Here is a 56,658-nt window from a genome sequence, read left to right as displayed (position 1 = left end):
AGCAAAACGAAACGGCTATAAAGGCGCCTTTCAAAAAGCGAATCGGGGCACTTTATTTTTAGATGAGATCGGAGAAATTTCCCACTCGATGCAGGTTGCGCTTTTGCGGGTGCTTCAGGAACGCCAAATCACACCGGTCGGCGGGACGAATGAAATTCCGGTTGATATCAGAGTCATTGCCGCCACCCATTGTGATTTGCGCGAGCTTGCCGAAAGCGGAAAAATCAGAGAAGATCTGTTTTATCGCCTTCATGTTTATCCGATTGAGCTTCCCCCTTTACGTGAGCGCCCCGAGGATATTTCTGATCTTTTTCAGTACTACAAACAGAAAAATCATTGGCCTGGCGAGCTTCCCCTCGATTTTTTGGATGTGCTGAAAGAGTGGAGGTGGCCGGGGAATATTCGCGAGCTGTTCAATGTGTTTGAGCGTCTTTCCATCAGATATCCGGACGGCCGGATGAGGGATGAGCCGCTTCCCGCTTTACTGGAAGCTTCAGGACTGCCGTTCAGCCCGGCAGAAAAAAAGCCGGCTGCTGCCGGCGCGCTGGCTCTTCGTGAGCAAATCCAAAAAGATATGATGATCAAAGCGCTTGAATCCGCAAAAGGAAACGTTTCTCAAGCCGCCAAAATCAGCGGGATACCGAGAAGCACTTTCTACAAACGCCTGAAAAAATTCAACTTGACCGCTGAATCATAAAGCATACTTCCTTCAGGAAATGGAAACGTTATGTATGAAGGAGGGTGTTAGCATGAATATTCAAAGGGCGAAAGAAATTGTAGAATCCCCCGACATTAAAAAAGTAACATACAACGGAGTTCCTATTTACATTCAGCACGTGAATGAAGAGAACGGAACAGCGAGAATATATCCGCTCGACGAACCGCAGCAGGAGCATGAAGTGCAGCTGACCAGCTTAAAAGAGGATTAAACAAAAATGGCCCGCTTCATAAGCAGGCCATTTTTGTTATCCGCGCGGCGCAAATAGGATGACACAGACGCCAATGAGGCAAATGAATGCACCGACCCAGTCATACAGATCTGGTGTTTTTCGGTCAACAAGCCATCCCCACAGAACCGCCAGCACGATGAATACTCCGCCATAAGCGGCGTATACACGGCCAAAGGAAGGGAAGGACTGAAACGTCGGAAGAATGCCGTAGACAACCAGGATCAGTGCCCCGGCAATTCCATAGCCGACTGGCTTTGCCTCTCTCAGCCACAGCCAAACCAAATACCCGCCGCCAATTTCGGCAAGTCCCGCCGCGAGAAATAAAAGAATCGTAATCAGCATGACTCGCACTCCTCAGGTTGCTTTTTCCTTTTTAATTATAAAGGAGGCGAGCTGTTAAAGCTTCGGGTTATTCTCAAATTCCTTCAAATACGCGTTTCGCTGAACCTCTGTAAACTGGCTGACCCAATTGCTTTTTGCCTCTTCATTCAGATGAGGGAGGATATAGCGTTCAACGGCTTCAAAAAACAACGGATGTGCGATAATGTTCCAGGTTGGGAGGCGAACGACCTTGCCGTCTATTTTTTCGATGATAATATCCTCAAAAAAGATCCCCTTTAGACTGTAACGATGCCGTCCCATATACATCCGTTTGATCTCAGGAAAACGCACGCTGCGCTTTCTCGAGAAGATTTCGCCATCTGGCCCTGTTTTTACGCTGAAAATAACATTGCCCCGGCTTGTGAACGCTGGAAAAGCCATAAAAAGTGTGATCAGCCCATAAACAATCGCCATTAAACCGACGCCCAAATACAGCAGGGCATACTTAGATTGAAATGTAAGAGCTTCAGACACAAGCCACACCCCTGCAATAAAGGCGCCCCCTGTGGCGAGGAACAGCCATATTCTAAAAAACATTCTGCTTTTGACCTGAATGACTTCATTGTTTTTCAATTGCTATTCTCCTTTATCGCTCTTTAGCAAAAAAGTATACCTTTTATCACATCTTTATTTGCTGGTACAATAGAAAATTCATTTTGAGTAATGCCTGTTACCAGCCAAGTATGACGGCTGCCAGGTAAGACTAAAGCCATGTCAGCCACTTCCGGCGAGTTGTCTTTGTCATAAACAAGGCGCATCAGGGTATCCATTTTCCCTTTTCGCAAAGCAAGATCATTTACAAATCGGGTAACATCCTCTTGATGGTCATGCTTTTCAAGGAATGCCTTTAGGGATGAGGGGGTGTCTGAAGCGCCCTCCAAGAGCTTCTCAAATTCATTTGAGGTCAGTCTTAGAAGCAAATCACTGTTGTTCTCCGTCTCTGCGATATGTAAAAATTCATCTGTCTTCATAAGCAGTCCTTCAGCCGATTCTAATTTTGTAACGCGGTGGACTTGCTCGTCAAAAAGGAGTTCGTGAGAGTAGGTGCCGAATTTTGATACATGACAGGACACATTCAGTTCGGCGTCTTGCTCGTCAAATTTAGAGAGCTTTACTGTATAGTCAGCGTCGTTCAATACATGGATAAACGGGCAGTACTCGTCCTTCAGCCGATATTGATGATTCCGAAACTCCGCGGCATCCTTGGCTAAGAGTGAGCGGCACGCCGCTTCAAACAAAGCGCCGAGCTGTTCATCTTCTATCTCTGGAAAATAGGCCTGCTTCAAGGCCATCCCCTGTTCAAAAAACCCTTCGCTGTAAAAACAAAATAAAAGCTCTTCTATGCTAATTGTAAACTGCTTCATTGATTATTCTCCTATCCGAATGAAAATTTCCCTTTAAGGAAATGGGTTGCGCCGTGTATGAGCGAATCCGCTGTTTTCTTTGCTGTTTCCATTCCTTTATGTATGGTTTGATTCGCCGCATCTATCCCATCATTTACTGATTTGACGACTTTTCCTGCTGATTCCAGTCCTTTCTTGGCAGTGTCAACGACAGCGTGAATCGGCTCCTTCAGCTTTACAGCTGCTTTTTCAGCAAATCCTGAGGTGAATTTTGCGATTTTTTCTCCAACCAAACCTCCTACGGCTGAGCCGATTGTGCCACCGACAACTGTGCCAACAGGGCCTAACACACTTCCAAGGGCACCGCCGACGACAGCGCCTGCCGTTGCTCCTCCTGCGATGAAAATCGTATTATTCACCGCATTTCCGACGGCCTTGGCGTTTTCACGCTTGAGAACTTCCGGTTTGTCTTCGTATTTTGCGTAATTTTCAGCTATTTTCAAGCCTGCTCCGAACGTTTCGGTCGCACCAGTAATCAGTGTGGCGGTAATGGCATTTCCTTTTGCGAATTTCAATCCCGTTTTTCCGACATCTTTTAAGGTTGAGCGTACGCCGGCTTCATTCAGAATTCCTTTTGTGTAGCTCCTGACGCTGTTTGAAAAATCCACCGTATCCTGAGGGAAGTACTTCGTAAACTTTTTATGGACCAAATCCGAAAATGGGCGGTTTGTCTTTTTAAACAAGTATTTAGGGTTCAAAAGCACTCTGGCTACTTTTTGATAACGTGAGCTGTCAACAGCTCTGGAAATATCCAATAGCAGTTTTGAGTGCCGGGCGTTATGTAATCCGCTTGTCTGTTTCTCAAACTTCGTCAGCCCTAATCCGTAGTATTTTCCTTGCGTCAGCATAAGGGCAGTTAAGCTTGTCATCGTTCCGTATTTGTCGTAGGCATTGTAGAGCTTTCGCAAAATATCATCTTGTTCCACAAATTGATCGCCCGTTTTTCTGATGAATATTTCATTGTCACTCAGCTTGGTGACGAGCGCTTTTCCTGAGCTCCAAGCATCGCCGACTCCGGAGAAACAGCTGCTGTAGCGGGGATCGCATTGCAAAATCATCTGTCCCAGCTCCGCATGCAGGTCCTTATATTTGTTTTCCATATCAGTTAATTCAGTGACAACATCATTTGCCAGCTGTTCGAGCTTATCCGGATCAACTGCAATGTTTCCTGACACTCCGTTCACCTCCCGAGTTTATGTCTTTCCTCTCTGGATTTACGTTCCAGTTCTTCCATTCTCGCAATTTCAGCTTTTCGTTCTTCTATTTTGACGGCGGCTGTCTTCAGTTCTTGGCTAGTTTCAAGCAGCTCCTGTTCGAATTGATCGTAGGCGGCTTTTGTTTCCTCAAAATCCTGGTCGAACGAATCTCTTGCTTTTCCCTGCCAAGCATCCCCCAATGCGGATAATCGGGATTCAAGCAGCATTTTAGAGCTTCTGACCTGTTCCGCGGCCGCACTGTACTTGTTTGCCAGCGCAATGACTTTATATGAGTCCAACTTTTGTCCCCTGCCTTTTCTAAATTCACGCACAATTGGATGTTTTATATAAATGATTATAAATAATTCGGCATGTATCCGAATCGTACAAAAGAACCTTTTCATAAGAACTGGAAGGGTGTATATTCACTCAAAATTCACAGTTGTTGAGACTTTAAGATTACAAAAAAGGTAAAAAAAACAAATCTCTCTGGCATAAGGCGAATGAGAAATTTCCCGCTGTATGGGAAAAAACACTAAAATTGATCAAATGACCTAAGTGCGCCAAACGTGTTACGGGACGGGCTCTCTCATGGTATAAATAGAATTGTAAACGTTATCAAGGAGGTCGTCAGTATGAAGAAAAAATCATTCTCAATCGTAATAGCGGGCGGAGGGAGCACGTTCACTCCGGGAATCGTTTTGATGCTCTTGGATCATTTGGAGGAGTTTCCGATCAGAAAGCTGAAGCTGTATGACAATGATAAGGAGAGACAGGATCGCATAGCAGGCGCCTGTGACGTTTTCATTAGAGAAAAAGCGCCGGATATTGAATTTACAGCGACGACTGACCCAGAAGAAGCTTTTACAGATGTTGATTTTGTTATGGCGCATATCAGGGTAGGGAAATACGCGATGCGTGCGCTTGATGAGCAAATTCCGCTGAAGTATGGAGTTGTCGGCCAGGAGACGTGCGGACCGGGCGGTATCGCATACGGCATGCGTTCAATCGGCGGCGTGCTTGAAATATTAGATTACATGGAAAAATACTCGCCAGATGCGTGGATGCTTAATTACTCCAATCCGGCGGCGATTGTAGCGGAAGCTACGAGACGCCTTAGACCGGATTCGAAAATTCTTAATATCTGTGATATGCCGGTTGGAATTGAAGACCGAATGGCGCAAATTCTCGGCCTATCCTCAAGAAAAGAAATGAAGGTCCGCTATTACGGATTAAATCATTTCGGCTGGTGGACGTCGATTCTGGATCAAGAGGGCAACGATTTAATGCCGAAGCTGAGGGAACATGTATCTCAATATGGGTACATTCCGAAGACGGAGGCTGAAGCTGTGGAGGCGAGCTGGAATGATACGTTCGCTAAAGCGCGTGACGTGCAGGCCGCAGATCCTGACACACTGCCGAATACGTATTTGCAATATTACTTGTTCCCGGATGACATGGTGAAAAAATCAAATCCGAATCATACGCGGGCAAACGAAGTGATGGAAGGGCGCGAAGCCTTTATTTTCAGCCAATGTGACATGATCACACGCGAGCAGTCCACAGAAAACAGCGAAATCAAAATTGATGATCATGCATCATATATCGTGGATCTCGCCCGGGCGATTGCCTACAACACAGGTGAAAGAATGCTCTTGATTGTTGAAAATAACGGAGCGATTGCGAACTTTGATCCGACTGCGATGGTCGAGGTGCCGTGTATCGTCGGCTCAAATGGGCCGGAGCCGATCACCGTCGGCACCATTCCGCAATTCCAAAAAGGGCTGATGGAACAGCAGGTATCAGTTGAGAAATTGACTGTTGAAGCGTGGGCGGAGAAATCGTTCCAAAAACTGTGGCAGGCGCTGATTCTGTCAAAAACAGTACCAAACGCACGTGTGGCAAGGCTCATTCTCGAGGATTTAGCAGAGGCCAACAAAGACTATTGGCCAGAGCTTGATCAGAGCCCAACCCGTATTTCATAACTAAATTCCCCCATTTTCGAATCTGTAATTGTATATAATAGAAAGAAAATGGGGGGACCTGATATGCAGCTCGAAGAACTGATTAATCAGCACTACAGCAAATTAAATGACAACGATTTTCATATTTTAAAATATATATTGAATCATAAGCACACGTGCTATCGCCTTGGAATCGACGCGCTGGCCAAAGCTTGCAGCGTATCGCGTTCCTCGATTTTGCGGCTTGCCCAAAAGCTCGGTTTCAGCGGCTACAGTGAATTTCGCGTTTTTTTAAAGTGGGAAGATCAGCCGGAAGAAGGCGAGAGTATGAGTTTTCAAAAGCTGCTTGATGATATGGAAGCAAATTTGAAGTTCCTAAGGACAAAGGACATGACGGACATGTGCCGGCTGATTGATGAAGCCGACCGCATTTTCGTGTACGGATCGGGAAATGCGCAAAAAATATGCGCCCGCGACCTGCAAAGAATGTTTATTCCGCGCCATCGATATCTCATTTTGATTGAAGACACAAATGAGTTTCATTTGATGCGCGATGATTTTAAAGGAAACGATCTGTTTATCATCATTTCTCTTTCCGGAGAAACACCGGAGCTGATTCCTCAGGCAAGAATGCTTTCTGCAAAGGGGATTCCCTTTATTTCCATCACGAATTTAAAAAACAATGTCCTTGCCCAGCTGACTCCGCATAATCTTTATGCGACAAGCAAACCTGTGACATTAAGCGATAAAACGGAAATTGTCGCTTTTGCACCGTTTTTTCTCGTTGGCGAAGCATTGTTCCGCGCATATGTTGATTACAAAGAGGCAGAAAAAAATGACATTGAGTAGCAGGGGGTTCTGGTATGATGCAAAAAATTCAGCGCTTTGGCAGCGCTATGTTTGTGCCTGTTCTATTGTTCGCGTTCGCCGGCATTATCGTCGGTGTCAGCACGCTCTTTAAAAATAAAACCCTCATGGGCCCGCTCGCCGATCCCGACGGGCTTTGGTATCAGTGCTGGTATATCATTGAGCAGGGGGGCTGGACAGTTTTTAATCAAATGCCGCTCTTATTCGCCATCGGCATTCCGGTTGCTTTGGCGAAGAAAGCTCAGGCGCGCGCTTGCTTGGAAGCGCTTACTGTATATTTGACGTTCAATTACTTTGTCAGCTCAATCTTGACGGTATGGGGAGGCGCATTTGGCGTCGACATGAACCAGGAGGTTGGCGGAACGAGCGGATTAACGATGATCGCGGGCATTAAAACACTTGATACCAACATTATTGGAGCAATCTTCATTTCTTCGATTGTCGTCTTTTTGCATAACCGTTATTTTGATAAAAAACTGCCTGATTTTCTCGGCATCTTTCAAGGCTCAACGTATATCGTGATGATTTCCTTTTTCATTATGATCCCGATCGCTCTCGCCGTGTCTTACATTTGGCCGATGGTTCAATCGGGAATCGCTTCTCTTCAAAGCTTCCTGGTCGCTTCCGGAGCGGTGGGCGTTTGGATTTACACGTTTTTGGAACGGATTTTGATCCCGACGGGTCTTCATCATTTTATTTACACGCCGTTTATTTATGGGCCCGCTGTAGCGGAAGGCGGGATCGTCACGTATTGGGCGCAGCATCTCGGCGAATATTCACAAAGCGCCAAACCGCTGAAGGAGCTCTTCCCGCAAGGCGGATTCGCGCTCCATGGCAACTCGAAAATCTTCGGCATTCCGGGAATCGCTTTGGCGTTTTATGTCACTGCTAGAAAGGAAAAGAAAAAACTTGTTGCAGGGCTGCTGATCCCTGTCACGCTGACGGCGATTGTCGCGGGTATTACAGAACCGATTGAGTTCACTTTCTTATTTATTTCTCCTTTCTTATTTGCGGTTCACGCCGTGCTTGCCGCCACAATGTCGACGGTCATGTATATGGCCGGTGTCGTTGGTAATATGGGAGGCGGTCTGATCGAGCTGATGACCTTGAACTGGATTCCGCTCTTCGGCAGCCACGGTATGACGTATGTGTATCAAATTTTAATCGGGCTTTCTTTTACAGCTATTTATTTTTTCGTCTTCCGATTTTTAATCCTCAAATTCAACATCGCAACACCGGGACGGGAAAAGGATGAACAGCAGGAAACAAAGCTCTATTCGAAAAAGGAATACAGAGAAAGAAAAAACAAGGATGAAACAGCCTCCTCAGCTGAAACGGCAGATGACACCGCTTTTTTGTATATTGAAGCGCTGGGCGGAAAAGACAACATCACCGAAGTCACAAACTGCGCCACCCGCCTCAGAGTCAGCGTCAAGGATGAAACAAAGGTTGAACCCGACAGCGTCTTCCGCGCGCTTGGGGCACACGGCGTTGTCAGGAACGGGAAAGCATTTCAAGTGATTATCGGATTGAGCGTTCCGCAGATGCGGGAGCGTGTCGAAAAAATATTGAATCAATAAAGCCAGCCCTCCTTTTTGGGAGGGTTTTCGTTTGCCGTCAAAAAGACCGTCATAGTAAAGTAAAGAAAGAGATAATCGAGTAAAAAGGAGTTTGGGGGCTTTTACATGCAAAAGGCTTTATCGTTTTTAAAACCATACTCATTGCTGGCGGGAATTGCGCTGATTCTCATGTTGACGGAGCTTGCGGTTGAACTGATGCAGCCTTTATTAATCGCAAAAATCATCGACGATGGGATTTTGAAGCAGGATCTGCGGCATGTATGGACGTGGGGCGCGGTCATGATCGGACTGACGGTATTATCCTTTGCGGCGGGAATGCTGAATTCCTTTTATGCCGCACATGTCAGCCAAAGTTTTTCTTATGATACGAGAAAAGGCCTTTTCCAAAAAATCCAGTCCTTCTCCTATTCTACATTTGGACAGTTTTCGTCCTCTTCTTATATCACCAGGCTGACAAACGATGTCACACAGGTTCAAAACATGATTTTTATGAGTTTGCGGTTTATGCTGCGGGCTCCGTTAATGATTGCAGGCGGCATTGTGCTGTCGCTCGCTGTTAACGTGAAGCTCGGCTTTTTTCTGCTTGTGACCATTCCGATCCTGATCTTGTTTTTGCTTTGGGTGTTAAAGAAAGGCGGGGCGCTGTTCCGCTCCGTGCAGAAACGGCTGGATCAGGTGAATACCGTCATGCAGGAAAATTTAACTGCGATCAAGCTGATCAAAGCGCTGCTCCGCGGCAGCCACGAGGTCAAACGATTTATCAAAGCGAACACGAGGCTGATGGAAAAAACCGTTTCAGCCTTTCAGCTTGTGGAATTTACGATGCCTGTGCTGATGCTGCTAATGAACCTCTGCATCCTGTTGATTTTGTGGGCAGGGGCCTACAGTATCACGAGCGGCAGCACTCAGGTCGGTGATGTTGTCGCGATTATTAACTACGCAACACGAATGACAGGCGCGCTTTCAATGTTTCCGTTTTTGATTATGATTTTCACCCGGGCGAAGGCATCCGGCGATAGAATCGGCGAGGTGCTTGAAACGGAAGGCGATGAGCGGGAGGCAGGCGTCATATCTGACCGTTTGTCGGGCCGGATTGCGTTTCAGCATGTTTCCTTCAGCTATCCTGAAATGGACAGAGAAACACTCCGGAATGTCTCATTCTCCGTCAAGCCAAGGGAAACGATCGCGATTCTCGGTGCGACGGGATCAGGCAAGTCCACGCTCTTTCAGCTCATTCCGCGGCTTTATCAGCCTGATGCAGGAAGCATTTATATCGATGAAAAGCCGATTCATGATTTTCCGGCTGAAGGGCTTCGCAAGCAAATTGGGTATGTACCGCAGGAAGTGCTCCTGTTTTCCGGCACAATTAAAGAAAATATCGCTTGGGGCAAAGAAAATGCTTCACTTGATGAAATAATAGAAGCAGCCAAACATGCGCAAATTCATGAAACCATTAGGAAGCTTCCAAATGGCTATGACACTGTGCTGGGGCAACGAGGCGTCAACCTGTCCGGCGGCCAGAAGCAGCGGATTTCCATTGCGAGGGCACTGATTCGAAAGCCTGCCATCCTTCTTTTGGATGACAGCACAAGCGCGCTGGACCTGCAAACGGAGGCGAAGCTGCTTGAGGCAATCAGCACGTATGAGTGCACAACGTTGATCATTACGCAAAAAATGACCACGGCGATGAAAGCTGATCAAATTTTGCTGCTTGACGATGGCGAACTGATTGAAAAAGGCACGCATAGTGAGCTGCTTTCTGAATCACAGTTATACAAGCGCATTTATGAGTCGCAATTCGGAAGGGAGGGGGGCGAGTCATGCTAAAAGACATCCGCAAGCCTTTCCAATATCCCAAGCTGCCTATTGACAATCAAGAAGGCGCGAAAAAAAGGGCAAAAGCAAAGGACACAACCGGCACACTGAAGCGAATCTGGTCTTACTTGGCTGAACGAAAAGGACTGCTGATCCTTGTCATGCTGATGGTTGTCATCAGCGCGATATTCGGGCTCCTCGGCCCCTTCGTGATCGGAAAGGCCATCGACCATTTTATTGTGGGGAAAACGGTCAGCGGACTGATTCCTGTTTTGCTTCTTCTGCTCGCTATCTATATCATTCAATCCCTGTCGCTATGGTTTCAAAACTATTGGATGATAACAATCTCGCAGGGCACGGTCTTCAGAATGAGAAGCGAATTGTTCACCCATCTGCATGAGCTGCCGATTCCGTTTTTTGATAAACAGCGGCACGGCGAGCTGATGAGCCGGGTGACGAATGACATCGAAAATGTCAGCTCGACCTTAAATACGTCGGTCATTCAAATTTTGTCAAGCGTCATCACCTTTGTCGGAACGATTGCGGTGATGCTGTATATGAGCCCGCTCTTGACAGTGATTACCCTGACCATTATTCCGGTGATGGCAGTAAGCCTGAAATGGATCACCAACCGGACGGGGAAGCTGTTTAAAGAACAGCAGAAAAACCTTGGCGAGCTGAATGGATATATTGAGGAATCTGTTTCCGGCGCAAAGGTGATCAAAGCCTATTCGCGTGAAAAGCAGATCACAGCTGAATTTCTCGAAAAAAATGCTGCGCTCAAGACGTCGGGCTTCTGGGCTCAGACGATTTCGGGGTTTATCCCGAAAGTCATGAACTCTTTGAATAACTTAAGCTTTACCTTGATTGCCGCAATCGGAGGTCTGTTCGCGCTGAAAGGCTGGCTCTCGATCGGCTCCATCGTCGTCTTTGCAGAGTATTCAAGACAATTTACACGCCCTTTAAACGATCTGGCGAACCAGTTTAATACGATGCTGTCCGCCATTGCCGGCGCTGAACGGGTGTTTGACGTGCTTGATGAAAAAGAAGAGCGCGAGGATGAGAAAGACGCCATGCATCAGCCGATCCAAACAGGCAGCATTGAATTCCGCGATGTGTCCTTCGGTTACGATGAAGGGCAGCAGACACTGAAGCATTTACAGTTTACCGTGCCTGCCGGGCAGTCTATCGCGTTTGTCGGGCCGACGGGAGCGGGAAAAACAACCGTCACAAATCTTCTCGCCCGTTTTTACGAGCCTGATGAGGGAACGATTTTGATTGACGGAACGGATATTAAAACGCTCACTAGAGCAAGCCTGAGGAAAAACATGGGGTTTGTCCTTCAAGATTCGTTCTTGTTTCAGGGAACGATCAAGGAAAATATCCGCTATGGCAGGCTTGATGCTTCTGATCAGGAAGTCGAAGCCGCTGCAAAAACAGCGAACGCCCACAGCTTTATCGAAAGGCTGCCAAAAGGATATGACACAGTGCTGACGCAAAACGGATCAGGCATCAGCCAAGGACAGAAACAATTGATTTCCATAGCCAGGGCGGTGCTTGCCGATCCGGTTCTTCTCATTCTGGATGAAGCGACAAGCAACATTGATACCGTCACAGAAGTCAACATTCAAGAGGCGCTCGCCCGTTTAATGAAGGGAAGAACAAGCGTCATCATCGCCCACAGGCTGAACACCATTCAAAGAGCGGACCAGATTGTAGTGCTGAAAAACGGCGAAATGATTGAAAAAGGCAGCCATGATGAGCTGATCCGGCAAAAAGGATTTTACAGTGACTTATATGAAAGCCAATTTAAGAAATAGACCTTTGTCCTGCACAGAGGTCTTTTTTTGTTACAGGTTTATAGTACTTTTATTTCATTTTCGTAAAATGTAATGAAATTACTTGACGTAAACAAGTTATGTATATATACTAGCTTACATTAAGTAAGTGATAACATTTATCAAGGAGGATAACATGAATAAATCATTTGAAGTTGGCACATTACTTTTAAGAGTTATTACAGGTATTATCTTTTTCGTTCACGGTTTATCAAAGTTTCAAGGGATGGAGGGCACAATCCAATTTTTCGGCAGCATAGGCCTTCCAAGCTTTATGGCGTATGTTATCGCAGCGATTGAACTCGTTGGCGGAGTGCTTGTTTTCTTCGGTTTGGCTACTCGTATTGTGGGTGTTCTGTTTGCCCTCACGCTGATCGGAGCCATCATTACAGTCAAGCTGAAAGCGCCTTTCATGGGCAATGCAGAATTTGATTACCTTCTGCTTTTGACATCAATCCATCTGGCCCTTTCAGGAAGCCGATTCCTGGCCCTGGACTCATTGGTGTTTAAGGCGAAAAAGAGCGAAAACGTATCAGTATAAGAAAAGAGGCATACAGCATGATCAGCATTCATGAGGATACCAATATTGGCTATGTCAAACTCACAATCCGCAATTTGGAGCGTTCCCTTCGTTTCTACTGTAACGCCATCGGCTTCAAAGTCTTAAAAAAGACGGATCGCCAAGCTGAATTAACGGCTGATGGGAAACGCGCACTGCTTATTCTTGAAGAAAATCCAAGCGCCGTCGTCTTGCCTGAACGGTCTGTGACGGGTCTTTATCACTTTGCGATTCTTCTTCCGAACAGGAAGGAGCTTGGCATTACGCTCGCCCGCCTGATTGAACACGGCATTGCGATTGGGCATGGGGATCATGCTGTGAGTGAAGCACTCTATCTGTCTGATCCTGATGGAAACGGCATTGAAATGTACGCTGACCGCCCCCGCAGCACGTGGCAGCGTGATCCTGAAGGAAACTATGTGATGACGACAACTGCTGTTGACATTGAGGGTCTTCTTGAAGAGGCCGGAGATGAGCGGAAAGCAGCGCTTCCGAACGATACCATTATCGGACACATCCATCTCCATGTCAGTGATTTGAGTGAAGCAAAAGCGTTTTATACAGATGTGCTGGGCTTTGACATTGTCGGAAACTATGCGGGCATGTCCGCTCTTTTCGTTTCAGCCGGAGGCTACCACCATCATATCGGCTTAAACATTTGGGCGGGAAGAAACGCGCCGCCTAAACCGACAAATGCCAGCGGACTAGACTATTACACGGTTGTCCTGCCTCACCAAGAGGAACTCGATCAAGTGGCAGACCGAGTCAAACGTGCCGGATATTCAATCGAAGAAACGGAAAAAAGCTTCCGGGTGAAAGATCCTGTGTCAGGAGTATATATTGTCTTTATGATTTGACTGTAATCCCTTTGCCGAAAAAACGGCAGAGGGATTTTTGTTTTCCAGAAACTTCTGTCAAAAATGACCTGAGGCAGGTATGATAAGAAGGGAATTGGGTAACGGGAGTGATTGAGCGTGAAGGCTCTGTTTTTTACGAGAATGTTCACCTTGATGGTGAGCTGTTTAATGTATTTGTCCATTGTGAAAGAGAATAACTGGTTTGAATATGCATGGATTGCAGCAGGTGCTGCCGTGTATGCAGCCAATCATGTTTTACTGACAAAAGAGACAAATGCCTTCTGGTTTTGTCTGATTGATATCGCTGTCGGCTTTTCGTTTGGGTTCATCTTTCCCGGCACAGGCTTGTTCATTATCATGCTCTGTCCGGTTGCAGTCGCCTTTTTTCTGCGGGGATTTCAAAAGAGAACTGCTTGGTTTGTCTTATGTCTATGCCTGATTTTGTTTTTGATCGTCCTCATCCGTACATATATGATGTTCGGCAATGAATTTGTCATCGATCATTTGACCAGCATGACATTCGTTGTCTTCTGCGGTGTCGTCGGCAAATTAGTCCGCAAGCTGCTGGAGGCGCAGGATATAGCAAATCAGCAGTTTCAGGAATTGACGGAATCCCATCTGGCGCTGTCTGCTGCACATGAGGAGCTGCATTTATATGCGAAGCAGGTTGAAGAGCTGACAGCCATTCATGAGCGAAACAGAATGGCAAGGGACATCCATGATACAGTCGGGCACAAAATGACAGCCCTTCTCGTCCAGCTGCAGCTTTTGCGTGAATGGCAAAAAAGAGACAGCCAAAAAGCGGAGGAGACAGTCGGAATATGTGAAACGCTTGCCCGTGAAGCGCTTGACGATGTCCGCTTATCAGTGCGGACCCTGCAAACGGAAAACGATCCTTCGGTCATCGAATCGCTAAAACAGCTGACAGAGGACTTTTACAAAAATGCAGGAGTCACAACAGAATTTACGGTCAGCGGCGATCCTGCGCTGATCCCGCTTTCTCTTCATCCGACTCTGGTCAGAACGGTGCAGGAAGCACTGACCAATGCCAAACGGCACGGCGGCGCCACCGCCTGTTCGGTCCGGCTTGCCTGTACAACGGACGGCATCAGCCTTGTCATTAAGGATGACGGAAAAGGAAATCCCGAGGCGGCACTCGGATTTGGCCTCTTGAATATGAAAAAACGGGCAGCGGAGCATGGCGGAATGATACGCTTTGAAAGTGAACGGAATCAAGGGTTTACTGTCATCGCTGAATTTTCACTGGCTAATAAAAAATGGAGCTTCGGGCCTGCGCAGCAAAAGGAGAGTTTATCATGATTAAGATCATCATTACCGACGATCAGGATATCGTCAGAGAAGGACTGGCATCACTGCTTCAGCTTAGAGAAGAGCTTGATGTGATCGCAACAGCGCGAAACGGGCAGGAAGCCTTCGAAAAAGCGAAAGAACTTGATCCGGATATTGTATTAATGGACATCCGAATGCCGGTCTCCAACGGAGTTGAAGGGACAAAATTGATCACAAACTCTTTATCTGATGTAAAGGTTTTGATGCTGACGACCTTCAAGGATTCAGAGCTGATTGCAGAAGCGCTTGAAGAAGGAGCGAGCGGATACCTGCTGAAGGACATGTCAGCCGATACGATTGTAAAAGCGGTGATGACGGTTCAAGCTGGCGGAATGGTGCTCCCTCCGGACCTGACTGCTCAAATGCTGAATGAGTGGAAGCGTGAAAAACAGCTGAAAGGAATAAACGAGATAGAAAAACCGAAGGAGCTGCTCGACTTGACCGAGCGTGAAATCGAAGTTTTGGCTGAGCTGGGGTACGGGCGGAATAACAAAGAAATTGCCGAAAAGCTGTTCATTACAGAAGGCACAGTGAAAAATCACGTGTCGAACATTATCAGCAAGCTTTCTGTCAGGGACAGAACCCAAGCTGCCATCTATTCGGTCAGATATGGTGTATCTGTCTTTTGACATATGACGTTTTGCATATGCGTTTCTCTGAAAAGGCCTTTTCCAGGCCTTTTTTTCATGCCTTACATTCTATCCCCCGCTACATGCCGCACGACTTTCTTTTTTCTACAATGGCAATAGGATTACAAAAGGAGTGAAACGACGTGCTGCAAGCAGAAAACATCAAAAAGGCATATGGGAAAAAAACAATCGTGAAAGGCATTTCATTTTCCATCCAAAAGGGAGAGTCATTCGGTCTGCTCGGACCAAATGGCGCGGGAAAGTCCACAACCATCTCGATGATATCCGGACTCGTGCCGCATGACAGCGGGAATATCACAGTGGGCGGCTATGCCATCGGTAAAGAAACGGCCAAAGCGAAACAAAAAATCGGCGTTGTCCCGCAGGAAATTGCTTTATATCCTACGCTGACAGCCCATGAGAATCTGATGTTTTGGGGGAAAATGTACGGACTTACGCACGGTGAGGCCAAAAAAAGATCAGCGGAGGTTCTTGAATATGTCGGCCTGACTGAGCGGGCCAAAGATAAAATTGAAACGTTCTCAGGCGGAATGAAACGGAGAATCAACATTGGCGCCGCCTTAATGCACAAGCCCGAGCTGCTGATCATGGATGAACCGACTGTCGGTATCGATCCTCAATCGAGAAATCATATTTTAGAAACAGTAAAACAGCTCAATGAAACGGGCATGACGGTGATCTATACGAGTCATTACATGGAAGAGGTCGAGTATTTATGCGACCGGATTGGCATTATTGATCAGGGGGAAATGATTGCGATCGGCACAAAAAACGATCTGTGCAGCCGCCTTGGAGGAGACACCGTCATTCAGCTCACGGTCAGCGGGATCGATGAAGCGTTTCTTTTTGCAATCCGTTCTCTGGCTCATGTGAATGATGTGACAGTACATGAATCAAAGCTCAAAATTGACATTTCTGCAGCTCACCATGAGAAAGTCGTCACAAGTCTGCTTGCGGAAGCAGCCCTCCATCATATCAACCTGCTGTCTCTCCAGGTGCAGGAACCAAACCTGGAGCGCCTGTTTCTGAATCTGACCGGGCGCACTTTACGGGATTAGGAGGGACGGTAATGAAAAAAAGCTTATGGATCGCATGGAAAGATGTCAAAATCAGAATCACGGACAAAAAAGGGTTTATGATGCTTATTTTAATGCCGCTGATCCTGACCTGTATTCTAGGGGCGGCGCTCGGATCGGTTGTTGACGGAGGCAGCCGGATTGACGGCATCAAAGTCGGGTATGTCCAGTCAGACCAATCGGATGAAGCGAACATGTTTAAAACAGACGTGCTCAAAAAAATGAAGTCGCTAAAGGTCACACAAGCCAGCAGCGAAGATGAGATGAAGAACCTGCTCGCTGAAAAGAAAATCGATGTCGGCATCGTCATTCCGAAACATTGGGAAGCCGGCAAAACGTCAGCTTTTATTTATGCTGATCCCGATCAAACCATAAAAAGCTCCATCATCGAAACAGCCGCCGCATCTTTCATAGACCAATATAAAGCGGTAAAAGATGCTGCGTCGGCATCAATGGACTACATCAGCAAAACATCTGCTGTCAAACAAGGAAAACTTGATCCTTCACATTTTGCAGACAACCTAGTCCACAGGCTTGAAAAAGAAACGGGTGACAAACTTTCTATTAAGGAAAAATCAGTTGGCAGCAAGGCCGTTACCAGTTTTCAATACTATTCGGCCGCGATGCTTTGCATGTTTATGCTGTTTCATATGACAGTCGGGGCGAAATCTTTTTTACAGGAAAAGGAGACGGAAACGCTTGCCAGAATGCTGATGACGCCTGCGCAAAAATACGCCATTCTCATCGGAAAATGGCTCGGAACCTATCTATTTGCCATCATACAATTTTTCATATTTCTGATTGTCACGATCAATGTATTCGGTGTGGACTGGGGCGGCAATCTGCTGTTTGTGAGTGTACTCGGGCTTTCTTATGCTGCGGCTGTATCAGGCATTTCAGTGCTGCTTGCGTCGTGTATCAGCGACATGAAATCGGCCGATGCGATCGGCGGCTTCGGCATTCAATTGCTTGCGGTTCTCGGCGGGTCTATGCTGCCGCTGTACCAGTTTCCGGACTTCTTGCAGTCTGTATCCAAAGCGGTTCCAAATCGATGGGCGCTTGACGGCTTTCTTTCTTTAATGGAAGGGGGAGGCTGGGCTGATCTTCAAAAGCCTGTGCTTCTTTTTGCGGCGATCGGCCTTTGTTCACTCGTGCTTGGCATCAGACGGCTTCATACAAGATAAGGAGGTACACCAAGTGAAAAAAATCTTAGCCATTTGCGGCATTGAGCTTTCTCTCATTTTCAAGAAGCGGCAGAACTATTTGATGATGTTCGCTGCCCCGCTTTTGCTGACCTTTGTATTTGGAGGGATGCTCGGCGGCAATGACGGCAAGCTGCGGCTTGCGGTCATTGATCAGGACGACACGATTCTCTCGCAGCATTATATTCGGCAGCTGAAAACACACGATGATATGTATACATTTGAAACCATGTCTGAAAGCAAAGCATCAGAAAAGCTGAAACAAAAGAAAATTGCCGGGACCATCATCATACCCCGCTCGTTTCAGGCACAGCTCGAAAAAGGAAAACATCCTGAGCTAGTCTTCCGGCACGGCCCGGACCTGTCGGAAGCGCCGATGGCCAAACAATATGCAGAAAGCACATTGGCAAAGCTTAATATTCAGGTTACCGCGGCGAAAACGTCAGCTCAGGCAGCGGGGGAGAACTGGAAGGCGGCTTATCAAACGCTTTTCGCCAAAGATCCTAAAGATGCAGCACCGGCGGTAAAACGAAAGACATTCAGCGATAGTGAAAAAAATGCGGGCGCAAGTGACACAGCCTCCACAGCAGCGGGTTTTTCCATTCTGTTTGTCATGCTGACCATGATGGGGGCGGCGGGAACCATTTTAGAAGCTAGAAAAAACGGTGTCTGGCCGAGATTGCTTACGGCTTCCGTCAGCCGGGCGGAAATCGGGGCCGGGTATGTGCTGTCCTTCTTTGTCATTGGATGGATTCAATTTGGCATATTGCTGCTCGCAACCCATTGGCTGTTTGGCATCAACTGGGGCAATCTCGGTGCGGTTATTGTGTTACTATCATTTTTTCTGCTGACCGTTGTCGGCATCGGATTAATGGTTGCGGCCAATGTCAGAACGCCGGAGCAGCAGCTTGCGTTCGGCAACTTATTCGTTATCGCAACGTGTATGATAAGCGGAATGTATTGGCCGATAGATATTGAGCCGAAATTTATGCAGTCCATCGCTGAATTTCTTCCGCAAAAGTGGGCGATGAGCGGGCTGACTGAGATTATCGCTAACGGCGCGCACATCACAGATATTCTCGGCATCTGCGGCATTTTGTTTGCTTTTGCGGCAATTACTTTCGCAGCGGGGCTGAAAGCGCTCCGAGCCTAAAAAACATCTGCCTTTAGGGCAGATGTTTTTTGCATATTATAAACCATTGTGCCGGCTAAATACCCGGGCGGCCTGGCTGAACGCCGCCTTTATCACACCCTGTGTAAGTCAGCCTGCAGTCTCTGTTCCAAATGCTGTTTCACTGACGGCCAGTCACTGTCGATAATGCTGTAAAAGACCGAATTGCGGAATGTTCCGTCTTTTCTAATCATTTGGTTTCGCAATATGCCTTCTTTGACTGCTCCCAGACGTTCAATCGCCTTTTGCGATCTGATATTCCGCTCATCCGTTTTGAACTGCACCCGAATCGTGTTCAGCTGTTCAAAGCAATACTGTAACAGCAAATATTTGCATTCAGTGTTGACCGAGGTGCCCCACACTGAAGGATGGAACCATGTCCAGCCGATTTCAAGGCTTTTTGAAGCGGATGACATATATAGAAACCGCGTCGTGCCGACGATTTTGCCAGTCTCACGATGAATAATCACGAATGGAAATTCCGCGCCTGATTCCTTAGCTTGCAGCGCTTCCTCAACAAAAGCCTCCATATTATGCAGCGTTCTGATGGTTTTCGGTAAATGGGCCCAAATGTTTTCATCATTTGCAGCTTCATATAAACCTTCAATATGGCTTTTGTCCATCGGCACCACTCGGATCTGTTCACCTATTAATTCATGCAATGTCACTTTCATCGTTCCACCCCCGCTAAGTATTGGAGCAGCCTCAAGGCCGCACCCCGTTAATCTTTATCGATCATGGCTACTATTGATTCCAGCCAAGAAACGTAATTTTTTTCCCGCTCCAGCGCTTTCGTCAGCACAAGATAGTGGCCGAAGTCCGGTGAAGAAAACGACATCGGCTTTGCTGAGGCCATAAGCTTTTCATAGCTTTTCTGCAGGTCGGACAGCTTGGCCTTGCGTTTTTGAAGCTGGTCTGTAAATAAATCAGAAGCCTCCTGCTGCGATAGAGAAGAAATAAAATAAGCCTTCAGCATAAATTCGTCCTTCACGGTCTCCGGTATCGGCTGGTGGCGGATCAGCCAGTCATGAAGCTCCTGTTTTCCGCTGTCTGTCAGGGTGTACATCTTTTTCTCCAGCTTCGTGCCTTGAATTGTTGTCCGAAACGTAATAAACCCTTCATCCGTCAGCTTTTTGAGCTCGGGATAAATCTGGCTGTGTTTGGCGCTCCAAAACTGGCCGAGCTCCTCTTTAAAATAACTCGTAATATCGTATCCGCTCAATTCGCCTTTTCGCAGAAGCCCTAATATGGCGTATTTTAATACTCTCATGCAATCCTCCATGTCTATGGCTGTTTCACAAAAAAGATGAGCCTGTGCTCATCTGTGATCCTAACTGCCTATTCCCTTTATTATAGAAAAGGGAGAAAGGGAACACAACCTATGTCATGATTTCAGATGAAATTGTCTTCAGCAGCTTGTCTCGGTTACAAGAAGCGAGACATATCCAGCTTTATGGCATCGGTCATATTGGCTTGCTCTCTAACAGCCAAGTGAACGGCTATATCAAAGAAGGGCTGAAGATATCCATAAAAAAATCGGCTGTCTTCGTTACAGCTGGTTTTTTTGCATTTTTCCAGCCATTTCGTCTGAGAAGATACATCAAAAAGCCAGGGACTTTGATGTCATCTTAGTCAATCATACATAGCCGGATTTATGACATCAGGCACTTTTTGAAATTGGACAAGGCATGTTAAGGTACAACCATCGATTTTTAAAAATTTTAAATAAAAGGAGTGCTGTTATGCAAATTAAAGAAATTTTTATGATTCGCTGCATGTCGTGCTTGAGTGTCGTTTTGCTCCATATCATTTCAATGGTTCTGATGCTTCAGGCAGAAGCTCTCGCAAATATTTCTCACACTGTTGATTCTTTCCGCACACTCCTCATGTTCAGCACGCCCGCTTTCATTTTCATCTCAGAATTTTTACTCGCCCATTCTTATCCTGGCGGGGTGCCGGACGGTTTTTTTAAGAAGCGGGGAAAAATGATTTTCGTTCCTTTTTTATTTATCGCAGCCATCGATGCGCTGCTGATGACCAGTGCAATGGGGGAAGAAGTAACCTTTCTCGCGTTTGTGCAAAAATATCTGGCGAACGTATTGTTAGGAAACTTTATCGGATACTTCATTCTCGTCATCTTTCAATTTTACATTTTGCATATGATGTTTCATGAGTATTTGAAAAAAGCATCGCCGAAATGGGTGCTGTCCATCTCATTTGTAGTGACAGCCGCTTATTTAAGCTATTTCTCAGCAGTCAGCCCGGCTCCCGTAACAGAAGAGGGCGGGGCATTTCCATTCTTCTGGGTTCCATTCGCAGGCTGGCTTTTCTACTTTTGTCTGGCCTACTATTGCGGAAAAGAGTACAAGCGCTTTTTAGCGCTGCTGAATCAATATCGCTTAGTGATATACGGCGCCGCGCTTGCTTCTGCTGCGCTCGTTGTCACTGTTTCTTATGTCGGTGAAATCGGCATGATCAGCTCGAAACGGCCTGATATCATGCTGTATTCGACAAGCATGATTTTCTTATGCTTTCACTTTTTTTCTAAAATGAAGCATGTGCCGAAAATCATGATGTTTATCAGCAACTATTCCTTTTCGATTTATCTGCTCCATGCCTATTTTATGATCGCAGGCTATGTTTTGCTTACAAACATACCCGGAATTCCCGCCGTACCGGCAGTTCTCCTATTGTTTGCCGTGTGCACAGCGGGCCCGATCCTGACCTCATGGGCACTGAATAAATTCAAATACGGTTATTTATTTGTGGGGAAAATTTATCAGCCAAAACAGAAAAAAGCAACAGCAGAAGTGCGTGATCACGCAGGATGAAAACAAACGGCAGGAGAGAGGCTCCTGCCGTTTGTTTTATTTCCTATTCGTTTGCAGCACCGTTTTTAAATACAGCTTTGCAGATTCGGCAAGTCCAGATACATCAGCTTTTTCTTCATCAAAATAAAGGGCGCTTTGAATGATGCCGTCATTCATATTTAGGAAAAACTTCGCAATCGTCGCGAGAGGCTGCAGAGGCTGAAATTCCCCTTGCTCGATTCCTTTTTGCAATAGCTTTGAAAACCTTTCTATAAAAAGATCGTACCTTTTCTCCAAGTACAGCCGCCGTTCTTCATTCCTCCAAGCTGTCACTAAATATTCAAATTGAACCGGCGCCAGCGTATCTGCTGCATCACTAAGGCCTTCAGCCAGTTCATCCAAATAGCTTGAAATGGTGTCCCAAACACTTCGATGCTGCGCAGATTCATCAAGCTTTCGGAGCCCTTCATCAAGCCCGGCTTCAATAATACGGCGAAACATCTCCTCGGTGCTTGAAAAATAAAGATAGACACCGCCTCGGCTGAAGCCTGACTCTTCCACAACGTCCTTCATTGTCGTTAATTCGAACCCCTTTCGTTTAAAAACAGTTTTGGCAGCCTCTAAAATCTCTGCCTGCCGTTTATCCTTGTGTTCCTTTGTTACTTTCGGTGACAAGATATCGCCTGCTTTCTGCAACTTTCTTACCTACAAGTGTAATCAACCCGACCATGATCAGCAAGCAGCCGCAGACAAGAAAAGCAAGTGATACACCGATCCATTCCGCAAGCACGCCCCCGCCCGCCATGCCGAGAATAGAGGCGAGAGTCGTCGCGCTTTGAATGGCGCCAAACACCCTGCCGCTGTATTCCACAGGCACTGTTGTCTGCACGAGAATTTGAAATGGAATATGGACAAGGCCGAAAGCAGCTCCCATGATGAAAAAAGCGAATATAAAAAGAATGATGCCGGCAATTCCCATGCCGCTCAGAAATGGCGCACTTCCAGTCGCTATTCCAAGAAGAAAGGCCCCAGCTGAGAAATAAAGCAAATAAGAAGTGATACTCCGTTTGCCGGCGATTACGGCTGTAAGGAGCATACCGGCTCCGCTTACGGCCATGCACCAGCCAGCCAGCTCGGGAGGAGCGCCAGAAAAGGAACGGATGAGAATGATTGCCTGCGAATCACCAATCTGCAATACAAAGAGAACAACACAAGCAGTGAGCAAGCCTGTTAAAAGAAGCGGCATCCGTTTCAATAACTGAAAGCCTTCTTTCATCGAAGCAAGTGCCGGCGTTTTTTCTTGAGGTGCAAGGGCTTTTTGTAAAAAAGCATCTCTCGGTAGGAAAAACAAAATGACAGCGGAAAGAAGAAAGGCCCCGGCGTTGATATAGAAAACAGAATGTAAAGAGACAGCGGCGATCAGCATGCCGCCGAGGGCAGGACCGAAAACTTTAGAGCTGTTATCAATGATGCTGCTGATGGAAACGGCTTGTTGAATGTGCGCTTCCGGTGCCAATTCCTTAAGCTTTCCGTTTTTAGCGGGTGAAAAAAGCGAAGAAAAACAGCTTTGAAGGCTCAGCAATAGGTAAAGCTGCCAAAGCTCACTGACATAAACGCAGCTGATAACGGTGAGGGAACGGCCGATTTCAGACAGAAACATGACCATTTTTCTATCAAAACGGTCGGCAAGCAACCCTGACACAGGACCGAGTACAATGACAGGCAAGGCAAATGACATCATTAAAAACGACATATCTAATGGAGAAGCGTGCAGCTGAAAAGCGGCTAACGTTAGCACGGCTAAAATGTGAAGCCAGTCTCCAAGTGAAGAAATGGTTTGCGAGGCTAATAGTGTCATCAATCCTTTGTGATGACGAAACAACGATTTTTCCATGATTCATCCTCCTAATAAATAAAAATGACACGTGTGTCGTTTTTATTGTAGGGGAAAAACCTGCCATATACAATCTTTTTCTTGTAAAATAAAAGAGAATCGTGAACAGAAGGGAGAACAGCCATGACAACATCCAATCTAAGCTACCCGATAGGGGAATACAAACCGAGGGAATCCGTATCTAAGGAGCAAAAAGTAAAATGGATTCAAGCGCTTGAAGAAGTGCCGGCCAAGCTGAAGCAAGCCGTTGAAGGCATGACGGACAGCCAGCTTGACACACCGTACCGGGACGGGGGATGGACCGTTCGGCAAGTTGTCCATCATTTGGCTGACAGTCATATGAACAGCTATATTCGATTTAAATTGTGTTTGACGGAAGAGATGCCGGCCATCCGTCCGTATGATGAAAAGGCGTGGTCGGAGCTAAAGGACTCGAAAACAGCGGATCCGAGCGGTTCACTCGCGCTTTTGCAGGCGCTTCACGGGAGATGGACGGCTCTTCTCCGCACTCTGACGGACAAGCAATTTCAACGCGGTTTTTATCATCCTGATACAAAGGAGATCATAACCTTGAAGAACGCGCTCGGGCTGTATGTCTGGCACTCACATCACCATCTCGCCCATATTACGGAGCTTTCCAAACGGATGGGGTGGTCTTAAGGCTTTTGCCGGTGTGAAGCCGGCAGGCTGATCGCCGCAATCACCAGCAATGAGATCACAGCGGCTGCAGCATATAAATGGCCGTAACCGCTGGCAACACTTGCATGAATGGCATCGCTTATCGCGGTTTTGACTTCAGGAACAGGAATGCGTTCGATTTGTTCTTGTAAAGAAGAAATATTGGAGCTGTCGATCTGAGGCAGCATGTGCATTGCCTTCTCTGATTGTCTGCTGTCTGATAAGCGGCTCTTAATCTCATCACCGATTTGGCCAAACCCGGCTGTGATAAAACCGGCATAAAGAGTAGGCGCCAATGTCAGTCCAATTTGTCTTACTAATGAAAGCGTGCCGAGCGCTGTGCCCTTATTCGTTTTAGCCGCTTCTGATACAAGAACGTTCAGCGGAGCGCCTAATAAAAAGCCAAAACCGATTCCAGCTGCCACACTTGCGATCACAAACTCCCATTTCTCCGTCACCCAGAGAGGAAATAAAGCAAATCCCGCACATGAAATGATTCCCGAAAGAACAACGGTTTTCACCGGCCCTTTTTTGTCGGTGAGCGCTCCGCCGAGCCAAGCGCCGATTCCGGAAGCCAACGCCAGCGGAGTCATCCAATAGCCTGCTTTCGCGGCAGGGACGCCCAAATACTGCTCGACATATGACGGGATAAAAATGACCGCCGCCAAGAGTCCGCCGGATAACAAACCGATGATAAGCGTACGCTGAAACATATTGTTCCGCAGCAGAGAATACGCCAAAATCGGATCGCCCCCGCGCATTTCAACCCGCTTTTCAAACGAGATAAGCGCTGCGAAACAGAGAATGCCAAAAACAATACATCCATACACTTTTGGATCTCCCAAACTGTTTAAAAGGTTTGCTCCGTCAAGATTCGTCATGCCGTACATCACAGCTAAAATCGACAGGGACAGAAGGAAGATTCCGGCCGTATCGAGGCGTTTAGCTTCAGGCGCTCTCGTTTCCGCAATAAAACAAGCACCGAAAACAACCAACAGCACGGCAATCGGCAAATTAATCAAAAACAGCCAATGCCAAGAACCGGTCCAATCAAGCAGAAAGCTTCCGATATTTGGTCCGAGGACAGCGGCCATCCCGTTCATCGCGCCTAGCAGCCCGAGCGCCTTTCCCTGCTTTTCCTTTGGAAGGGTCGCGAGAATGTGCGAGCTGCCGATAATGAAAATCCCGCCGCCTCCAAGCGCCTGAATCAAACGTGAGATCAGAAAGATCGGGAAGCTTTGGCTTAAAGAAACGAGTAAAGAGCCAAGTCCGAACAGACAAACCTCAATCAGAAAAAGTCTCTTCCTGCCGTAGCGGTCGGAAAGCTTCCCGACGATTGGCACACTGACGCTAAGACCGAGCGTATAAAGGGTAATGCCCCATGATCCCCAGGAAGGGGAAACGGTAAACGACTCATTTATCGTTGTTAACGCAGCCGAAATAATTCCATTATCCAGCGCAGCCATAAACACCCCGATGGTAAACAGGCTGATCGCCCATTTTTGGCTTTTTGGCTTTGCCGATGCATCAGACATATTCATCACTCCCTTTTGTTCACTTAGAATATATTATTCATTTAAAGTGAACTAAATGTCAAATAAAAAAAGTCTGCCTAGACAGACTTGAAGATTTATTCTTTTTTCGCTTTCTCCAATGCTTTGGAAAGGATAGACAGCCCTTCGGAAACAGCCTGCTTTTCTTCAGGAGTCAGAAGTTCCAATGAGCGCTTTAATTTCAGATGGCCCTTTTCATAAAGCCCCCGAAAAATCCTCTTTGCATTCTCTGTCAGCTGAACAACTACTGAGCGGCGGTCCTCTTCAGAATGTGAGCGTTTGACAAACCCTGATTTCTCAAGGCGGTCAAGCAGCCCTGTTGTATTCGACAGGGAAGCCCCCATTTTTTCAGCAATCTCGCTGACCTTCAATGTTCCATGGTTGTTTAATAGCATCAGCACTTTCATTTGCGGCATGCTCATATCCAGCTTCATCCATTCGGACACATCGCCGAGACCGGCAGAAGTTAAGACTTTCATATAGAGCACCCATATTTCCCGTTCCTCAGATGAAAGAATGTTTTCGTTTAATACCGTTGTATCATGTAAATTATATTCCATATCATCACTTCCTCATCATTCGCTCCACTTATCATATTACTCGATTTTCACTCCTGAAAGAAAGTAAGGAGAAACTGCATTCGGGACTTTGTCCGAAAAATAACGGTAGTGTATAATGAGTTGGAGATTATTGGGGGAAGATGATCGAACAAGAATATGATTGGAGAGACCATTGCTGATTAAAAAGAATGCTTTATCAATTTTAAAAATCGCTTTTCCTATTGCTGTTTTATTATTTGTTATTTATCAATCAAAAAAAGAACTGACAAATCTGTCATTCAAACGCACGCTCATGGTCATCAACGGGCTGGAACGAACGGACTTATTCATCCTTGTATTGATTGGCTTGCTGGCTGTTGCGGCTATGTCGCTGTATGATTACGTCTTGAAACACTCGCTGCGCCTTTCGATGACAAACGGAAAGGTATTCAGGGTTTCCTGGATCGCCAATTCATTTAATAATGTGCTCGGGTTCGGCGGTTTAGCCGGAGTCGGGTTAAGAATGATGTTCTATAAGGAGCATACGAAAGACCATAAGGCGCTCGTGAAAGGAATCGCCTGGCTTACGTCATCTATGCTGCTCGGGTTATCTGTTTTCAGCATTTTCGTCGCTGCGCGGGTGCTGCCAGTGAATGAAGTGATCCAAGAAAAGCCTTGGCTGTGGGCAGTCGTTATCGGTTTCGCGCTGATTTTGCCGCTATCCTTGGCGGTGGCCAAAATAAAAGGCCGCAAAGCCGGAGACGAAGAAAATGAGGATAAAGTGAAAAATCCGATTTTCGCTTATATCGGCGCCTCTGTAGCCGAATGGCTTATGGCTGGAGCCGTCATCTATTTTGCTTTGTTCGCTATGGGGATTCATGCTGATATCAGGTATGTATTCGGAGTGTTTGTCATTGCGGCGATCGGCGGGATGATCAGCCTCGTGCCTGGCGGTTTCGGCTCGTTTGACCTTTTGTTTTTGCTCGGTATGGAGCAGCTTGGCTATCATCAGGAAGCGATTGTTACGTCAATCGTTTTGTACAGGATCGCTTATTCGTTTATTCCGTTTATTTTGGGGCTGTTCTTTGCTGCCGGCGACCTGACCGAAAATACCATGAAACGGCTCGAAACGAACCCGCGCATCGCACCGGCTATCGAGACGACAAACGTTCTGCTTGTTGTTCAGCGGGCGATATTAGTGAGAATTTTACAAGGTTCGCTTTCGCTGATTGTATTTGTTGCCGGTCTGATTGTCCTGGCTTCAGTCTCTTTGCCGATTGACAGGCTGACCGTCATCCCGCACATTCCGCGCCCGGCTCTTTTGCTGTTCAACGGCCTGTCCCTAAGCTCAGCGCTCATTCTGCTGATTTTGCCGATCGAGCTTTATAAACGGACAAAACGTTCCTATACGATGGCCATTACAGCACTTGTCGGCGGGTTTGTGTTCAGCTTCTTAAAAGGGCTCAACATCAGTGCGATATTTGTACTGCCAATGATTATCGTATTGCTTGTGCTCTTGAAAAAACAATTTGTCCGGGAACAGGCATCCTATACGCTTGGCCAAATGATATTCGCCGTGGCGCTGTTTACTGTGGCGCTCTTTAACTACAATCTGATCGCGGGCTTTATTTGGGACCGGATGAAAAAGGTGCTGCGTCACGAATATTTCGTTCACAGCACCTCGCATATCACCTATGCAACCATCATGGCGATCATCATTGTGCCGCTGTTCTTCTTCATATTTACAGTGGTGTATCATAAAAGAACGAAACCAATTGGAGAGAAAGCTGACCCTGATCGTCTTGCTGCGTTTCTTAATGAAAAAGGCGGCAACGCGCTGAGCCACCTCGGTTTTCTCGGAGATAAGCGGTTTTATTTTTCAAGTGACGGTAATGCGCTGCTTCTGTTTGGGAAAATCGCCAGAAGGCTGGTTGTGCTCGGCGATCCGTCAGGCCAAAGAGAATCGTTCCCGCTCGTGCTGGAAGAGTTTCTGAACGAAGCGCATCAAAAGGGATTCAGCGTTTTGTTTTATCAAATTGAACGAGAGGACATGGCGCTGTATCACGACTTTGGCTATAACTTCTTCAAACTGGGCGAGGAAGCCTATGTGGATTTAAACACATTCACCTTGACTGGGAAGAAAAAAGCCGGCCTTCGGGCGATCAATAACCGCTTTGAGCGAGAGGAATATACCTTTCATGTGGATCATCCCCCATTTTCAGATGCATTTTTGGAGGAGCTGAAACAAATCTCAGACGAATGGCTCGGCTCGAAAAAGGAGAAAGGATTCTCGCTCGGATTTTTTGACCCGTCATATTTACAAAAAGCGCCGATCGCCTATATGAAAAATGCAGAAGGAGAGATCATCGCATTTGCAAATGTCATGCCGATGTATCAGGAAGGGGAGATATCGGTCGATCTGATGCGTTACCGCGCCGACGCCCCGAACGGCATTATGGATGCATTGTTCATCCGCATGTTTTTATGGGCGAAGGAGGAAGGCTGCACGTCATTTAACATGGGAATGGCGCCCTTGGCCAATGTGGGCACCGCCTTTACATCCTTCTGGTCCGAAAGATTTGCCGCTGTCATTTTTAATAATGTCAGATACATGTACAGCTTCAGCGGCCTCAGAGCCTTTAAAGAAAAATACAAACCGGAGTGGCGCGGCAAATACTTGGCGTACCGGAAAAACAGATCTCTTTCTGTCACCATGTTCCTCGTCACGCGGCTGATCGGTAAAAGCAAAAAAGACTCCGTCTAACCAGACGGAGTCTTTTTTATTTCGTTTTTAAGAAATAGGTTTCAATATCATTAAGCAGAGCGTTTGCGGCTTTGATTCCGCCTGCGGTTGTCCATACGACGTCATCGACTTCATGGGCATTACCTGACTTTACAGCCTTCAGGTTTTTCCATAGTGAACTGCTTGTCCACTGATTGGCCCATTTTTCATTTTCCTTTGCATGATCGGCTTTATAGGTGAAATAAAACAGCACATCAGCATCCATGTCAGGAATCGATTCTTTACTGTCTGTTGAGAACGTAAATTGGTCCTTCTGCTTCTTGAACAGCTCCGCCTGTTTTTCAGGTCGTTTGAAGCCAAGCTGGTCTAAAATAATCCCCGAGAATGAATCGGTATAATAAATTCTTGACTCACCGGATAAAAAGCGTACGACAGAAACAGTTTTATTTGTCTGATCGCCTAGTTTGTCTTTCAAATCAGAAACGCGTTTATCAAAATCGGCAATGACTTCCTTGCCTTTGTCCGCATTATTTACCGCGTTGGCGTACAGAGTCAGGTTATCCTTCCAGTTCCCGGCCAAAGATTCAGCGAAAACGGTCGGCGCAATCGCATGTAACTGGTCATAAATTTTTTCCTGGCGCACTTTGTTTCCAATAATCAAATCAGGCTTTAATTCCGCGATGGCTTCCACATTCGGTTCTGTTTCAAGACCGACGTTTTTCACACCTTTCATGTCATCTTTCAGATAGTCATACCATGGGTCGCCTTTCCATGACTTTACGGCGCCGACAGGTTTAATGCCAAGCGCTAAGAGCGCCTCTGTTCCTTCATTTGTTAAAACCACAACCCGTTTGGGGCTGACTGGAATGTTGTCTGATGTCCCCATTGCATGTTTGACCGTTCTTGTTTTGCTGCTTGATCCCTCACTGCTGCTTGAACTTTCTGAACTATTGCAGGCAGAAAGCACGATAACAGCCATTAAAAATACGAATAGCATGCTGATATGCTTTTTCATCTTTTTCCTCCCGATATTGAAATTCATTATCATTTAGATCATAATAAGCAGTGTTGAGAGTGTCAATCCTTAATTGAGGAATATTCTCAAAATCACCAATACATAGTAAATAACTAGGAGAATGAAATCATGATCTGCAAAAAGGCATCTTCAAAATGGATTGTGTTAATATGTCTGATTTTGATGTTACTAGCGGCTGTCTGCGCAAGCATTGTTTATGGCTATACAGGTACGTCATGGGGACAGGTCTTTCAGGCGTTTACTTCTTACAATGGTACAAATGAGCATGTCATCATCAAAGACGTCAGACTCCCGCGTGCACTAGTTGCCACAGTTGTCGGTGCCTCGCTTGCAGCCGCGGGCGCTCTCATGCAGGCACTCACTAAAAATCCGCTTGCGTCACCGGGGATTTTCGGCATTAATGCCGGTGCCGGTTTTTTTATTGTTGCCGGATCGTTTTTTCTCCATATTCAATCACCTCAGGCACTGGTATGGAGCTCGTTTCTCGGGGCAGCATTTACCGCTGCAATCGTGTATGCTGCAGGCTCGCTTGGAAGGGAAGGGCTGACCCCAATCAAACTGACGCTTGCTGGGGCGGCCATGGCAGCCATGTTTTCTTCTCTGACACAAGGCTTGCTTTCTGTTAATGAACTCGAGCTTGCTCAAGTGCTTTTTTGGCTGACCGGCTCTGTACAGGGGAGGAGTCTGGATCTGCTGATAACGATGCTCCCATATGCGGCCGCGGCGCTTGTCATCAGTTTCTTTCTTGGCCAAAAAATCAATCTTCTCGTTATGGGAGAAGATGTGGCAAAAGGACTCGGCCAGAAAACGGGTCTGCTGAAATTTGTGATGGCCCTTTGTGTTGTCTTGCTTGCCGGATCTGCTGTCGCCATTGCCGGACCGATTTCCTTTATCGGCATCATTATTCCGCACTTTGCCCGATTTATCGTCGGGAATGATTATCGCTGGGTTCTGCCCTTTTCCGCTGTTTTGGGTGCGGTTTTGCTTGTTGCCTCAGATATCGGAGCGCGGTATATCATTATGCCTCAGGAAGTTCCGGTCGGGGTCATGACGGCTATCATCGGCATGCCTGTGTTTGTGTACATCGCAAGAAGGGGGGCAAAGCTATGAAACTTCGTTTTGGCGTTACCGCGGCTGAAAAGAAAGCATGGATCGTTTTTTTGGTTCTGCTTGGATTAACAGCGGCTGTACTGATGATAAGCGCCGGTTTCGGACAACGGTTTATTCCGCCTTGGGATGTGGCAAAAACATTCTTTGGTGCTGGCTCCAAGCTGGATGAACTGATGATCATGTCATTCCGCATGCCGAGAATTTTGACCGCTTTATGCGCCGGCGTCTGTTTGGCAGCGGCAGGCGCGATATTGCAGGGGCTCGTCAGAAATCCTCTGGCATCTCCTGATATTATCGGAATAACGGGAGGAGCGGCGGCAGCGGTCGTGCTTGTGATGATGTTCTTTTCAGACCGCAGCAGTTCACTTGCGATCAGTCTCTCATGGCTTCCGGCGGCCGCATTTATCGGCGCCTCGGCTGTCGGACTCATCGTCTATTTCCTGGCATACAAAAATGGCGCCTCCACATTCCGGCTGGTGCTTATCGGAATCGGATTTTCAATGTCGGCGCAGGCCATGACCACTCTGCTGATGATCAAAGGCCCGATTTACCGGGCATCACAAGCCAATGTGTATATCACTGGATCAGTATATGGATCAAACTGGCAGCATGTAAAAATAGCAGTTATCCTATCTGCCATTCTCTTATTTATTTGTTTTATCGCGCTGAAACATATGAATATACAGATGCTGGGCGAAGATATTGCCGCGGGTGCTGGCAGCGCCGTGCAGCGCAATCGTTTTTTCTTGCTCCTTTTGAGTACGGCTCTTACGGGCTGCGCGGTTTCGGTAGCCGGCACAATCGGTTTTGTCGGGCTGATGGCACCACACATTGCAAGGCGCCTCGTTGGCTCGTCTTATGGCGCGCTGCTCCCGGTGTCGGCACTCATCGGGGCGCTGCTCGTTTTAACTGCTGACATTGTCGGCAGAACCTTATTTGCTCCGGTGGAAGTGCCAGCCGGTGTGTTTACAGCGGCTATCGGCGCCCCTTATTTTATTTATTTGCTTTATAAAACGAGAAATTCTTGATCACGAATCCCATTTTCCAACAAAAGAAAATGGGTTTTTAAATTGGGTGAAAATTCATAATTATTTTTGCTATACTGACAGGAGACATTGATAAAGAAAGGGCGGCAGACAAGTGAAAGAAATAGAGGTATTAAAATATGAAGCATTTACAAGCAGTCCCGGCAAAGGAAACCCCGCCGGCGTCGTATTGCAGGGGGACGATTACACTGTAGAAGAGATGCAGACCATAGCTGAGCGTGCCGGATATTCAGAAACCTCCTTTATCAAGAAAAGCGAGTCAGCTGATCTTGAACTCCGCTACTTTACTCCCGGGCACGAAATGAATTTGTGCGGACATGCAACTGTCGCTTCTCTTTATGCTTTATATGAAAAAGGAATGCTGGAGAGCGGCCAAACGTACAGCATCCAAACGAAAGCGGGTATCCTGCCTGTGAAAATTGCTGAAAAAGAAGGCCGAGTCCATATCACGCTTGAACAGGCTTCTCCGCAATTCAAACCATTTACAGGCGATCGGGAAAAACTTGCGGGCGCACTGGGAATCACGGAAGAAGATTTTCATGAAAACCTTCCGATTGTTTTTGGCAGCACTGGCATATGGACAGCCATCGTTCCGCTTCGATCATTGGAGGCCTCCAAAAAAATGGTGCCTGACAACAAACAATTTCCGGAAGTGTTAGTTGATCTGCCAAAGGCTTCAGTCCACCCGTTTACTTTTGAAACTGTTCATCCCGACAGCCATCTTCACGGACGGCACTTTTCATCCCCGTATTCGGGAACGATAGAAGACCCAGTGACCGGTACAGCATCCGGCGTGATGGGGGCTTATATGAAACAGTACGGCCGTGCCGATCGGTGTGAATTTATCATTGAACAAGGGCAGGAAATAGGAAAGGACGGGAAAGTGAAAATTGAAATCAGTGAAGAAGGCGGCAATATGAAAGTAAACATGACAGGAACAGCCGTGTACTCAGAAACCCGTATTCTGAAAATCTAGGAAGATGGTTTACAACAAGATGCACTTTCCGTTATCATTATAAATGATAATCATTTTCAATTGCTTAGGAAGGTGAAACGGTATGCCTCAAACCGAACAAATACATCGACATTCAGCACTGCGGGACATCATACGCAGCAGAAGGTCAATTCGAAAATTCAAACAAGAGCCAGTGCCTTCAGCTGTCATTCTTGACATGCTTGAAACGGCAAAATATGCGCCAAATCACAGAGTGACAGAGCCGTGGAGATTTATTTACGTTTCCAGTGAGACAGGAAAAGCCAGCCTGATCAACACATTTGCATCATTTTCTCAAAAAGCAAAGCCGGATATGACAGAGGAGAAGCTGCAAAATTTCAAAAACACACTTGGGCGTGTCCCGGGATTTCTGCTCGTCGTATTCCAACAAGATGAAAACGAAAGAGCGCGAGACGATGATTTTGCGGCAACCAGCTCATTGATCCAAAACCTTCAGCTGCTCGCCTGGGAAAAAGGAATCGGCATGGTTTGGAAAAGCGGCAAAATCCTTTACGACAAAGAGGTGCATCAGGCCTTTGGTTTACAGGATAATGAACGCTTCGCCGCGATCATACAAACGGGCTATCCCGACGAAGCGCCGGAAGTGAAAAAACGCACGCCGATCCGAGAACGGTTCACCGAGATGTAAAAAACCCCCTGTCTCAAACGGAGACAAGGGGTTTTTCATTAACGGGATTTCTTTTTCGCTCTGTTGTCGGCTGCTTTCGCACGCTCTTGCGCTTTGCGGTCATCCGCATCAGCAAGCTCGCTTGAATATTCTTCATAAACGCCGTCAGTTTCCCTTTTTAATGCGTCGGGAACTTGAGGAAGCTTTTGTTTGTTTTTATCACGGTTTTTGTGGATATGATTTCTGCCCATATCAAATTCCCCCTAAAAAGTGATATCAAACAAACATAGTATCTGGCTTTAAGAGGCTATGTATTCCTACTTTCGCTTAGCAGCTTTTTCCGCTTTTTTAAATTCGCCTGAATAAAGAACTTCCTGCATTTTCTTTAGGTTAGCGCCTTGCTGATGCTTCTCCCTCTTCTTTTCCATAAAAAAGGACCTCCTTCAACCATGTTATTCTTAAGGTTGACGCTTCCTTCCGTTTTTATACAGCCTTTCCGTCCGTTATCAGCTGTGAGAGTGCGAATTCAAGATCTGAATATGTAAAACGAAATCCAGAGGTGATCGCTTTTTTAGGGAGAGCGCGCTGTCCTTTCACAATCAAAAGACTCATTTCACCCAATGCTTTTGATAAAAACAATTCCGGGACGGGGAGCCAGTGCGGGCGGCGCTTCACCCGTGCAATCGTTTTTCCGAATGGCTTCATTTCCACGGGATTGGGCGCGGTGACATTCATGGGCCCTGAGATGCCGGCGTTTTCCATCGCGTATCGGATCATCTGGGCGGCATCTTCAACATGAATCCACGACAGCCACTGTCTGCCCGTTCCGATCGTTCCACCGGCCAGAAGCTTGTAGGGGAGAACCATGAGCGGGAGAGCGCCCTTTTCTCCAAGCATTACGCCAAACCTCGCATAAACCGTCCGGATACCCAACGCCTCAATGTTCTGTCCTTCCTTTTCCCACATATGCGCAGTATGGCTGAGAAAATCCTCATATGACGTTGGAGAATCCTCTGTGAAGGTTTTCTCAAGACTTGTGCCGTAAATGCCCACAGCACTCGCCTGAATCAGCGCCTTCGGTTTTTCCTTTTGTTTATGAATAAGCCGCTGCACCTCACGTGTCGCATTGATCCGGCTGGAGAGAATGTGCTGTTTTGTTTTTTCTGTCCAGCGGCCAAAAATCGATTTTCCCGCAAGGTTTACCCAGACATCAATATGAGGAAGCTCCTGCTCCGGCGCGGCTCCTTCCGTCAGCCATTGGACATAGGTGATATTTTTTTGTTCAGTTTCCCTTGCGTTTCTTGATAAAATATAAACATGATGTCCCTGGCGCGTTAGAACGCCTGTCAAATGCTGACCGAGAAAACCGGTTCCGCCCGTCATTGCGATATTCATGAACATCTCTCCTCATTCGTTCTAATACATATACTTTACCTTATATTCCGAAAAGAAAACGAGTGCCAGGCCTGAGAAGGGAGATTAAGATGCCATTTATTACAAAAATATCAGCGCAAAAAAAGAATACGGAACGCTTTAATATTTTTCTGGATGAAAAATATGCCTTCAGTGTGGATGCGGACGTGCTCGTGAAATTTGATCTCAAAAAGGGAAAAGAGCTCGATGACCTTGACATCGTTGAGATTCAATACGGAGACGAGGTGAAAAAAGGCTTCAACCGTGCACTTGAATTTTTATCCTACCGGATGAGGTCAACGAAAGAAGTTGAGGACCACTTAAAGAAAAAAGAAACCTCGGCGCCCGTCATTGCGGAAGTCATCCATAAGCTCAACGACTACAAGTACTTAAACGATCAGGAATTTGCCGCGGCCTATGTCAGCACCCATAAAAAAACGAACGGAAAAGGCCCTGACGTTTTATTCAGAGAGCTGAGAGCGAAGGGGATCGACGACGATACCATTAAGGAGGCGCTAAGTTCCTTTTCCTTTGAAGATCAGACGAGAGAAGCGGTCAAGCATGTAGAAAAGCTTCTCAAAAAAGATAAAAAGCTTTCGACGAAAGAGCTCAAGCAGCGCGCCCAAATGCAGCTTCAGCGCAAGGGCTTCTCATTTGATGTTATTAACGCGGCGCTTGAGCAGATTGAATACGAAAATGATGAAGACACAGAGAAAGAAGCGCTGCGCCTGCATGCGGAAAAAGCGATAAGAAAATACCGCTATGACGGCTCCTATGAAAGCGCCATGAAGGTCAAACAATTTTTATTCCGCAAAGGATTCTCACTCGATTTAATCGAGCAATTTCTGCAGGAAGAGGAGTAGCTGAAAAATGGAGAAACGATACAGTCAAATGACACCGCACGAACTCAATACCGAAATCGCGTTACTTTCTGAAAAAGCAAGAAAGGCCGAACAGCATGGGATTATAAACGAACTGGCAGTGCTGGAACGGAAAATCACGATGGCAAAAGCCTATTTGCTGAACCCGGAAGATTTCTCACCGGGAGCTGCGTATCGTGTGGAAGACTCTGGTGACGAGTTCACCATCAGCTATTTAAATGGCGTTTTCGCATGGGGATACAGAACCACGTCCCCTGATCAAGAGGAGGCGCTGCCAATCTCGGTATTGAAAGAAAAGAAGCAAGCGTAACAGGGAGGCTGAATATCAGCCTCTTTTTTTGTGCAGCACATTCACACGAAACCTTAAAGAAAAAATCATTGAATTCCCTCCAAAAATCTTTTAAGATGAACCTCGTTGTTTTTTAAATCAAAGGAGGCGATGACGTTGAGTATCAAAAACCCATCTGTAAAATTTATAATATTTGTTCTTATGATTTGTACATTTTCAATTGGATACACAGAATACGCGGTCATGGGGATTTTGACGTCGATTGCCAATGACTTTCATATACAGGTTTCATCTGCGGGGCTACTTGTCACAGCTTATGCGGCAAGCGTCTGTTTGACAGGCCCGATCGTCACCATCATTTCCGTTAAGCTCCCGAGAAAACCTGTGCTGCTTGGGCTGATGGCGATTTTTATCCTTTCCAATCTGATGAGCGCACTGGCGCCGAATTTTGCGGTGCTGGCCGTTTCAAGAATTTTCTCTGCATCCATTCATGGGGCTTTTTTTGCGATCGCTATGGTATTTGCCAGTGAAATGGTCCCGCCGGAAAAGCGTGCTGCAGCCGCCGCCTCAATGAACGGCGGGCTGACTGTTGCTCTGATGCTCGGTGTTCCATTCGGCTCTTATCTCGGAGATGTCCTGAACTGGAGAGCTGTATTCTCCATCATTACGGCACTTGGCGTTATTGGATTTCTCGGCCTCATGGCTGCTGTGCCGAACAGAAAACCGAAAGTGATCCCAATGCTTATGAAGGAGTGGGGGGTATTTACACACAAACAGGTGCTGTATTCCTTTGCAATTACGATTTTAGGCTATTCCGGCGTCTTTATCGCCTACACCTTTATTGAACCGATTTTGAGACATTCAGCCGGATTCGGCACCATCGGCATTACAGGCGCTCTCTTTGCATATGGATTAGGGGGCGTTGCGGGGAATTTCTTTGCGGGAAAAGTGCCGCTTCCTTTGCTGACACGGACGATGATCGGCGTGATGGCCGGTTTGATCGGTGTGCTGGCCGTATTTCCTTATATCTCCGTTTACCCGGCCGCAGCCATTGTTGCGACGTTCTTATTTGGGGCATGTGCATTTGGCACGCCGCCTCTGCTGCAAACGAAGGTCATTTCCTCTTCTGAGAGCGGCACAACCATTGCCGCCGCTGTCAGCGTATCGGCGTTTAACCTAGCTAATGCCCTCGGTGCGTGGATCGGAGGAATGATTTTAAGCGGAACAGGCTCTTATTCCTGGCTGTTTGCGGGCGGAGCGCTGATGACCGCATGCGGCCTCGTGCTTTCGACCTTCGCACATGTATCAGAAAAGAAGAGCGTTTATGAGTATCAAGTCAATAAATGATAAAAAAACAGCTGCAGGGCATGCAGCTGTTCTTCTTTACCGTTTGCCGGAAGCTCTCATTTTTTCTTGAGGATGCTGGTTGATGGAGCCGTCAGCACGCTTTGAAGCATAGTCGTCCTTTGCTCTCGGTTCACCCTGAAATTTGTTTTCGTTTTCGTAAGGAAATCCTTTTTCTTTATTCCGGACCATGTCATTTCCCCCTAGGTTCGAGATCAAAAAGTTGCGTCTTTCCAGTTGAAGACGTAAGGTTAGTATATGGAGAACAGAACGTTTTAAAGCGTCATTTATTTCCTGAAGAAAGGAGACTGCACACATGAATACGTACATTGAGAAACTGACAAATCTGCTTCTGGAAAAGAACGATATGATCAGCTATATACAGGCAAAAACATGGGTGGAATTGCTATGGAGCGACTTTGAAGCAACCTATGCAAAAGCCGGACACGCCTATCAGGGTGAAAAAATGACCGAAAAAATCGTCTCACAATGGATTGAAAACTATGGCGGCCAGCTCCACCTTTTCCAAAGCTCCCGTGATGACGTGAATGATTACTTAAATCAAAGCAAAGGCCTTTTGCATTAAAAAAATCTGCCGTTATCGACCGGCAGGTTTTTTCATTTTCTTAAAATTACCTTAACAGGCAAGAAAAATAAAAAAACAGGGTTTCGCCAGCCGGTAGATCAGGGAATACCACTTATATCTTGTCAAATGCGAGGAGGAGCTTTAGATGAAAAAGAAACAAGTAATGCTCGCTTTAACAGCTGCCGCAGGCCTGGGTTTATCAGCACTTTATTCCGCTCCCGCAGCACAAGCTGCACCCCTTCACGACATATCTGCCAGTATGCCATCATCTGATACTTACATCATAAAAGCAGGAAAGCTGAATGTCCGGACTGAACCAAATCATAAAGGTGACATTCTCGGCACTTTATCGTCAGAACAAAAAATCACAGTCAACGGATTTGCAAATGACGACTGGGCTCAGATTCACTTCAAAGGAAAAAAAGCATATATTTCAACACACTTCTTAATGAAAACCGCAAGCCAAGCGAAAACAGCAAAACAGACAGCTTTTTATGCACCGACACCTGAAAATGGAAAAGCCAAACAGCTCTCCTCAGGAACAGAGGTAACATTACTTGGGTGGGGATTCAGTAAAAACGGCGGCTTTGACTTCACTTGGGCGTTCGTGGATGATGGCGGAGTGAAGGGCTATATCAAGACAAAGGACTTGCAATCACGATAAATAAGGCAGGCTGAGGCTTGTCTTTTTGCCTATGCATGAAACATTTCTTCTTTCCGTACGTAACAATGAGAGAGGAGATGATGATATGGCAGGTATAGTCGGCGGAGGGATCTTGGTCATTGCAGGTATATTGATCAAACTGTTTCCTCCCACATCCATCAACAGTGTATACGGATACAGAACGAAACGCTCAATGTCAGATCAAAGATTATGGAATGAAGCGAACAATTATAGTGCATCATTGATGATCCTGTCAGGCTTGGTGATTGCGGCATTTGGTTTGCTGCTGAAGTCAAACTTGATCATTCTTCAGCTCATCCTGCTGCTTGCCGCCTGTGTCATTACGTTTATGCTGACGGAGAAAAGGCTGAAAAACATGACGCGCAATCAAGGAGGAGATAGAAGTGGACGGAGTTAAATGCCAGTTTGTCAAAACAAACGGAATCACGCTCCACGTTGCAGCCGCAGGACCGGAGGATGGCCCGTTGCTTGTGTTGCTCCATGGGTTTCCTGAGTTTTGGTACGGCTGGAAAAATCAAATCAAACCGCTCGCCGATGCGGGTTACCGGGTGATTGCTCCCGACCAGCGGGGCTACAATCTCAGTGACAAACCGGACGGAATTGATGCATATCGGATTGATACATTAAGAGATGATATCATCGGGCTGATTACGCAGTTCACTGATGAAAAAGCAATTGTCATCGGGCATGACTGGGGAGGGGCAGTCGCATGGCATTTGGCTTCAACAAGCCCGGAATATGTTGAAAAGCTGATCGCCATCAACATTCCGCACCCGCACATCATGAAAACCGTAACGCCGATTTATCCGCCGCAATGGCTGAAAAGCTCGTATATCGCATTCTTCCAGCTGCCTGATGTACCGGAGGCCTCGCTAAAGGAAAATGATTATGAAACTTTAGACAAGGCGATTGGATTATCATCCCGTCCTGAGCTTTTTACGTCAGAGGATGTCAGCAGATACAAAGAAGCGTGGAAACAGCCCGGTGCCCTGACAGCTATGCTGAACTGGTACAGAGCCCTCAGAAAAGGCAGCCGTGCAGAGAAAACCACTTGCGAAACAGCACCCTACCGGATGATCTGGGGAATGGAAGACCGCTTTTTAAGCAGAAAGCTTGCGAAAGAGACGGAAAGGCATTGCCCGAATGGACATCTCATTTTTGTTGATGAAGCCTCCCATTGGATTAACCATGAAAAGCCAGCCATCGTCAATCATCTGATTTTAGAATATCTTACAAACGAATAAGTCAGGTTTTAGTTACAATCCGTCTGTCATAATGGCAGACTTTTTCTGTGTGTTTTTTTCATAGTCTGTTTTAAACATGACAAAATAACATTAAAAATCGTGAATGTTTCACCATAAAAATGTAACAAAAAACAGGTTTAAACGACTTTAAAAAAAGGAATAGCCTTACTGAAGATTTGTGCAAAACTCCCCTAAGGCAATACTTAAAAAAGAATAATAAAAAGAAGGTGCCTTAATGAAGCAAGGATTAATCTCGATTATTATCCCGTCTTACAATGAAGGGTATAATGTCAAACTCATTCATGAATCTTTGGAAAAGGAATTCAAAAGCATTCATTATGACTATGAAATATTCTTCATAAATGACGGAAGTGTTGATGACACGCTTCAGCAGATCAAAGACTTGGCAGCCGAATACAGCCGGGTAAAATACATATCTTTTTCTCGAAACTTCGGAAAAGAAGCCGCGATTCTGGCCGGCTTTGAGCATGTTCAAGGCGAGGCGGTTATTGTAATGGACGCCGATCTGCAGCATCCGACTTATTTGCTGAAGGAATTTATCAAAGGCTACGAAGAAGGCTATGATCAAGTCATTGCTCAAAGGAACCGAAAAGGAGACAGCCCTGTCCGCTCACTCCTGTCATCTATGTATTACAAGTTCATCAATAAAGCGGTGGAGGTTGATTTGCGTGACGGTGTCGGAGATTTTCGGCTGTTAAGCCGGCAAGCTGTCAACGCCCTTTTGAAGCTGAGTGAAGGCAACCGTTTCTCAAAAGGCTTGTTTTGCTGGATTGGCTTCGATCAGAAAATTGTATTTTATGAAAATGTAGAACGAAAAAACGGCACATCCAAATGGTCGTTCAGCAGTCTGTTTAACTACGGAATGGACGGCGTCGTTTCATTTAATCATAAACCGCTGAGAATATGTTTTTACACAGGCATTTTCATCCTGCTGCTTTCCATTATTTATATCATTGCCACATTCGTTAAAATTCTGACTAACGGCATTTCTGTGCCCGGATATTTCACCATTATCTCGGCGGTGTTATTTCTCGGCGGAGTACAGCTGTTAAGCCTCGGAATCATAGGCGAATATATCGGCCGTATCTATTATGAAACAAAAAAACGCCCGCATTATTTGATTAAAGAAGCGAATATCCCGAACAAAGACCTGCCTGAAACGAACGAATTGGAAAACATGCGGCGTCTGACAAAAATGCACTGAAATCACCAAGCGCCATTGGCAGTGCTTTTTTTGCGTGTCTACCATTTTAACGGCAAGACTGGAGAAGTTATATGAAAAGAAAATATGTCATGATCTATGCGGCCAGCCTGCTCGTATCCGTTCTGGCACACGCTTTTTTTGTGAAAGAATGGGCGGACGGCAGATATATGACAGGTCCGGGTGACGGGCTTGCGCAAATGATCGTCTTTAAAAAATTATTATTTGACCAATATACACACGGTAATTTTTTCTACAATTATTCATTCGGACTCGGAGGCGGTACATACAGTCAGCTCGGCTATTATTTTTCTGCTTCCTTTCTTTTTCTTGCGGTATCCGCCGCCGTCTGGCTGCTTCAAGCCATTCAGCTGATCGGAGAAGCGGATGCGCTTTTTTGGGCGGAGTCAGCTGTTTTTATCAGTATTTTCAAACTGAGTCTGATCATTTTTACTGCTGCTTCTGTTTTTCACTATCTTCTTAAACACAGAGCGGCGTCGTTTACGGGAGCCGTATTATACGGTGCCTCGATCATTTATTTCCGCCACGAAGCGTATTGGGAATTCTTTACCGATACAATGATTTGGCTTCCGCTGCTTGTGCTCGGAGCGGAAAAAATCATGAGAGAGCGGCGTCCGGCATGGTTTATCGTCGCGTGTTCGCTGACGTTAATCAACAATTTTTACTTTGCATATATAAACCTTATATTCATTGGGCTCTATGTACTGTTCAGATGGCTGATTCGACTGGAAAACCATGAAGAGAAGAGATGGATCCAACTCAGAATGTTTTTGGTGTCAGGGATCATTTCTTTCGGAATCAGTGCGGCGGCGTTTGTGCCAGTGGTATACGGTTATTTAAACAACCTGCGCCCCCCGTACAGCCAGAAAATAGAGTGGCTGAATTTCGATGATAATATCTTATTTTCAAGCCGGATCATCATTGTGCCGGCCGCCTTTCTGCTGTTTTTGTTTATTGTTTCTTTTTACAAAAACCGCGTGTTTCGTCTCTTTGCCGGATTGAGCCTGCTGTTTATTCTTTTTCATTTCAGCCCGTATGCGGCCAGCGCATTTAACGGCTTTTCCGCTCCGCAAAACCGGTTTGAATATGTTCTGGCCTTTACCATTGCGGGAGCAGCTGCGGCGGGTCTGTCACAGCTGTCTGAACTGAAATGGAAAGAGCTGCTCCCGGCCATAGCTGTTGTCCTGCTTCTTTACTTGTATCATATCCAAAGGTATGAGCTGGATATATGGAAGCCTGCGAATGAAAGCATCTTATTGCTCTTATTCCTGACAATCGCCGCCTTATTTGCTGCAGCCTTCACGAAAAAACGGGCAAAAGCGGCTGTGTACGGTGTGATCATTCTTTCTTCGCTTTTTGTCGCCAATATTTATCAAAAATACGCGCTCTCAGAAGGAGGCGATCTGGACAGTGTAACAAAAGCATATCTCACGGGTGAGGAATACAAAGGGCAAGAATCATCTGAGCTCATCAGGCGTTTACAGAAGAAAGACGATGATCCGCTCATGAGAATTGACTGGATGAACGGAGTCTTCAATAATACGCCAATCATTTACGGATTTAATGGATTCAGCGCCTATTCAAGCATTTTAAACCAGCATTTGCTGACCTTCTATTGGAATGATCTGAATATCGATATGGGGAGGGAAAGCGTCAGCCGTTATGCGTCATTGGGAGACAGGGCGAATGTATACAGTCTGCTTTACGGCAAATATTACATGACGGAAAAAACAAACGAAGCCAACGTGCCATACGGCTTCAAAAAGGATGTAGAATCGGAGCATTATGCAGTTTACAAAAATCAATACATGCTTCCTTTCGTCAAGACAGCCGAGGCCGTATACAGCGAAAGCGAGCTGGACAAATTGCCCGCTGTTGCGAAAGAACAGGCAATGCTGAAAGGAATTGTATTAGCAGATGCAACGGGGAAAACCGAGCAGGCGCCAAAACTGGCCAATCTCATGGCCGAGTCGGACATCACCGCAAAACATGCCGATTATCAAAACGGACTGCTCACTGTGACTGGAGAAAACGGAGGAGAACTGATCATCACCCCGAAACATGCCTCATCCGCTCCGGGAGACTACTATGTCAGCTTTTATTTGAAAAGCAAAGCAAAAGATAAAGGATTTACGTTAAAGGTTAATGATTATGTCACAACGAGGAAATCGAACAAATCGATTTATAAAACCGGAGTAAATGATATAACGGTCAGAGTGCCTCAATCAGACGATATCTCAATCAAGCTTCCGAAAGGAACGTATGAGCTGAAAAACATAGCGCTTTATGAAGAAAACTACAAAACGCTGAAAAGCGCAGTGCAGCGAAACAAAACAGATAAAGCAGACAATCTGAAATGGGATAAAAATAAGCTGACATTTTCCTATCATCTTTCAAAAGACAAGTACATCATGCTTCCAATCCCTTATGAAAAAGGCTGGGAGCTGAAGATCAACGGAAAAACACAGACGATCGAAAAAGCGGACTATGCTTTCATAGGCTTTAAGGCGCAAAAGGGAGACAATCACATTGAACTGGTCTACTATCCGCCATACTTTAAAATATCGGCACTCATATCTCTCGTCAGTCTGCTGCTTGCTGTTTTATATATAAGACGAAAAAAAGCCCGGCTCTAAATATAGCCGAGCTCAGCGTGTCGACAAACCCTCGCATTCGTTGTCGGGCCTGCGCGTTGGTGCTCACGAATGATAACATTCGCTCCGCTCCAATGCTCATCCCTCCTAGACTTCAAGGGTTTTCAATCACGCTGAGAAGAAGATGTCAAAATCCTAAAATGAAAAGTTTTAGGATTTTGACAACAATCTAAGCCCGGCTCTAAACAGAGCCGAGCTTTAATTTTTTCTGAAGCTTTTCTTCGCTGAATATCCATCCTGTATAAGACGACCGAATCGTGAGATCATGGCCGATATGAACGATGGCGACAAACGGATAATGGCCTTTGCTCCGATAACGCAGGTCAATGAATCTCACCTCATAATGATCTTTAAACGTATCCACTTCCCACCGGTACACCGGAGAAAATGACAGAAACGCCGCGATGTTATCATCCTGCTTTGCTGCATGCATCACGTCAGTTTCAGGAACAGGCACCCGATTAAATGTATCGAGAATGACTACATGGCCTTCCATGCTTCTTCCTACATAGAAAGCATGTGCTGTCGTCACGGCGATCCTCCACTGCCTGAATTTCATCGTTGGAGAAATGATAATGCTTTCGATCTCATCATGGATCATCTCATGAAGCTTCCGTTTGATTCTCAGCTGCATGATCAGGCGTACCAAATAATAGCCTGCCAATATGATATATAAGCTGAGAAACGTGATGCCGGGATTGCCGCCCGCATACCAAATCGCGATAGCCGCCAGATGGCTGATAAAAATAAACGGATCAAACGTATTGATCAGACCGAGAGCGACCCATTTTTTCGAAAACGGCCGGATGGCTTGTGTTCCGTATGCGTTAAAGATATCAACAAAGACATGCAGCACGACTGCCAGCAGTGTCCACAGCCACAGATGCAGAAAATTGGCCTGCGGGTAAAATAAATACAGAATTGCCGGAATGATGACAGACCAAAACAAAACGGCGGGAATGGAATGGGTGAATCCTCTGTGATTTCTTATATAAACAGCATTATTTTTAAGCTTTAACACAGTATCAATATCCGGAGCCTGAGAGCCCGCAAGCGTGGCGATCATAATAGCGTGAGCCATTGCCGGATCTGATCCGACAACAGGGTCCAGTGTTGCAATGCCGCCAAGCGCGATGCCCATCACGACATGTGTGCCCGTATCCATAGGTGACCTCCTTGCAGGGTTGTGTCCTGCACATTCACTTTTGTAAGATATTCCCCGTTTTCATATACCCCATTTTTAAACCGATTCAATCGTTCTCATATGTTTCCGCTTTTTCTTTACTTTTATTTAATGTAACATATTATCGTACTGTGCCCTTAGTGTACAACAAAAAACAGTCTAAAGAAAAGCAGGGCGCAAAAGACTGGGGAGAAACACATATGAACGTACTTGAAGACAAATTAAAACAAAAAAACATACAGCAATTTCGCGATGATTTAATCTCATGGTTCGAACGAGAGCAGCGCGTTCTGCCGTGGAGAGAGGACCAGGATCCGTATAAAGTGTGGGTATCGGAAGTGATGCTGCAGCAAACGAGAGTAGAGACAGTGATCCCTTACTTTCTGCGATTTGTGGAACAATTCCCGACAGTGGAAGCGCTCGCTGATGCTGATGAAGAAAAAGTGCTGAAAGCATGGGAAGGGCTCGGCTATTATTCGCGAGTCAGAAACCTGCAAAGCGCTGTAAAAGAAGTGAAACAGGAATACGGAGGGATTGTTCCTCCAGACGAGAAACAGTTTGGCGGTTTAAAAGGAGTCGGCCCTTATACAAAGGGAGCGGTGCTCAGCATCGCCTATAATAAACCGATTCCCGCAGTTGACGGAAATGTGATGCGTGTCATGTCCAGAATTCTTTCCATTTGGGATGATATCGCCAAACCAAAAACGAGAACGATCTTTGAAGACGCCATACGAGCTTTTATTTCCGAAGAAAAACCCTCTGAATTTAATCAGGGTCTGATGGAGCTTGGAGCCTTGATCTGTACGCCAAAATCACCGTCATGCCTGCTATGCCCAGTTCAGCAGCATTGCTCGGCATTTGAAGAAGGCACTGAAAGGGAGCTTCCGGTAAAAAGCAAAAAGAAAAAGCCGGGGATTAAAACAATGGCCGCGATCGTACTGACTGATGAAGACGGACAAGTGTATATACACAAACGGCCGTCAAAAGGTTTGCTCGCCAACCTGTGGGAATTCCCTAATCTTGAAACACAAAAAGGGATCAAAACCGAGCGTGAACAGCTCACTGCATTTTTAGAAAACGAATATGGGATACAAGCCGACATCAGTGATCTGCAAGGTGTTGTTGAGCACGTTTTTACCCACCTGGTATGGAATATTTCTGTGTTTTTCGGTAAAGTAAAACAAGTGTCGGATGCCAAAGACCTGAAAAGAGTGACGAAAGAAGAGCTCGAACAATTTGCGTTCCCGGTATCACATCAAAAAATCTGGAAGATGGCAGTGGAAGCAGCCGCATATCCGGCTGCTCCGTAAACACTCTTAATCGTAGGAGACGCGCGTGCCGTGGCTGTAGTCCGCTTCATTGCGCTTCATTCCGCCGCGCGCTTCAATTTCTTGCGTTAATTCCCGGTATTTTGATTGGCCTTCTTCGTTCAAATAAGGCATAATTTGCTGAAAGGCATGATGAAAATAGGCGAGTTCACTGTTCTTCCAATCTTCTTTGGAAACCATGTTTAATTCGCTCATATCACGTCCGACATACATAACAGAAAACCCCCTTTTAAGTTCTTGCCATTATTGTTTGTGGAAATATAAGAACTATACGCTACAAGGAGATGAGGAAAAATGGAACAAAATAAATGCGCTCTCGTAACAGGAAGCAGCCGCGGTGTCGGAAAAGCTGCCGCGATCAGACTTGCTGAAAACGGCTATAACATTGTCATTAACTATGCGCGCAGCAAAAAAGCAGCTTTGGAAACAGCGGAAGAAATCGAAAAGCTTGGCGTCAAAGTGCTTGTCGTAAAAGCAAACGTAGGCCAGCCGGCAAAAATTAAAGAAATGTTTCAGCAAATTGATGAAACGTTCGGCAGACTTGATGTTTTTGTCAATAATGCGGCGTCTGGCGTTCTGAGACCTGTCATGGAACTAGAAGAAACACACTGGGACTGGACGATGAACATTAATGCGAAAGCGTTGCTATTCTGTGCTCAGGAAGCGGCCAAGCTAATGGAAAAGAACGGAGGCGGGCATATTGTCAGCATCAGTTCATTAGGTTCGATCCGCTACCTTGAAAACTACACGACAGTTGGCGTATCAAAAGCGGCATTAGAAGCTTTAACCCGTTATCTTGCGGTTGAGCTTTCGCCAAAACATATTATCGTCAACGCCGTATCAGGCGGAGCGATTGATACAGATGCCCTCAAACATTTCCCGAACAGAGAGGATCTGCTTGAGGATGCGCGTCAAAACACGCCGGCGGGACGCATGGTCGAAATTAAAGACATGATTGACACTGTTGAATTTCTAGTGTCTTCCAAGGCTGACATGATCCGCGGACAGACAATTATCGTCGACGGCGGACGGTCACTGCTCGTTTGAAAATTTTTTAAAAAAGAGGAATAGCCATACGATCACCTGCACATTCTAAAGACCGTGGAGGTGATAACAATGGCTAACTCAAATAATTTCAGCAACACAAACGCACAACAAGTCAGAAAACAAAACCAACAATCAGCTGCCGGCCAACAAGGTCAATTCGGCACTGAATTTGCTAGCGAAACAAACGCTCAGCAAGTCAGAAAACAAAACCAGCAATCAGCTGCCGGCCAACAAGGTCAATTCGGCACTGAATTCGCTAGTGAAACGAACGCTCAGCAGGTAAGACAGCAAAACCAATCTGCTGAACAAAACAAACAACAAAACAGCTAATCACTGAAACAGAAAAAAGCACTTCATCCTCGGGTGAAAGTGCTTTTTTCTGTTTGAAAACGACAAAACTTGTGGAAGGTCTACATAATGAGTCAAAGGGTTTGCTTCATTGGAATCGAAATGATTAAAGGAGGAATCGTTTTTACTTACACCAGGCTGAAGGAGGAACCAATGACGGAATTTGAAAAGCTGGTAAGTGAACAAATGAAAACGATGGACAAGCTTCTCGAGCTTCAATCAGAGCTCGACCGCTGTAAACAAATTGAAGCAGAACTCCGGCATTTGGAAAGGGATGCAAGGCTGCGCGGTATTCAGGATGAAATTGCGGTAAAACGGAAACATCTTGCCGATATACAGGATATGTTTCAAAAGCAGACAGAGCAGGTGATTCGTTCTTATCGCAGCTCAGAAAAGCCGTCTTCCTTTGTGTAGAGCAGGAATGTGCCATTCCCCGGCCGGAATGGCTCTTTTATTTTCATTTTTCAATTTGTAACGTTATAATAGGTAAAAGACGTTGTCGGTAAGCAAATTTGGACATACTAACTGCAGGGCTTTATAGAAAGTAGGGGAGAAATATGGGCTATCCCAAGGAAGGAGAAACCATTCAAATTCACAGCTATAAGCACAATGGGCTGATTCATAGAATTTGGAATGAGACAACAATCTTAAAAAGTACAGAAATGTGCGTCATCGGAGCTAATGACCGGACAATGGTAACCGAATCAGACGGCCGGACATGGATAACCAGAGAGCCCGCAATCTGTTATTTTCACGCAAGACAATGGTTTAATGTCATCGGCATGCTGAGAGAAGACGGAGTTCATTACTATTGCAACATCAGTTCTCCGTTTGCCTATGATGGCGAAGCAATTAAATATATTGATTATGACTTAGATGTTAAGGTTTTTCCTGACATGACCTACAATATTCTCGATGAAGACGAATATGATGATCATCGGAAAGCGATGAATTACCCAAAAGAAATCGACAGTATTTTAAGAGACTACTTAAACACGCTGCTTCATTGGATTCATCAGCGCAAGGGACCGTTTGCACCCGAGTTTGTCGATATGTGGTATGAACGGTATTTGCACTATACAAAATAATGGTTATGTAAAAACCTGTTGCGGGGCCAACAGGTTTTTCACATGGGCTCACACACATCATGATAAAGAGAGAGGGGGAATCAGCGTGGGGGTTATGAAACGCTACATGCAATTCGTCAAACCTTATAAGAAGCAAATTTTCGTTACAGTATTAATCGGGATTGTAAAATTCTCCATTCCGCTTGCTCTCCCATTGCTTCTGAAGCACGTAGTTGACGACATTATTCAAGGAGGCGGCACGGCCAGTGACAAAACAACTTCACTGTTCACCATTATGGCGATCATGTTCGCCTTATTTTTAATTTTGCGCCCGCCTGTTGAATATTATCGGCAATATTTTGCCCAGTGGACAGCCAGCAAGGTGCTCTATGATATAAGAGCTAAGCTGTTTGACCATATACAGAAACTGAGCCTTCGATTTTATGCGAATACGAGAACAGGGGAAGTCATTTCCCGAGTGATCAATGATGTGGAACAAACAAAGGATTTTGTCATCACAGGTCTGATGAATATATGGCTCGATATGCTGACGATTTTGATTGTAATCTCTATCATGCTGACACTGGACGTGAAATTAACGCTGATCTCGATCGTTTTATTCCCGTTATACGGCATATCAGTGAAATATTTTTACGGCCGATTAAGAAAGCTGACTAGGGAGCGCTCACAGGCGCTTGCTCAAGTGCAGGGGCATTTGCACGAGCGGATTCAAGGCATGCCGGTCATCAGAAGCTTTGCGATAGAAGATCATGAACAGGCTCATTTTAACGAGAAAAACGGCCATTTTCTAGATAAAGCGATCCGCCATACGAATTGGAATGCCAAAACCTTTGCAGTCGTTAATACGATTACAGATTTGGCGCCGCTCATCGTGATTGCGTGCGCCGGCTATTTTGTCATTAATGGGCCGCTGACAGTCGGAACAATGGTTGCGTTTGTCGGATATATTGACAGAATGTACAACCCTGTTAGAAGGCTGATTAATTCCTCTACAACATTGACACAGTCAATCGCATCAATGGACAGGGTGTTTGAATTTATCGATGAGCCTTATGAACTCACTGATAAACCAAATGCCATTAAGGCCGAACAGATCCGCGGAGAAGTGGAATTTCAAAACGTTTCATTTCAATATGAAAAGGAAAAAGAAAACATTCTCCATGATGTCTCTTTAAAAGTAAACAGAGGAGAAACCGTAGCGCTTGTCGGCATGAGCGGAGGAGGCAAATCAACACTTGTCAGCCTGATTCCGAGATTTTATGATGTGACAAGCGGAAGACTGCTGATTGACGGGACAGACATTCGCGACTATGAAGCGAGAAGTCTTCGCAACCAGGTTGGCATGGTGCTTCAGGATACCTTTTTATTCAGTGAAACGATTCGGGAAAATATCGCAATCGGCAAACCTGATGCCTCTCTTGACGACATTATCGAAGCCGCGAAAGCTGCCAATGCACATGAATTTATCATGAGTTTTCCTGAAGGGTATGACACCCGGGTGGGAGAAAGAGGCGTTAAGCTGTCAGGCGGACAAAAGCAGCGGATTTCAATCGCGCGGGTGTTTTTGAAAAATCCGCCGCTCCTCATTTTAGATGAAGCGACATCAGCTCTTGATCTGGAAAGTGAGCACTATATTCAAGAAGCGATGGACAAACTGGCGAAGGACAGAACAACGTTTGTTGTCGCCCACCGTTTATCAACGATCACACATGCGGATAAGATTGTTGTCATGGAAAACGGCACAATCATCGAAATCGGAACCCATGATGACCTCATGGACTACGACAGTCAGTATAAGCACTTATTTACCATTCAAAATTTGAACTAAAACATCAATCTTATATCCTTTTAACGAAGGATATAAGATTTTTTTGTATAGAAAAAACCCGGCTGATTAACCGGGTTACTCTTCTATTTCTATTTCGCAATCTTTCGGATGATACGTTTGAAAACTTGTGATGAGGGTTTCCAAATGTTCAAGCTGCTCGCGATATTCTACAGCGCTTGCCATAATATTGAGCATGTTGTAATCAATCAGTTCATCATCCGTGTTCTGCTGATTCTTTAAGAATGACTTTGTTAAAAGCTGCTTATATTGAATGCCTTCTTCATCTGTATCATCATGCGGTTTGATTTTGCCGACAAACCGCATCAAAATCAGTTCATGCCAGTAAAGCAGGTAATCAAGCTCTTCAGTCAGTGTTTCCTGGAATTCTTCCGGCATATGATAGATGTCGTTTTCCAGGCGATGCAGCTTCTTCAATGTATCAAGCGCTCGGTTTGCGGTGATGATGGCCTGTCTGAACAGGACAAGCTTTCTTGATTTTACATAAGTCGTTTTCTTAAAGTAGCTTCTTTCTTCTTTATAAAGAAGATAAGTCTGATCAAGCTTGATCATTTTTTCTTTCAGTTTTTCAATATCCTCTTTCAAAATCGAATGCTCTGTTGACTGCCGCATGGACAGCCTGATCCACTTCATAATTTCTTCTGTGTTTTCGACCGTATTATGGATCAGCTTTGTTTCGTACTTAGGAGGCAAAAACACAAGGTTGACAATAAAGGAAGAAAGCACCCCTAATATGACTGTGCTTGTTCTGACCAGCGCGAACATTAAAAAGTCGTCACCGGCGGATTCTAAAATCGCAATTACTGTGACAAGAGCAATCGAAATGGTATGTTCAATTTTAAGTTTCAGCATGATTGTAATGACAATAACTGCTGTCAACCCGATCATAATCGGGCTGGGTCCGAAAATAAGGCCGAATACTGTGGCAATCACAGCACCGATAATATTTGCCTGAACCTGGTCAATAATAATGAGAAAAGAGCGGTAAATCGACGGCTGGATCGCAAATATCGCTGCAATTCCAGCGAAAATCGGCGCGGGAAGCCCGATCCACGAAGCCAAATAAAGAGCAAGTGTAATCGCAATCCCGGTTTTGAAAATGCGGGCACCAAGTTTCATTGGTTTGTGCGTGCATTCCTTTCTATAGTAAATTGTGTAACATAGCAAATGGCTAATCCTTAAAATTCCCGGTCAGTTTATTTGCTAAACAATTAAGTAATATACAGGGATCGTTACAAATATTCAAGCTATTTTTCAAGAAAAAGACCAAAATCTTACACGATGTACGAACTAATAAAAAACAGGAGCCCGCTGCTCCTGTCAAAGGTGTCTGATTCTAGTTTTTTAGATGTTTAAAAGCATCCTCGACCGCTGCAAGCGTGTCTTTAATATCCTGCTCTGTATGGGCGGTTGTAATAAACCACGCCTCATATTTAGAAGGCGCTAAATTAATGCCGCGTTCCAGCATCAGTTTGAAAAACGCAGCGAATGTTTCTCCGTCACTCCGTTCAGCCTGCTCATAATTTTCGATTTTCTCATCAGAGAAGTAAACCGTAAGTGCACCTTTTAAGCGGTTAACGGTAATCGTGATTCCGTGTGTTTTTGCGTGCTGTAAAATGCCCTCCTCCAGCATTGCGCCGAGATGGTCGAGCTTTTCATATACGCCTTCCTCTTTAAGTACTTCCAGACAAGCGATGCCTGAGAGGATGGAAGCGGGATTCCCTGCCATTGTTCCAGCCTGGTAAGCCGGTCCCAGCGGAGCTACCTGCTCCATGATTTCTTTTTTGCCGCCATAAGCGCCAATCGGAAGTCCGCCGCCGATAATTTTTCCGAGAGCGGTTAAATCCGGTTTCACCTGCAGCAGATCCTGCGCGCCGCCATACATAAAGCGGAAAGCCGTAATGACTTCATCGTAAATAACAAGCGCGCCTGCATTGTGAGTCAATTCATTTACTTTTTCTAAGAAGCCTTCCTTCGGTTCAACAATTCCGAAGTTGCCGACAATCGGCTCAACGAGAACTGCCGCGATTTCACTGCCCCATTGATCAAGAGCCGCTTTATAGCTTTCGATATCATTAAATGGAACTGTGATCACTTCGTTTGCAATGCTTTTCGGTACACCGGCTGAGTCTGGCGTGCCGAGAGTAGACGGGCCGGAGCCGGCAGCCACAAGCACAAGGTCCGAATGCCCGTGATAACAGCCTGCAAACTTGATGATTTTTGTTCGGCCTGTATATGCGCGAGCCACGCGGATGGTCGTCATAACAGCTTCTGTTCCCGAATTGACGAATCTTACTTTATCCATAGCGGGAATGGCCTCTTTGAGCATTTTTGCAAATGTAACTTCATGTTTCGTCGGTGTTCCATACAATACACCGTTCTCTGCTGCTTTTTTAATTGCTTCTGTAATATGCGGGTGGGCATGTCCGGTAATGATCGGACCGTACGCCGCTAAATAATCGATGTATTTATTGCCGTCCACATCCCAAAAATAAGCGCCGTTTGCTTTTTCCATTGCAACGGGTGAACCGCCGCCGACGGCTTTATATGATCTAGACGGGCTGTTTACACCGCCGACAATGTGCTTTAATGCCTCATTGTGAAGTTCAATTGATTTTGTATGCAAGAATAAAAACCTCCTATATCTCCATGCGTCCTTTCTATTGTAGCATGCTTCCGGACAAGAACAATGAATTCGGGCTTGAGATGCAGGGGACATGGTTGTAATCTGGGCAAAAATTGGATACGCTTAATAAAAAACATCCGGAGGTAAAGCAATGACAATAGAAATCGGACAAAAAGCGCCTGACCTTGAGTTAAAAGGTGATCATGGGGAAACAGTAACGTTATCGGATTATAAAGGAAAGTATATCGTGCTCTACTTTTATCCAAAAGACATGACGCCGGGATGCACAACGGAAGCATGTGATTTTCGGGACAGCCACGAAAGCTTCGCTGAACTGGATGCCGTGATTATTGGCGTCAGCCCGGACAGCCAGGAAAAACACGGGAAATTTAAAGAGAAGCATAACCTTCCTTTTCTGCTTCTTGTTGATGATGAACACAAGCTGGCCGAGGCGTTTGGCGTCTGGAAGCTGAAGAAAAACTTCGGAAAAGAGTATATGGGGATTGAGCGCTCCACTTTTTTAATCGATAAAGAAGGACGGCTCATTAAAGAATGGAGAAAGGTAAAAGTGAAGGACCATGTAGCCGAAGCTCTCCAAACTCTCAAAGATATGTCTGAAAAGTAAATTCGTCTATCGGCCTCATACGATATGCTTACTTTTACCCTGATATGAATTGACAAATTATCGTAGAAAGAGTTACACTAATTATAAACATTACAATGTAAGAATTTTTTTTAGAAGAGAGGTGCATGACGGATGGCTGCACATGAACTAAAAGAAGCCTTAGAAACGTTGAAGGAAACCGGAGTTCGCATCACTCCTCAACGTCATGCGATTCTGGAATATCTCGTTAACTCTATGGCTCATCCAACAGCGGACGATATATATAAAGCTCTGGAAGGAAAATTTCCTAACATGAGCGTAGCGACGGTATATAACAATTTGCGTGTGTTCCGGGAATCCGGTTTGGTAAAAGAGCTCACATACGGCGATGCTTCCAGCAGATTCGATTTTGTCACATCCGATCACTATCACGCGATTTGTGAAAACTGCGGTAAAATTGTGGACTTCCACTACCCGGGTCTTGACGAAGTGGAGCAGCTGGCTGCCCACGTCACAGGCTTTAAAGTAAGCCACCACCGCTTAGAAATTTACGGCGTCTGCCAAGAGTGTTCGAAAAAAGAAAACCATTAAAAATAAGCTGACCGCACGAAACGGTCAGCTTATTTTATCTGGATATTTTCTTTTTATTATAAGACTCATCAAATTCTTTTCCTTCTAATCCTTTATCTAAAGTGAGCGGCTCTCTGCAATGCATGCACATATCGACTCTTCCTAAAATTTTTGTCTCTTTTTCACAGCCTGGACATATGACGCGAACCGCTTTGGTTGAAAGCATCCCGATCCAAAAGTAAACAACCGTGCTGAGACCAATGGATAGAAGCCCAAATATCATAAACAAACTAGAAAGCAACACTGACTCTTTGAAAAAAATCCCGATGTACATAATGATAAACCCAACGAAAACCAAACTTAATGCGAATGTTCTGATTTTATTAATTTTGCTGGAGTATTTCGCCATGTCCATCCCCCTTTGATCTAACTATAGCACAAACCTGATGGGATTTTCTTCATGTTTTCTACTGGAATGGAATTTACATATGGAGACTTATTGAGAAATTGTTTATAATAGTTCAATGTGTTTAGAAAAAAGGAATTTCGTTTTTATCATAGAATTGAATCAAATAGAGAATAAAAAATTTTGAACAATTGCATTGGAGGAATGGTGATGGATAATCTTCTCCGTCCAATTTACCAAGAAAGAGCAAGTCATCCCAATACATTGGCTGTCATTATCATTGAGAGAAGAAACAAAACATCTTCCTTAACAGACAACTTTGATGCTGCTTTGCTGGTGATTGTAAAAGAGGCTGACGAGCCTGTTTTTATAAAGCATTATGAACTTGATCAAAAAACAGCTTCATTACATGTGGTAACAGATTCTCAGATTCAAGAATGGATTTTGCTCGGTACGAATAGAAGAATCATAGATTGGATTGTAAATGGTAGAGTTTTATTTGACCGTAACGAATACATAGTAGAACTGAGTGACAGGCTGAATACATTTCCGTTTGCTGAACGCAAACTGAAGATCGGACTCGAATACGGCAAATTAATCAGAAGATATGTAGAAGGAAAAGCTTTTTTTGAAGCCAATCAATTTTTAGATGCTTACAACGCCGTTGTTCATGCGCTGCATCATTTAGCGCGTATCGAAGTGATTGACAGAGGATTCCATCCGGAAACAACAGTATGGAGCCAAGTGCGTCAGATAGAGCCGCAAGTGTACAAATTATATTCAGAGCTGATTGAAAGTCACGAGAGCTTAGAAAAAAGACTCGAATTATTATTCTTAGCAAATGATTTTCTCATCCATTCCAAAGCCGAGATCGGTTCGGCACACCTTTTCTCAGTAATGAAAGAAAAAGACATTTGGCAATTCGGTGAGCTTCTTCAGCATTCTGATCTAAAACCCTTTACCCAAGACCTTGGCGTTATGCTTGATTACCTGACGGACAAGGGAATGATTAACGTCTGTCAGATAGAAACGAAAGGGCAGGCTGTCTATCACCGCGGATATTCTTTTAAAAAAGATATTGACTCTGATTCTTGACCGTGATATATTATTAAACGTCGCTGATGCGCTTCTGAAAAAACAAGCTCACAGCGGCGGAGAAATAATTGAGAAAACATTTGACAAAAGAAAGTTAAAATGTTATATTAATAAAGTCGCTTCAACAAGAAGCGGAAATGATCTTTGAAAACTAAACAAGACAAAACGTACCTGTTAATTCATTTTTAAACAAATCGCACAGCGATGTGCGTAGTCAGTCAAACTTTTATCGGAGAGTTTGATCCTGGCTCAGGACGAACGCTGGCGGCGTGCCTAATACATGCAAGT

At 45.6% G+C, this 56,658-nt stretch carries 60 protein-coding genes, 1 rRNA gene and 1 pseudogene (1 of these 62 only partly in view); 41 read left to right on the top strand and 21 right to left on the bottom strand.

Going from position 1 to position 56,658, the window contains the following annotated elements; all coding sequences use genetic code 11:
- Positions 1-697: the end of an acetoin dehydrogenase operon transcriptional activator AcoR gene (gene acoR / locus V756_RS0116985; protein WP_024715718.1), read on the top strand. Its footprint begins 1,121 nt before the window's first position; only the last 697 of its 1,818 coding nucleotides appear in the window; the start codon falls outside the window, past its left edge; its stop codon occupies positions 695-697.
- 52 nt (positions 698-749) lie between these two features.
- Positions 750-929, top strand: a complete 180-nt coding sequence (locus V756_RS0116980) for a small acid-soluble spore protein H (RefSeq protein WP_024715717.1) — start codon at positions 750-752, stop codon at positions 927-929.
- 36 nt (positions 930-965) lie between these two features.
- Here V756_RS0116980 and V756_RS0116975 read toward each other — a convergent pair whose 3' ends face one another.
- From V756_RS0116975 to V756_RS0116955, 5 genes are read right to left on the bottom strand one after another with little or no spacing between them, the layout of a single operon-like run.
- Positions 966-1,292, bottom strand: coding sequence for a YnfA family protein (locus V756_RS0116975; RefSeq protein WP_024715716.1), 327 nt, complete (start codon positions 1,290-1,292; stop codon positions 966-968).
- Between the two features lie 54 nt (positions 1,293-1,346).
- On the bottom strand, positions 1,347-1,904 hold the full coding sequence (locus V756_RS0116970; protein ID WP_024715715.1) for a YfjD family protein: 558 nt from the start codon (positions 1,902-1,904) through the stop codon (positions 1,347-1,349).
- Positions 1,905-1,927: 23 nt separating this feature from the next.
- Positions 1,928-2,695: a YfjC family protein gene (locus tag V756_RS0116965; RefSeq protein WP_024715714.1), complete on the bottom strand. Its 768-nt coding sequence runs from the start codon at positions 2,693-2,695 to the stop codon at positions 1,928-1,930.
- An 11-nt stretch (positions 2,696-2,706) separates the two neighbouring features.
- Positions 2,707-3,909 (bottom strand): YfjB-related protein, encoded by a 1,203-nt coding sequence (locus V756_RS0116960; protein WP_024715713.1) that lies wholly within the window; start codon positions 3,907-3,909, stop codon positions 2,707-2,709.
- A 5-nt stretch (positions 3,910-3,914) separates the two neighbouring features.
- Complete coding sequence (locus V756_RS0116955; RefSeq protein ID WP_024715712.1) at positions 3,915-4,229, bottom strand: WXG100 family type VII secretion target; 315 nt, start codon at positions 4,227-4,229, stop codon at positions 3,915-3,917.
- A 336-nt stretch (positions 4,230-4,565) separates the two neighbouring features.
- On the opposite strand from V756_RS0116955, the gene glvA reads away from it, so the two are divergent.
- The 12 genes from glvA to lnrN all read left to right on the top strand — a co-directional run bounded on the left by glvA (position 4,566) and on the right by lnrN (position 18,841).
- Positions 4,566-5,915 carry a maltose-6'-phosphate glucosidase gene (gene glvA / locus V756_RS0116950; protein WP_024715711.1) on the top strand — a complete coding sequence of 450 codons (1,350 nt, stop codon included), beginning with the start codon at positions 4,566-4,568 and terminating at the stop codon, positions 5,913-5,915.
- A gap of 63 nt (positions 5,916-5,978) precedes the next feature.
- Positions 5,979-6,743 (top strand): MurR/RpiR family transcriptional regulator GlvR, encoded by a 765-nt coding sequence (gene glvR, locus V756_RS0116945; RefSeq protein WP_024715710.1) that lies wholly within the window; start codon positions 5,979-5,981, stop codon positions 6,741-6,743.
- A gap of 14 nt (positions 6,744-6,757) precedes the next feature.
- Positions 6,758-8,341: a PTS maltose transporter subunit IIBC gene (gene malP / locus V756_RS0116940; protein ID WP_024715709.1), complete on the top strand. Its 1,584-nt coding sequence runs from the start codon at positions 6,758-6,760 to the stop codon at positions 8,339-8,341.
- 105 nt (positions 8,342-8,446) lie between these two features.
- Positions 8,447-10,168, top strand: coding sequence for an ABC transporter ATP-binding protein (locus V756_RS0116935; RefSeq protein WP_024715708.1), 1,722 nt, complete (start codon positions 8,447-8,449; stop codon positions 10,166-10,168).
- Positions 10,162-11,976 carry an ABC transporter ATP-binding protein gene (locus V756_RS0116930; protein ID WP_024715707.1) on the top strand — a complete coding sequence of 605 codons (1,815 nt, stop codon included), beginning with the start codon at positions 10,162-10,164 and terminating at the stop codon, positions 11,974-11,976. Before V756_RS0116935 ends, V756_RS0116930 begins: the two co-directional genes overlap by 7 nt.
- 154 nt (positions 11,977-12,130) lie before the next feature.
- On the top strand, positions 12,131-12,535 hold the full coding sequence (catD, locus tag V756_RS0116925) for a DoxX family oxidoreductase CatD (protein WP_024715706.1): 405 nt from the start codon (positions 12,131-12,133) through the stop codon (positions 12,533-12,535).
- 17 nt (positions 12,536-12,552) lie between these two features.
- The gene (gene catE, locus V756_RS0116920) at positions 12,553-13,410 is read left to right on the top strand and encodes a catechol 2,3-dioxygenase (RefSeq protein ID WP_024715705.1); all 858 of its coding nucleotides are present in this window, start codon (positions 12,553-12,555) and stop codon (positions 13,408-13,410) included.
- Positions 13,411-13,527: 117 nt separating this feature from the next.
- On the top strand, positions 13,528-14,730 hold the full coding sequence (locus tag V756_RS0116915; protein WP_024715704.1) for a sensor histidine kinase: 1,203 nt from the start codon (positions 13,528-13,530) through the stop codon (positions 14,728-14,730).
- The gene (gene lnrK, locus V756_RS0116910) at positions 14,727-15,389 is read left to right on the top strand and encodes a two-component system response regulator LnrK (RefSeq protein ID WP_024715703.1); all 663 of its coding nucleotides are present in this window, start codon (positions 14,727-14,729) and stop codon (positions 15,387-15,389) included. Before V756_RS0116915 ends, lnrK begins: the two co-directional genes overlap by 4 nt.
- A 143-nt stretch (positions 15,390-15,532) precedes the next feature.
- Positions 15,533-16,468: a linearmycin resistance ATP-binding protein LnrL gene (lnrL, locus tag V756_RS0116905; protein ID WP_024715702.1), complete on the top strand. Its 936-nt coding sequence runs from the start codon at positions 15,533-15,535 to the stop codon at positions 16,466-16,468.
- 11 nt (positions 16,469-16,479) lie between these two features.
- Positions 16,480-17,670, top strand: a complete 1,191-nt coding sequence (gene lnrM / locus V756_RS0116900) for a linearmycin resistance permease LnrM (RefSeq protein WP_024715701.1) — start codon at positions 16,480-16,482, stop codon at positions 17,668-17,670.
- 13 nt (positions 17,671-17,683) lie between these two features.
- A complete protein-coding gene (gene lnrN / locus V756_RS0116895) occupies positions 17,684-18,841 on the top strand; it encodes a linearmycin resistance permease LnrN (RefSeq protein WP_024715700.1) in 1,158 nt (385 codons plus the stop codon).
- A 92-nt stretch (positions 18,842-18,933) separates the two neighbouring features.
- Here lnrN and V756_RS0116890 read toward each other — a convergent pair whose 3' ends face one another.
- On the bottom strand, positions 18,934-19,533 hold the full coding sequence (locus V756_RS0116890; RefSeq protein WP_024715699.1) for a GNAT family N-acetyltransferase: 600 nt from the start codon (positions 19,531-19,533) through the stop codon (positions 18,934-18,936).
- A gap of 47 nt (positions 19,534-19,580) precedes the next feature.
- Complete coding sequence (gene padR / locus V756_RS0116885; protein ID WP_024715698.1) at positions 19,581-20,129, bottom strand: transcriptional regulator PadR; 549 nt, start codon at positions 20,127-20,129, stop codon at positions 19,581-19,583.
- A gap of 125 nt (positions 20,130-20,254) precedes the next feature.
- On the opposite strand from padR, the pseudogene V756_RS1000000123670 reads away from it, so the two are divergent.
- Positions 20,255-20,377: pseudogene (locus V756_RS1000000123670) on the top strand (esterase); the annotation flags it as partial.
- 224 nt (positions 20,378-20,601) lie between these two features.
- Positions 20,602-21,690 carry an acyltransferase family protein gene (locus tag V756_RS0116875; protein WP_024715696.1) on the top strand — a complete coding sequence of 363 codons (1,089 nt, stop codon included), beginning with the start codon at positions 20,602-20,604 and terminating at the stop codon, positions 21,688-21,690.
- A gap of 36 nt (positions 21,691-21,726) precedes the next feature.
- Here V756_RS0116875 and V756_RS0116870 read toward each other — a convergent pair whose 3' ends face one another.
- Entirely contained in the window at positions 21,727-22,344 is a 618-nt protein-coding gene (locus tag V756_RS0116870; protein ID WP_024715695.1) for a TetR/AcrR family transcriptional regulator, read from the bottom strand.
- Positions 22,310-23,563 carry an MFS transporter gene (locus tag V756_RS0116865; RefSeq protein WP_024715694.1) on the bottom strand — a complete coding sequence of 418 codons (1,254 nt, stop codon included), beginning with the start codon at positions 23,561-23,563 and terminating at the stop codon, positions 22,310-22,312. Before V756_RS0116865 ends, V756_RS0116870 begins: the two co-directional genes overlap by 35 nt.
- A gap of 123 nt (positions 23,564-23,686) precedes the next feature.
- Here V756_RS0116865 and bstA point away from each other — a divergent pair, with 123 nt between their 5' ends.
- Positions 23,687-24,223, top strand: coding sequence for a bacillithiol transferase BstA (bstA, locus tag V756_RS0116860; RefSeq protein WP_024715693.1), 537 nt, complete (start codon positions 23,687-23,689; stop codon positions 24,221-24,223).
- Here bstA and V756_RS0116855 read toward each other — a convergent pair.
- Entirely contained in the window at positions 24,220-25,776 is a 1,557-nt protein-coding gene (locus V756_RS0116855; RefSeq protein ID WP_024715692.1) for an MFS transporter, read from the bottom strand. The two genes, bstA and V756_RS0116855, sit on opposite strands and share 4 nt — an antisense overlap.
- Before the next feature lie 95 nt (positions 25,777-25,871).
- Positions 25,872-26,354, bottom strand: coding sequence for a MarR family transcriptional regulator (locus tag V756_RS0116850; protein WP_024715691.1), 483 nt, complete (start codon positions 26,352-26,354; stop codon positions 25,872-25,874).
- Positions 26,355-26,526: 172 nt separating this feature from the next.
- Between V756_RS0116850 and mprF the strand changes: the two genes are divergently transcribed.
- On the top strand, positions 26,527-29,097 hold the full coding sequence (mprF, locus tag V756_RS0116845; RefSeq protein WP_024715690.1) for a bifunctional lysylphosphatidylglycerol flippase/synthetase MprF: 2,571 nt from the start codon (positions 26,527-26,529) through the stop codon (positions 29,095-29,097).
- 16 nt (positions 29,098-29,113) lie between these two features.
- Here the strand turns inward: mprF and V756_RS0116840 are convergent, their stop codons facing one another.
- Positions 29,114-30,091, bottom strand: coding sequence for an ABC transporter substrate-binding protein (locus V756_RS0116840; RefSeq protein WP_024715689.1), 978 nt, complete (start codon positions 30,089-30,091; stop codon positions 29,114-29,116).
- A 129-nt stretch (positions 30,092-30,220) separates the two neighbouring features.
- On the opposite strand from V756_RS0116840, the gene V756_RS0116835 reads away from it, so the two are divergent.
- The 4 genes from V756_RS0116835 to V756_RS0116820 all read left to right on the top strand — a co-directional run bounded on the left by V756_RS0116835 (position 30,221) and on the right by V756_RS0116820 (position 33,911).
- The gene (locus tag V756_RS0116835; protein ID WP_024715688.1) at positions 30,221-31,222 is read left to right on the top strand and encodes a FecCD family ABC transporter permease; all 1,002 of its coding nucleotides are present in this window, start codon (positions 30,221-30,223) and stop codon (positions 31,220-31,222) included.
- The gene (locus tag V756_RS0116830; protein ID WP_024715687.1) at positions 31,219-32,250 is read left to right on the top strand and encodes a FecCD family ABC transporter permease; all 1,032 of its coding nucleotides are present in this window, start codon (positions 31,219-31,221) and stop codon (positions 32,248-32,250) included. Before V756_RS0116835 ends, V756_RS0116830 begins: the two co-directional genes overlap by 4 nt.
- Positions 32,251-32,362: 112 nt before the next feature.
- Entirely contained in the window at positions 32,363-33,244 is an 882-nt protein-coding gene (locus tag V756_RS0116825) for a PhzF family phenazine biosynthesis isomerase (RefSeq protein WP_024715686.1), read from the top strand.
- A gap of 82 nt (positions 33,245-33,326) precedes the next feature.
- Positions 33,327-33,911, top strand: coding sequence for a nitroreductase family protein (locus V756_RS0116820; protein WP_024715685.1), 585 nt, complete (start codon positions 33,327-33,329; stop codon positions 33,909-33,911).
- A 38-nt stretch (positions 33,912-33,949) separates the two neighbouring features.
- Here V756_RS0116820 and V756_RS0116815 read toward each other — a convergent pair whose 3' ends face one another.
- From V756_RS0116815 to V756_RS0116805, 3 genes are all read right to left on the bottom strand, one after another.
- Entirely contained in the window at positions 33,950-34,141 is a 192-nt protein-coding gene (locus tag V756_RS0116815; RefSeq protein ID WP_024715684.1) for a YfhD family protein, read from the bottom strand.
- Positions 34,142-34,207: 66 nt separating this feature from the next.
- Positions 34,208-34,318 (bottom strand): YfhE family protein, encoded by a 111-nt coding sequence (locus V756_RS01000000122675; protein ID WP_003223230.1) that lies wholly within the window; start codon positions 34,316-34,318, stop codon positions 34,208-34,210.
- Between the two features lie 55 nt (positions 34,319-34,373).
- Entirely contained in the window at positions 34,374-35,285 is a 912-nt protein-coding gene (locus V756_RS0116805; RefSeq protein WP_024715683.1) for a TIGR01777 family oxidoreductase, read from the bottom strand.
- A gap of 89 nt (positions 35,286-35,374) precedes the next feature.
- On the opposite strand from V756_RS0116805, the gene recX reads away from it, so the two are divergent.
- From recX to V756_RS0116790, 3 genes are all read left to right on the top strand, one after another.
- Entirely contained in the window at positions 35,375-36,166 is a 792-nt protein-coding gene (gene recX / locus V756_RS0116800; protein ID WP_024715682.1) for a recombination regulator RecX, read from the top strand.
- A gap of 7 nt (positions 36,167-36,173) precedes the next feature.
- Positions 36,174-36,494 carry a YfhH family protein gene (locus tag V756_RS0116795; RefSeq protein ID WP_024715681.1) on the top strand — a complete coding sequence of 107 codons (321 nt, stop codon included), beginning with the start codon at positions 36,174-36,176 and terminating at the stop codon, positions 36,492-36,494.
- Positions 36,495-36,629: 135 nt separating this feature from the next.
- Positions 36,630-37,820, top strand: a complete 1,191-nt coding sequence (locus V756_RS0116790; protein WP_024715680.1) for an MFS transporter — start codon at positions 36,630-36,632, stop codon at positions 37,818-37,820.
- A gap of 36 nt (positions 37,821-37,856) precedes the next feature.
- Here the strand turns inward: V756_RS0116790 and V756_RS0116785 are convergent, their stop codons facing one another.
- On the bottom strand, positions 37,857-38,009 hold the full coding sequence (locus V756_RS0116785) for a small, acid-soluble spore protein K (RefSeq protein ID WP_010330867.1): 153 nt from the start codon (positions 38,007-38,009) through the stop codon (positions 37,857-37,859).
- A gap of 124 nt (positions 38,010-38,133) precedes the next feature.
- Here V756_RS0116785 and V756_RS0116780 point away from each other — a divergent pair, with 124 nt between their 5' ends.
- The 6 genes from V756_RS0116780 to V756_RS0116755 all read left to right on the top strand — a co-directional run bounded on the left by V756_RS0116780 (position 38,134) and on the right by V756_RS0116755 (position 44,211).
- On the top strand, positions 38,134-38,403 hold the full coding sequence (locus tag V756_RS0116780; protein WP_024715679.1) for a YfhJ family protein: 270 nt from the start codon (positions 38,134-38,136) through the stop codon (positions 38,401-38,403).
- 145 nt (positions 38,404-38,548) lie between these two features.
- Positions 38,549-39,067 carry an SH3 domain-containing protein gene (locus V756_RS0116775; RefSeq protein WP_024715678.1) on the top strand — a complete coding sequence of 173 codons (519 nt, stop codon included), beginning with the start codon at positions 38,549-38,551 and terminating at the stop codon, positions 39,065-39,067.
- Positions 39,068-39,152: 85 nt separating this feature from the next.
- The gene (locus tag V756_RS0116770) at positions 39,153-39,485 is read left to right on the top strand and encodes an SdpI family protein (protein ID WP_024715677.1); all 333 of its coding nucleotides are present in this window, start codon (positions 39,153-39,155) and stop codon (positions 39,483-39,485) included.
- Complete coding sequence (locus tag V756_RS0116765; RefSeq protein WP_024715676.1) at positions 39,472-40,332, top strand: alpha/beta fold hydrolase; 861 nt, start codon at positions 39,472-39,474, stop codon at positions 40,330-40,332. Before V756_RS0116770 ends, V756_RS0116765 begins: the two co-directional genes overlap by 14 nt.
- Positions 40,333-40,567: 235 nt before the next feature.
- On the top strand, positions 40,568-41,557 hold the full coding sequence (locus V756_RS0116760) for a glycosyltransferase family 2 protein (RefSeq protein WP_024715675.1): 990 nt from the start codon (positions 40,568-40,570) through the stop codon (positions 41,555-41,557).
- Positions 41,558-41,628: 71 nt separating this feature from the next.
- A complete protein-coding gene (locus tag V756_RS0116755; protein WP_024715674.1) occupies positions 41,629-44,211 on the top strand; it encodes a YfhO family protein in 2,583 nt (860 codons plus the stop codon).
- Positions 44,212-44,410: 199 nt separating this feature from the next.
- Here V756_RS0116755 and V756_RS0116750 read toward each other — a convergent pair whose 3' ends face one another.
- A complete protein-coding gene (locus V756_RS0116750; protein ID WP_024715673.1) occupies positions 44,411-45,394 on the bottom strand; it encodes a metal-dependent hydrolase in 984 nt (327 codons plus the stop codon).
- A gap of 218 nt (positions 45,395-45,612) precedes the next feature.
- Between V756_RS0116750 and mutY the strand changes: the two genes are divergently transcribed.
- A complete protein-coding gene (gene mutY / locus V756_RS0116745) occupies positions 45,613-46,722 on the top strand; it encodes an A/G-specific adenine glycosylase (protein WP_024715672.1) in 1,110 nt (369 codons plus the stop codon).
- A 6-nt stretch (positions 46,723-46,728) separates the two neighbouring features.
- Here the strand turns inward: mutY and yfhS are convergent, their stop codons facing one another.
- A complete protein-coding gene (yfhS, locus tag V756_RS0116740; protein WP_003223257.1) occupies positions 46,729-46,953 on the bottom strand; it encodes a mother cell protein YfhS in 225 nt (74 codons plus the stop codon).
- Positions 46,954-47,034: 81 nt separating this feature from the next.
- Between yfhS and fabL the strand changes: the two genes are divergently transcribed.
- The 5 genes from fabL to V756_RS0116715 all read left to right on the top strand — a co-directional run bounded on the left by fabL (position 47,035) and on the right by V756_RS0116715 (position 51,051).
- Positions 47,035-47,787 (top strand): enoyl-[acyl-carrier-protein] reductase FabL, encoded by a 753-nt coding sequence (gene fabL / locus V756_RS0116735; protein WP_024715671.1) that lies wholly within the window; start codon positions 47,035-47,037, stop codon positions 47,785-47,787.
- Between the two features lie 69 nt (positions 47,788-47,856).
- The gene (gene sspE / locus V756_RS0116730; protein WP_024715670.1) at positions 47,857-48,117 is read left to right on the top strand and encodes a gamma type acid-soluble spore protein SspE; all 261 of its coding nucleotides are present in this window, start codon (positions 47,857-47,859) and stop codon (positions 48,115-48,117) included.
- A gap of 171 nt (positions 48,118-48,288) precedes the next feature.
- Complete coding sequence (locus V756_RS0116725; protein WP_024715669.1) at positions 48,289-48,549, top strand: YgaB family protein; 261 nt, start codon at positions 48,289-48,291, stop codon at positions 48,547-48,549.
- A 143-nt stretch (positions 48,550-48,692) separates the two neighbouring features.
- Positions 48,693-49,223, top strand: coding sequence for a nucleoside tri-diphosphate phosphatase (gene ntdP, locus V756_RS0116720; RefSeq protein ID WP_024715668.1), 531 nt, complete (start codon positions 48,693-48,695; stop codon positions 49,221-49,223).
- 85 nt (positions 49,224-49,308) lie between these two features.
- The gene (locus tag V756_RS0116715) at positions 49,309-51,051 is read left to right on the top strand and encodes an ABC transporter ATP-binding protein (RefSeq protein WP_024715667.1); all 1,743 of its coding nucleotides are present in this window, start codon (positions 49,309-49,311) and stop codon (positions 51,049-51,051) included.
- Positions 51,052-51,126: 75 nt separating this feature from the next.
- Here the strand turns inward: V756_RS0116715 and V756_RS0116710 are convergent, their stop codons facing one another.
- Both V756_RS0116710 and V756_RS0116705 read right to left on the bottom strand, forming a co-directional pair.
- Complete coding sequence (locus V756_RS0116710; protein WP_024715666.1) at positions 51,127-52,188, bottom strand: aromatic acid exporter family protein; 1,062 nt, start codon at positions 52,186-52,188, stop codon at positions 51,127-51,129.
- A gap of 217 nt (positions 52,189-52,405) precedes the next feature.
- Positions 52,406-53,695, bottom strand: a complete 1,290-nt coding sequence (locus V756_RS0116705) for a glutamate-1-semialdehyde 2,1-aminomutase (protein ID WP_024715665.1) — start codon at positions 53,693-53,695, stop codon at positions 52,406-52,408.
- 151 nt (positions 53,696-53,846) lie between these two features.
- Here V756_RS0116705 and bcp point away from each other — a divergent pair, with 151 nt between their 5' ends.
- Complete coding sequence (gene bcp, locus V756_RS0116700) at positions 53,847-54,320, top strand: thioredoxin-dependent thiol peroxidase (RefSeq protein ID WP_024715664.1); 474 nt, start codon at positions 53,847-53,849, stop codon at positions 54,318-54,320.
- A gap of 132 nt (positions 54,321-54,452) precedes the next feature.
- Positions 54,453-54,890 (top strand): peroxide-responsive transcriptional repressor PerR, encoded by a 438-nt coding sequence (gene perR, locus V756_RS0116695; RefSeq protein WP_003223285.1) that lies wholly within the window; start codon positions 54,453-54,455, stop codon positions 54,888-54,890.
- A gap of 34 nt (positions 54,891-54,924) precedes the next feature.
- Here perR and V756_RS0116690 read toward each other — a convergent pair whose 3' ends face one another.
- Positions 54,925-55,278, bottom strand: a complete 354-nt coding sequence (locus tag V756_RS0116690; protein WP_024715663.1) for a YgzB family protein — start codon at positions 55,276-55,278, stop codon at positions 54,925-54,927.
- 207 nt (positions 55,279-55,485) lie between these two features.
- Here V756_RS0116690 and V756_RS0116685 point away from each other — a divergent pair, with 207 nt between their 5' ends.
- Positions 55,486-56,370 (top strand): nucleotidyltransferase-like protein, encoded by an 885-nt coding sequence (locus V756_RS0116685; protein ID WP_024715662.1) that lies wholly within the window; start codon positions 55,486-55,488, stop codon positions 56,368-56,370.
- Between the two features lie 226 nt (positions 56,371-56,596).
- Positions 56,597-56,658, top strand: a 16S ribosomal RNA gene (locus V756_RS0116675); the annotation flags it as partial.

Origin of the sequence: Bacillus tequilensis KCTC 13622, assembly GCF_000507145.1 — a bacterium.
Lineage (GTDB): Bacteria > Bacillota > Bacilli > Bacillales > Bacillaceae > Bacillus > Bacillus tequilensis.
This window is presented reverse-complemented; position numbering and strand designations above follow the sequence as displayed.

What these genes read in the sequence shown, in the direction of transcription:
- V756_RS0116930 (WP_024715707.1), top strand. Translation starts at nt 10,162, where the DNA reads ATGCTAAAAGACATCCGCAAGCCTTTCCAATATCCCAAGCTGCCTATT.
- catE (WP_024715705.1), top strand. Translation starts at nt 12,553, where the DNA reads ATGATCAGCATTCATGAGGATACCAATATTGGCTATGTCAAACTCACA.
- fabL (WP_024715671.1), top strand. Translation starts at nt 47,035, where the DNA reads ATGGAACAAAATAAATGCGCTCTCGTAACAGGAAGCAGCCGCGGTGTC.
- sspE (WP_024715670.1), top strand. Translation starts at nt 47,857, where the DNA reads ATGGCTAACTCAAATAATTTCAGCAACACAAACGCACAACAAGTCAGA.
- perR (WP_003223285.1), top strand. Translation starts at nt 54,453, where the DNA reads ATGGCTGCACATGAACTAAAAGAAGCCTTAGAAACGTTGAAGGAAACC.
- V756_RS0116725 (WP_024715669.1), top strand. Translation starts at nt 48,289, where the DNA reads ATGACGGAATTTGAAAAGCTGGTAAGTGAACAAATGAAAACGATGGAC.
- V756_RS0116865 (WP_024715694.1), bottom strand. Translation starts at nt 23,563, where the DNA reads ATGGAAAAATCGTTGTTTCGTCATCACAAAGGATTGATGACACTATTA.
- V756_RS0116935 (WP_024715708.1), top strand. Translation starts at nt 8,447, where the DNA reads ATGCAAAAGGCTTTATCGTTTTTAAAACCATACTCATTGCTGGCGGGA.
- V756_RS0116980 (WP_024715717.1), top strand. Translation starts at nt 750, where the DNA reads ATGAATATTCAAAGGGCGAAAGAAATTGTAGAATCCCCCGACATTAAA.
- V756_RS0116775 (WP_024715678.1), top strand. Translation starts at nt 38,549, where the DNA reads ATGAAAAAGAAACAAGTAATGCTCGCTTTAACAGCTGCCGCAGGCCTG.
- padR (WP_024715698.1), bottom strand. Translation starts at nt 20,129, where the DNA reads ATGAGAGTATTAAAATACGCCATATTAGGGCTTCTGCGAAAAGGCGAA.
- V756_RS0116820 (WP_024715685.1), top strand. Translation starts at nt 33,327, where the DNA reads ATGCCTCAAACCGAACAAATACATCGACATTCAGCACTGCGGGACATC.
- V756_RS0116815 (WP_024715684.1), bottom strand. Translation starts at nt 34,141, where the DNA reads ATGGGCAGAAATCATATCCACAAAAACCGTGATAAAAACAAACAAAAG.
- glvA (WP_024715711.1), top strand. Translation starts at nt 4,566, where the DNA reads ATGAAGAAAAAATCATTCTCAATCGTAATAGCGGGCGGAGGGAGCACG.
- V756_RS0116795 (WP_024715681.1), top strand. Translation starts at nt 36,174, where the DNA reads ATGGAGAAACGATACAGTCAAATGACACCGCACGAACTCAATACCGAA.
- V756_RS0116770 (WP_024715677.1), top strand. Translation starts at nt 39,153, where the DNA reads ATGGCAGGTATAGTCGGCGGAGGGATCTTGGTCATTGCAGGTATATTG.
- lnrM (WP_024715701.1), top strand. Translation starts at nt 16,480, where the DNA reads ATGAAAAAAAGCTTATGGATCGCATGGAAAGATGTCAAAATCAGAATC.
- V756_RS0116690 (WP_024715663.1), bottom strand. Translation starts at nt 55,278, where the DNA reads ATGGCGAAATACTCCAGCAAAATTAATAAAATCAGAACATTCGCATTA.
- V756_RS0116750 (WP_024715673.1), bottom strand. Translation starts at nt 45,394, where the DNA reads ATGGATACGGGCACACATGTCGTGATGGGCATCGCGCTTGGCGGCATT.
- V756_RS0116965 (WP_024715714.1), bottom strand. Translation starts at nt 2,695, where the DNA reads ATGAAGCAGTTTACAATTAGCATAGAAGAGCTTTTATTTTGTTTTTAC.
- V756_RS0116975 (WP_024715716.1), bottom strand. Translation starts at nt 1,292, where the DNA reads ATGCTGATTACGATTCTTTTATTTCTCGCGGCGGGACTTGCCGAAATT.
- V756_RS0116760 (WP_024715675.1), top strand. Translation starts at nt 40,568, where the DNA reads ATGAAGCAAGGATTAATCTCGATTATTATCCCGTCTTACAATGAAGGG.
- glvR (WP_024715710.1), top strand. Translation starts at nt 5,979, where the DNA reads ATGCAGCTCGAAGAACTGATTAATCAGCACTACAGCAAATTAAATGAC.
- malP (WP_024715709.1), top strand. Translation starts at nt 6,758, where the DNA reads ATGATGCAAAAAATTCAGCGCTTTGGCAGCGCTATGTTTGTGCCTGTT.
- V756_RS0116805 (WP_024715683.1), bottom strand. Translation starts at nt 35,285, where the DNA reads ATGAATATCGCAATGACGGGCGGAACCGGTTTTCTCGGTCAGCATTTG.
- lnrK (WP_024715703.1), top strand. Translation starts at nt 14,727, where the DNA reads ATGATTAAGATCATCATTACCGACGATCAGGATATCGTCAGAGAAGGA.
- catD (WP_024715706.1), top strand. Translation starts at nt 12,131, where the DNA reads ATGAATAAATCATTTGAAGTTGGCACATTACTTTTAAGAGTTATTACA.
- V756_RS01000000122675 (WP_003223230.1), bottom strand. Translation starts at nt 34,318, where the DNA reads ATGGAAAAGAAGAGGGAGAAGCATCAGCAAGGCGCTAACCTAAAGAAA.
- V756_RS0116830 (WP_024715687.1), top strand. Translation starts at nt 31,219, where the DNA reads ATGAAACTTCGTTTTGGCGTTACCGCGGCTGAAAAGAAAGCATGGATC.
- bstA (WP_024715693.1), top strand. Translation starts at nt 23,687, where the DNA reads ATGACAACATCCAATCTAAGCTACCCGATAGGGGAATACAAACCGAGG.
- V756_RS0116850 (WP_024715691.1), bottom strand. Translation starts at nt 26,354, where the DNA reads ATGGAATATAATTTACATGATACAACGGTATTAAACGAAAACATTCTT.
- recX (WP_024715682.1), top strand. Translation starts at nt 35,375, where the DNA reads ATGCCATTTATTACAAAAATATCAGCGCAAAAAAAGAATACGGAACGC.
- mutY (WP_024715672.1), top strand. Translation starts at nt 45,613, where the DNA reads ATGAACGTACTTGAAGACAAATTAAAACAAAAAAACATACAGCAATTT.
- V756_RS0116710 (WP_024715666.1), bottom strand. Translation starts at nt 52,188, where the DNA reads ATGAAACTTGGTGCCCGCATTTTCAAAACCGGGATTGCGATTACACTT.
- V756_RS0116685 (WP_024715662.1), top strand. Translation starts at nt 55,486, where the DNA reads ATGGATAATCTTCTCCGTCCAATTTACCAAGAAAGAGCAAGTCATCCC.
- V756_RS0116780 (WP_024715679.1), top strand. Translation starts at nt 38,134, where the DNA reads ATGAATACGTACATTGAGAAACTGACAAATCTGCTTCTGGAAAAGAAC.
- V756_RS0116835 (WP_024715688.1), top strand. Translation starts at nt 30,221, where the DNA reads ATGATCTGCAAAAAGGCATCTTCAAAATGGATTGTGTTAATATGTCTG.
- V756_RS0116890 (WP_024715699.1), bottom strand. Translation starts at nt 19,533, where the DNA reads ATGAAAGTGACATTGCATGAATTAATAGGTGAACAGATCCGAGTGGTG.
- V756_RS0116875 (WP_024715696.1), top strand. Translation starts at nt 20,602, where the DNA reads ATGCAAATTAAAGAAATTTTTATGATTCGCTGCATGTCGTGCTTGAGT.
- V756_RS0116840 (WP_024715689.1), bottom strand. Translation starts at nt 30,091, where the DNA reads ATGAAAAAGCATATCAGCATGCTATTCGTATTTTTAATGGCTGTTATC.
- ntdP (WP_024715668.1), top strand. Translation starts at nt 48,693, where the DNA reads ATGGGCTATCCCAAGGAAGGAGAAACCATTCAAATTCACAGCTATAAG.
- V756_RS0116755 (WP_024715674.1), top strand. Translation starts at nt 41,629, where the DNA reads ATGAAAAGAAAATATGTCATGATCTATGCGGCCAGCCTGCTCGTATCC.
- bcp (WP_024715664.1), top strand. Translation starts at nt 53,847, where the DNA reads ATGACAATAGAAATCGGACAAAAAGCGCCTGACCTTGAGTTAAAAGGT.
- V756_RS0116855 (WP_024715692.1), bottom strand. Translation starts at nt 25,776, where the DNA reads ATGTCTGATGCATCGGCAAAGCCAAAAAGCCAAAAATGGGCGATCAGC.
- V756_RS0116785 (WP_010330867.1), bottom strand. Translation starts at nt 38,009, where the DNA reads ATGGTCCGGAATAAAGAAAAAGGATTTCCTTACGAAAACGAAAACAAA.
- yfhS (WP_003223257.1), bottom strand. Translation starts at nt 46,953, where the DNA reads ATGTATGTCGGACGTGATATGAGCGAATTAAACATGGTTTCCAAAGAA.